This window comes from Nocardia sp. NPDC057440 (assembly GCF_042802915.1).
In the GTDB taxonomy this organism is placed as follows: domain Bacteria; phylum Actinomycetota; class Actinomycetes; order Mycobacteriales; family Mycobacteriaceae; genus Nocardia.
Genome location: NZ_JBHVDF010000005.1, coordinates 337,107 through 394,777, shown reverse-complemented (window position 1 = coordinate 394,777; position 57,671 = coordinate 337,107). Strand labels below are relative to the sequence as shown.

At 67.4% G+C, this 57,671-nt stretch carries 46 protein-coding genes and 2 pseudogenes (1 of these 48 only partly in view); 19 read left to right on the top strand and 29 right to left on the bottom strand.

Annotated elements, in window-relative coordinates; all coding sequences use genetic code 11:
• Together ACFU4Z_RS13270 and ACFU4Z_RS13265 are read left to right on the top strand one after the other, a co-directional pair.
• Positions 1-2,850: the end of a type I polyketide synthase gene (locus ACFU4Z_RS13270; protein WP_379062560.1), read on the top strand. The gene continues 4,374 nt to the left of window position 1, outside the view; only the last 2,850 of its 7,224 coding nucleotides appear in the window; the start codon falls outside the window, past its left edge; its stop codon occupies positions 2,848-2,850.
• A 12-nt stretch (positions 2,851-2,862) separates the two neighbouring features.
• Positions 2,863-3,387, top strand: coding sequence for a PaaI family thioesterase (locus ACFU4Z_RS13265; RefSeq protein WP_379062391.1), 525 nt, complete (start codon positions 2,863-2,865; stop codon positions 3,385-3,387).
• A 69-nt stretch (positions 3,388-3,456) separates the two neighbouring features.
• Here ACFU4Z_RS13265 and ACFU4Z_RS13260 read toward each other — a convergent pair whose 3' ends face one another.
• Positions 3,457-5,487, bottom strand: coding sequence for an FAD-dependent oxidoreductase (locus ACFU4Z_RS13260; protein WP_379062389.1), 2,031 nt, complete (start codon positions 5,485-5,487; stop codon positions 3,457-3,459).
• A gap of 335 nt (positions 5,488-5,822) precedes the next feature.
• On the opposite strand from ACFU4Z_RS13260, the gene ACFU4Z_RS13255 reads away from it, so the two are divergent.
• Complete coding sequence (locus tag ACFU4Z_RS13255; RefSeq protein ID WP_379062387.1) at positions 5,823-6,386, top strand: DUF4231 domain-containing protein; 564 nt, start codon at positions 5,823-5,825, stop codon at positions 6,384-6,386.
• Between the two features lie 31 nt (positions 6,387-6,417).
• Here the strand turns inward: ACFU4Z_RS13255 and ACFU4Z_RS13250 are convergent, their stop codons facing one another.
• Positions 6,418-6,888: a MarR family winged helix-turn-helix transcriptional regulator gene (locus tag ACFU4Z_RS13250; RefSeq protein WP_379062385.1), complete on the bottom strand. Its 471-nt coding sequence runs from the start codon at positions 6,886-6,888 to the stop codon at positions 6,418-6,420.
• 85 nt (positions 6,889-6,973) lie between these two features.
• Here ACFU4Z_RS13250 and ACFU4Z_RS13245 point away from each other — a divergent pair, with 85 nt between their 5' ends.
• Positions 6,974-7,498: an anthrone oxygenase family protein gene (locus ACFU4Z_RS13245; RefSeq protein ID WP_379062383.1), complete on the top strand. Its 525-nt coding sequence runs from the start codon at positions 6,974-6,976 to the stop codon at positions 7,496-7,498.
• A gap of 91 nt (positions 7,499-7,589) precedes the next feature.
• On the opposite strand, the gene ACFU4Z_RS13240 is transcribed toward ACFU4Z_RS13245, so the two are convergent.
• Entirely contained in the window at positions 7,590-8,111 is a 522-nt protein-coding gene (locus tag ACFU4Z_RS13240) for a hypothetical protein (RefSeq protein WP_379062381.1), read from the bottom strand.
• Between the two features lie 130 nt (positions 8,112-8,241).
• Entirely contained in the window at positions 8,242-9,405 is a 1,164-nt protein-coding gene (locus ACFU4Z_RS13235) for an NADH:flavin oxidoreductase (protein ID WP_379062558.1), read from the bottom strand.
• Positions 9,406-9,534: 129 nt separating this feature from the next.
• Here ACFU4Z_RS13235 and ACFU4Z_RS13230 point away from each other — a divergent pair, with 129 nt between their 5' ends.
• Entirely contained in the window at positions 9,535-10,302 is a 768-nt protein-coding gene (locus ACFU4Z_RS13230; RefSeq protein WP_379062379.1) for an SDR family NAD(P)-dependent oxidoreductase, read from the top strand.
• Positions 10,303-10,574: 272 nt separating this feature from the next.
• Positions 10,575-11,987 carry a hypothetical protein gene (locus tag ACFU4Z_RS13225; protein ID WP_379062377.1) on the top strand — a complete coding sequence of 471 codons (1,413 nt, stop codon included), beginning with the start codon at positions 10,575-10,577 and terminating at the stop codon, positions 11,985-11,987.
• 573 nt (positions 11,988-12,560) lie between these two features.
• Here the strand turns inward: ACFU4Z_RS13225 and ACFU4Z_RS13220 are convergent.
• The gene (locus ACFU4Z_RS13220) at positions 12,561-13,205 is read right to left on the bottom strand and encodes a TetR/AcrR family transcriptional regulator (RefSeq protein ID WP_379062375.1); all 645 of its coding nucleotides are present in this window, start codon (positions 13,203-13,205) and stop codon (positions 12,561-12,563) included.
• A 91-nt stretch (positions 13,206-13,296) separates the two neighbouring features.
• Between ACFU4Z_RS13220 and ACFU4Z_RS13215 the strand changes: the two genes are divergently transcribed.
• Entirely contained in the window at positions 13,297-15,462 is a 2,166-nt protein-coding gene (locus ACFU4Z_RS13215; RefSeq protein WP_379062373.1) for an MMPL family transporter, read from the top strand.
• Positions 15,463-16,228: 766 nt separating this feature from the next.
• Here ACFU4Z_RS13215 and ACFU4Z_RS13210 read toward each other — a convergent pair.
• The gene (locus ACFU4Z_RS13210) at positions 16,229-17,236 is read right to left on the bottom strand and encodes a stage II sporulation protein M (protein ID WP_379062371.1); all 1,008 of its coding nucleotides are present in this window, start codon (positions 17,234-17,236) and stop codon (positions 16,229-16,231) included.
• Positions 17,237-17,278: 42 nt separating this feature from the next.
• Between ACFU4Z_RS13210 and ACFU4Z_RS13205 the strand changes: the two genes are divergently transcribed.
• The gene (locus tag ACFU4Z_RS13205) at positions 17,279-18,073 is read left to right on the top strand and encodes an RDD family protein (protein ID WP_379062369.1); all 795 of its coding nucleotides are present in this window, start codon (positions 17,279-17,281) and stop codon (positions 18,071-18,073) included.
• A gap of 88 nt (positions 18,074-18,161) precedes the next feature.
• Here ACFU4Z_RS13205 and ACFU4Z_RS13200 read toward each other — a convergent pair.
• The 6 genes and pseudogenes from ACFU4Z_RS13200 to ACFU4Z_RS13175 form a co-directional block, all read right to left on the bottom strand.
• Positions 18,162-18,251, bottom strand: a pseudogene (locus tag ACFU4Z_RS13200) (helix-turn-helix domain-containing protein); the annotation flags it as partial.
• A gap of 74 nt (positions 18,252-18,325) precedes the next feature.
• Positions 18,326-19,639: a DUF58 domain-containing protein gene (locus tag ACFU4Z_RS13195; RefSeq protein ID WP_379062367.1), complete on the bottom strand. Its 1,314-nt coding sequence runs from the start codon at positions 19,637-19,639 to the stop codon at positions 18,326-18,328.
• Between the two features lie 3 nt (positions 19,640-19,642).
• Positions 19,643-20,629, bottom strand: a complete 987-nt coding sequence (locus ACFU4Z_RS13190; protein WP_379062365.1) for an AAA family ATPase — start codon at positions 20,627-20,629, stop codon at positions 19,643-19,645.
• Between the two features lie 283 nt (positions 20,630-20,912).
• Positions 20,913-21,998 (bottom strand): DUF4129 domain-containing protein, encoded by a 1,086-nt coding sequence (locus ACFU4Z_RS13185; protein WP_379062363.1) that lies wholly within the window; start codon positions 21,996-21,998, stop codon positions 20,913-20,915.
• A complete protein-coding gene (locus tag ACFU4Z_RS13180; RefSeq protein WP_379062361.1) occupies positions 21,995-22,861 on the bottom strand; it encodes a hypothetical protein in 867 nt (288 codons plus the stop codon). The genes ACFU4Z_RS13185 and ACFU4Z_RS13180 overlap by 4 nt, the downstream gene beginning before the upstream one ends.
• Before the next feature lie 51 nt (positions 22,862-22,912).
• Positions 22,913-23,458, bottom strand: coding sequence for a TetR/AcrR family transcriptional regulator (locus tag ACFU4Z_RS13175; RefSeq protein WP_379062359.1), 546 nt, complete (start codon positions 23,456-23,458; stop codon positions 22,913-22,915).
• A gap of 84 nt (positions 23,459-23,542) precedes the next feature.
• Here ACFU4Z_RS13175 and ACFU4Z_RS13170 point away from each other — a divergent pair, with 84 nt between their 5' ends.
• Positions 23,543-25,096, top strand: a complete 1,554-nt coding sequence (locus tag ACFU4Z_RS13170) for an MFS transporter (protein ID WP_379062357.1) — start codon at positions 23,543-23,545, stop codon at positions 25,094-25,096.
• A 509-nt stretch (positions 25,097-25,605) separates the two neighbouring features.
• Here ACFU4Z_RS13170 and ACFU4Z_RS13165 read toward each other — a convergent pair.
• Positions 25,606-27,399: a DUF4407 domain-containing protein gene (locus ACFU4Z_RS13165; protein ID WP_379062355.1), complete on the bottom strand. Its 1,794-nt coding sequence runs from the start codon at positions 27,397-27,399 to the stop codon at positions 25,606-25,608.
• Between the two features lie 334 nt (positions 27,400-27,733).
• On the opposite strand from ACFU4Z_RS13165, the gene aroQ reads away from it, so the two are divergent.
• The 4 genes from aroQ to ACFU4Z_RS13145 all read left to right on the top strand — a co-directional run bounded on the left by aroQ (position 27,734) and on the right by ACFU4Z_RS13145 (position 36,682).
• Positions 27,734-28,351 carry a gamma subclass chorismate mutase AroQ gene (gene aroQ, locus ACFU4Z_RS13160; protein ID WP_379062353.1) on the top strand — a complete coding sequence of 206 codons (618 nt, stop codon included), beginning with the start codon at positions 27,734-27,736 and terminating at the stop codon, positions 28,349-28,351.
• A 759-nt stretch (positions 28,352-29,110) separates the two neighbouring features.
• Positions 29,111-33,763 carry a glutamate synthase large subunit gene (gene gltB, locus ACFU4Z_RS13155; RefSeq protein WP_379062351.1) on the top strand — a complete coding sequence of 1,551 codons (4,653 nt, stop codon included), beginning with the start codon at positions 29,111-29,113 and terminating at the stop codon, positions 33,761-33,763.
• Complete coding sequence (locus tag ACFU4Z_RS13150) at positions 33,756-35,225, top strand: glutamate synthase subunit beta (protein ID WP_379062349.1); 1,470 nt, start codon at positions 33,756-33,758, stop codon at positions 35,223-35,225. Before gltB ends, ACFU4Z_RS13150 begins: the two co-directional genes overlap by 8 nt.
• 557 nt (positions 35,226-35,782) lie before the next feature.
• A complete protein-coding gene (locus ACFU4Z_RS13145; RefSeq protein ID WP_379062347.1) occupies positions 35,783-36,682 on the top strand; it encodes a cutinase family protein in 900 nt (299 codons plus the stop codon).
• 62 nt (positions 36,683-36,744) lie between these two features.
• Here the strand turns inward: ACFU4Z_RS13145 and ACFU4Z_RS13140 are convergent, their stop codons facing one another.
• From ACFU4Z_RS13140 to lysX, 4 genes are all read right to left on the bottom strand, one after another.
• A complete protein-coding gene (locus ACFU4Z_RS13140) occupies positions 36,745-37,086 on the bottom strand; it encodes a hypothetical protein (RefSeq protein WP_379062345.1) in 342 nt (113 codons plus the stop codon).
• Positions 37,087-37,208: 122 nt separating this feature from the next.
• Positions 37,209-37,826, bottom strand: a complete 618-nt coding sequence (locus ACFU4Z_RS13135) for a histidine phosphatase family protein (RefSeq protein WP_379062343.1) — start codon at positions 37,824-37,826, stop codon at positions 37,209-37,211.
• A 362-nt stretch (positions 37,827-38,188) separates the two neighbouring features.
• Entirely contained in the window at positions 38,189-38,467 is a 279-nt protein-coding gene (locus ACFU4Z_RS13130) for a hypothetical protein (RefSeq protein ID WP_379062341.1), read from the bottom strand.
• A gap of 31 nt (positions 38,468-38,498) precedes the next feature.
• The gene (lysX, locus tag ACFU4Z_RS13125; protein WP_379062339.1) at positions 38,499-41,822 is read right to left on the bottom strand and encodes a bifunctional lysylphosphatidylglycerol synthetase/lysine--tRNA ligase LysX; all 3,324 of its coding nucleotides are present in this window, start codon (positions 41,820-41,822) and stop codon (positions 38,499-38,501) included.
• Positions 41,823-42,042: 220 nt separating this feature from the next.
• Here lysX and ACFU4Z_RS13120 point away from each other — a divergent pair, with 220 nt between their 5' ends.
• Complete coding sequence (locus ACFU4Z_RS13120; protein ID WP_379062337.1) at positions 42,043-42,264, top strand: RNA-binding S4 domain-containing protein; 222 nt, start codon at positions 42,043-42,045, stop codon at positions 42,262-42,264.
• Between the two features lie 15 nt (positions 42,265-42,279).
• Here the strand turns inward: ACFU4Z_RS13120 and rraA are convergent, their stop codons facing one another.
• The 9 genes from rraA to ACFU4Z_RS13075 all read right to left on the bottom strand — a co-directional run bounded on the left by rraA (position 42,280) and on the right by ACFU4Z_RS13075 (position 47,681).
• Complete coding sequence (gene rraA, locus ACFU4Z_RS13115) at positions 42,280-42,768, bottom strand: ribonuclease E activity regulator RraA (protein WP_379062556.1); 489 nt, start codon at positions 42,766-42,768, stop codon at positions 42,280-42,282.
• Positions 42,769-42,939: 171 nt separating this feature from the next.
• Complete coding sequence (locus tag ACFU4Z_RS13110; protein WP_379062335.1) at positions 42,940-43,305, bottom strand: DUF5313 family protein; 366 nt, start codon at positions 43,303-43,305, stop codon at positions 42,940-42,942.
• A 61-nt stretch (positions 43,306-43,366) separates the two neighbouring features.
• Positions 43,367-43,747, bottom strand: coding sequence for a DUF5313 family protein (locus ACFU4Z_RS13105; RefSeq protein WP_379062554.1), 381 nt, complete (start codon positions 43,745-43,747; stop codon positions 43,367-43,369).
• Between the two features lie 75 nt (positions 43,748-43,822).
• The gene (locus tag ACFU4Z_RS13100) at positions 43,823-44,281 is read right to left on the bottom strand and encodes an SRPBCC family protein (protein WP_379062333.1); all 459 of its coding nucleotides are present in this window, start codon (positions 44,279-44,281) and stop codon (positions 43,823-43,825) included.
• Between the two features lie 37 nt (positions 44,282-44,318).
• Entirely contained in the window at positions 44,319-45,236 is a 918-nt protein-coding gene (locus tag ACFU4Z_RS13095; RefSeq protein ID WP_379062552.1) for a CopD family protein, read from the bottom strand.
• A 5-nt stretch (positions 45,237-45,241) separates the two neighbouring features.
• Positions 45,242-45,787: a copper resistance protein CopC gene (locus tag ACFU4Z_RS13090; RefSeq protein ID WP_379062331.1), complete on the bottom strand. Its 546-nt coding sequence runs from the start codon at positions 45,785-45,787 to the stop codon at positions 45,242-45,244.
• On the bottom strand, positions 45,784-46,443 hold the full coding sequence (locus tag ACFU4Z_RS13085) for a YcnI family protein (RefSeq protein WP_379062329.1): 660 nt from the start codon (positions 46,441-46,443) through the stop codon (positions 45,784-45,786). Before ACFU4Z_RS13085 ends, ACFU4Z_RS13090 begins: the two co-directional genes overlap by 4 nt.
• 43 nt (positions 46,444-46,486) lie before the next feature.
• Complete coding sequence (locus ACFU4Z_RS13080; RefSeq protein ID WP_379062327.1) at positions 46,487-47,032, bottom strand: hypothetical protein; 546 nt, start codon at positions 47,030-47,032, stop codon at positions 46,487-46,489.
• A gap of 13 nt (positions 47,033-47,045) precedes the next feature.
• Positions 47,046-47,681, bottom strand: a complete 636-nt coding sequence (locus tag ACFU4Z_RS13075) for a DUF6474 family protein (protein ID WP_379062325.1) — start codon at positions 47,679-47,681, stop codon at positions 47,046-47,048.
• A 392-nt stretch (positions 47,682-48,073) separates the two neighbouring features.
• On the opposite strand from ACFU4Z_RS13075, the gene ACFU4Z_RS13070 reads away from it, so the two are divergent.
• The 3 genes from ACFU4Z_RS13070 to ACFU4Z_RS13060 all read left to right on the top strand — a co-directional run bounded on the left by ACFU4Z_RS13070 (position 48,074) and on the right by ACFU4Z_RS13060 (position 52,925).
• Positions 48,074-49,807, top strand: coding sequence for a TM0106 family RecB-like putative nuclease (locus ACFU4Z_RS13070; RefSeq protein WP_379062323.1), 1,734 nt, complete (start codon positions 48,074-48,076; stop codon positions 49,805-49,807).
• Entirely contained in the window at positions 49,804-51,771 is a 1,968-nt protein-coding gene (gene htpG, locus ACFU4Z_RS13065) for a molecular chaperone HtpG (protein WP_379062321.1), read from the top strand. Before ACFU4Z_RS13070 ends, htpG begins: the two co-directional genes overlap by 4 nt.
• Before the next feature lie 335 nt (positions 51,772-52,106).
• Positions 52,107-52,925 (top strand): class I SAM-dependent methyltransferase, encoded by an 819-nt coding sequence (locus tag ACFU4Z_RS13060; protein ID WP_379062319.1) that lies wholly within the window; start codon positions 52,107-52,109, stop codon positions 52,923-52,925.
• A 78-nt stretch (positions 52,926-53,003) separates the two neighbouring features.
• Here ACFU4Z_RS13060 and ACFU4Z_RS13055 read toward each other — a convergent pair whose 3' ends face one another.
• Positions 53,004-53,771 (bottom strand): SDR family NAD(P)-dependent oxidoreductase, encoded by a 768-nt coding sequence (locus ACFU4Z_RS13055; RefSeq protein ID WP_379062317.1) that lies wholly within the window; start codon positions 53,769-53,771, stop codon positions 53,004-53,006.
• 207 nt (positions 53,772-53,978) lie between these two features.
• Here ACFU4Z_RS13055 and ACFU4Z_RS13050 point away from each other — a divergent pair, with 207 nt between their 5' ends.
• Together ACFU4Z_RS13050 and ACFU4Z_RS13045 are read left to right on the top strand one after the other, a co-directional pair.
• Entirely contained in the window at positions 53,979-54,857 is an 879-nt protein-coding gene (locus ACFU4Z_RS13050; RefSeq protein WP_379062315.1) for an SDR family NAD(P)-dependent oxidoreductase, read from the top strand.
• A 45-nt stretch (positions 54,858-54,902) separates the two neighbouring features.
• Positions 54,903-55,073 (top strand): annotated as a pseudogene (locus tag ACFU4Z_RS13045) (TetR/AcrR family transcriptional regulator); the annotation flags it as partial.
• A 388-nt stretch (positions 55,074-55,461) separates the two neighbouring features.
• Here ACFU4Z_RS13045 and ACFU4Z_RS13040 read toward each other — a convergent pair.
• Positions 55,462-56,238, bottom strand: a complete 777-nt coding sequence (locus tag ACFU4Z_RS13040; RefSeq protein ID WP_379062313.1) for a TMEM165/GDT1 family protein — start codon at positions 56,236-56,238, stop codon at positions 55,462-55,464.
• A 295-nt stretch (positions 56,239-56,533) separates the two neighbouring features.
• Positions 56,534-57,061, bottom strand: coding sequence for a peptidase (locus ACFU4Z_RS13035; RefSeq protein WP_328407882.1), 528 nt, complete (start codon positions 57,059-57,061; stop codon positions 56,534-56,536).
• Positions 57,062-57,671 lie beyond the last annotated feature (610 nt).

Genomic DNA, 57,671 nt, shown 5'->3' with positions numbered 1-57,671 from the left:
GCGGACCGAATTGTGTTGCCGACGTACGCGTTCCAGCACCAGCGGTATTGGTTGCAGCCGAGCGACGACGTCGTGGCAGGCTCGTTCGGGCATCCGCTGTTGACGAATGCGGTGCCGCTCGCCGGAAAGGACGAGTGGCTGTTCTCCGGACGAGTCTCCTTGCGGACACAGCCCTGGATCGCCGACCACGCGGTGTTCGGTACGGCGTTGCTGCCGGGGACGGCCTTTGTGGAATTGGCATTGGCAGCGGGTGCGCGACTGAACGTCGATGCCGTGGAGGAATTGCTGCTGGAGGCGCCGCTGCTGCTCGCCGGTGGCGCCGAAGTCGACCTGCAGCTGAGTGTCGAGGCGCCGGACGACGAGAGCAGGCGCGCCTTCGCGATCTACTCCCGTTCCGAAGCCGCCGAAGCGGACTCGGCCGACGCACAGCCGTGGGTGCTGCACGCACGCGGCGTCCTGACCGCCGCCGACGAGGTCGCCCCGACATGGGACGAGCGGACCTGGCCGCCATCGGGTGCCGAGCCGTCGGACGACGGGTCGTTCTATGACCGCCTGGCACAGCGTGGTTTCGACTACGGCCCGGTCTTCCAGGGCGTGACCGCGATGTGGTCGCACGGCGAGCGGACTTTCGCCGAGGTCTCCCTCAGCGAATCGGTGAGCGAGTCGGCCGCCGCGTTCGGCATCCATCCCGCGCTGCTGGACGCGTGCCTGCACGTGGCCATCGGCGAGCTGATCCAGGATCTGCCGCCGGGTCGGATACCGCTGCCTTTCTCGTTCACCGGAGTGCAACTGTGGCGTTCCGGCGTCGCCGCGGTGCGTGCCAGAGTGGTTCGCGACGGTAGCGGGCAAGTACGGATCGATGCTGTCGACGACGCCGGTTCGATCGTGCTGACTATCGCCGGGGTCGCCGCGCGGCCCATCGACGCGGAAGTTCTCGCGGCGAGCACGGCGCGCCGCGCGTTGCCGCTGAACCTGCGATGGACCGAGTCGTCGCTGGTTGCCGCGTCGTCTTCCGGTGTGTCGGCGACAGTAGGGTCAACGCGTGTGCCCGGCATCGACCAGCACTACACCGATGTCGCGGAAGTGGTCGCGGCCGAAGTCCTTCCGGACTTCGTCGTATGGTCGATCCTCGGTGATCCCGCCGTGGTCGCCGACGAGGCAGCCACCTCCGCTGAGCGCGCCGCGGCGATTCGGCAGTCGGTCCACACGGCCTGGGATGCGTTGCGTTCGTGGCTGTCGATCGAGCAACTGACCGAAACCCGGCTCGTGGTGGCGACCCATCGTGCGGTGGGCCTACCGGGCGAGCCGGTGGACCTGGCGGCTGCCGCGGTGATCGGTCTGGTCCGCAGCGCCCAATCCGAATACCCCGGCCGGATTGTGCTGCTCGACCACGACGGTGACCTGCACGCCGATCTGGTGCGCGGCGTGATCGAGTCGGATCAGGCTCAGGTCGCCGTCCGCGACTCCCGGATGTTTGTGCCGAGGCTGGCGAGCGGCAGTGTTTCCGACAACGCCGGTTCGCTCGACACGGGCGCCTTCGGTGATGGCACGGTGCTGATCACCGGCGGCACCAGCGGTATCGGCGCGGTGACGGCTCGGCATCTTGCCCTCGTGCACGGCGTCGAACACCTGCTGCTGGTGTCGCGCCGGGGTGAACAGGCCGACGGTGTCGCGGAGCTGGTTGCCGAGCTGGCCCGACTAGGAGCCGAAGCGCGCGTCGTCGCCTGCGACGTCGGTGATCGGGCGAGTGTGGCGGCAGTCCTCGATTCGATCGGGACCGAGCACCCGTTGACCGCGGTGATCCACTCCGCCGGTGTGCTCGACGACGCCACGATCGCGACGCTGACCGCGTCACAGTTCGATCGGGTGCTCGCGCCCAAGGTCGACGGCGCGCTGCATCTGGACGAGCTCACCCGAGAGCACGATTTGGCGGCGTTCATCGTGTTCTCGTCGCTCGCCGCGGTGCTCGGTTCACCGGGACAAGGTAATTACGCGGCGGCGAACTCGTTCCTCGATGGGCTCGCGCGCGCCCGCCGCGCGGCGGGCCTGCCCGGGTTGTCGGTGGCCTGGGGACCGTGGAACCAGGACACGGGCATGACGGGCACCATGGACCGGGCCGCTGTGGCACGGCTGGAGCGATTCGGCGTGAAGGTGATCAGCGACGACGACGGGACCGCGCTGTTCGACGCCGCCGTCGCCATGGACGAGGCGATGGTCGCCGGTGTCGAGTTCGACAAGCCCGCGCTGTCCGCGCAGGCTCGCGCCGGACTGCTGCCCGATGTGCTCAGCGGTCTGGTGCCGGCACCGGCCAGAGTGCGGCGTGCGACGAGCGGCGCGACCAGTGGTCAACTGGCACAACGGCTTGCCGCGGCGCCGGAGGACGAACGGGACGCGCTGGTACTCGGGTTCGTGCGGGAAACTGTCGCGGCGGTACTCGGATACCCGTCGGCGACGGCGATCGATCCCGAGACCCCCTTCAGTGAACTGGGATTCGATTCGCTCGGCGGTGTCGAGCTGCGCAATCGCCTCGCCGAGTCCGCGGGCATGAAACTGCCGACGACGCTGGTGTTCGATTACCCGACCGCCACCGCCGTGGCGAAGTTCTTGCGCTCGCGTTTGGAAGCAGTCTCGACGACTTCCGCGCTCGACGACCAGATCGCCTCCCTCCGAGCCCTGTTGGCGACCATGTCGTCGGCGGGTGAGAAGGAGCGCCTTGCCGAGCGCATCCGCGCGACGCTGGCCGAGGCACTACAGGAACCCGAATCCACCACTCGCAGTGACCGCGACGCCGTCGAAGCGGCGAGTGTCGATGAACTCTTCGCGCTCATCGACCAGCAGATCACCTCCTAGTAAGGAACGCCCATGACGAGCAACGATCTGGCGGCTATCGCAACGTCCGACGGCGTACGGACGTTGCGACTGGAGTGGGATGATCCGGCACTGGCCGTGCTCGGCCTGCTGCAGTTGTCGCGCGATGAGCTGGTGGCGCGTCTGCGGTCCGGCGACCTACCCCAGCCGCCGCTGTCCAAACTGCTCAACATCGCGGTCGTGGATGCCGAGCCGGGGCGAATGGTCCTGAGTCTCGGGCCCGACGAGCGGCACGTGAACTTCCTCGGCGTGGTCGGCGGCGGGGTACTCGGCGCCGTCCTCGACGTGGCGATGTGGGGGGCGGTTCAACTGTCCATGGACGACAAGTCCATGATCACCACCACCAGCATGAATACGAACTTCCTGCGCCGAGTCTCGCACGACCAGGCAGCGCTGCGCGCGATCGCGCGGACCGTGCACGTCGGCCGGACGACGGCGGCCGCCGAAGCACGTCTTGTCGACGACGACGACAAGATCTATGCGACGGCGACTGCCACTTTCGTTCGATTGGGAGGCTGAGACGTCGTCAGCGGTCGGGCGCCAGGGCGAACTCGGTCCTGGATCGCCCGACCGCTGCGCTTGCGAAGTTCAGATCGTGGCCGCCAGGCGGGTGCCTTGCTCGATTGCCCGCTTGGCGTCCAGTTCACCGGCCTCCTCGGCGCCGCCGATGAGATGCACCCGCACACCGAGTGTTTCGAGCTCGTCGCGCAGCTCTCGAACGGACTCCTGGCCTGCGCACACGATCACGTTGTCGACATCGATCACGCGCGGGCCTTCCCGGTTCGGGCCGAAGCTGATGTGCAGGCCGCGATCGTCGATGCGCTCGTAGTTGACCCCGCCGATCTGCTCGACCCCTTTGCCGTCCAGGGTGGCGCGGTGGATCCAGCCGGTCGTCGTGCCGAGGGTGGTGCCGAACGGGCCGGTCTTCCGTTGCAGCAGTGTCACTTTCCTCAGGGCGGGGGATGGCGTCGGAGTCGTCAGCTGGCCTGGAGCCTGCTCGTCCTCGGTGACGCCCCACTCGGCCTGCCATTCCTCGAGCTTTTGCGCGGCGGGTCCGTCGACGGTGAGGAATTCGCTGACATCGAAACCGATCCCGCCCGCACCGACGACGGCGACGCGTTGGCCGACGGGACGCTCCTCCCGGATCAGCTCCGGGTAGGACAGCACCATCGGGTGGTCGATCCCAGGGATATCGGGCACGCGCGGACGCACGCCGGTCGCCAGCACGACCTCGTCCCAGTTGCCGTCGGCCAGCTGCTGGGCGGTGATCTGTACGTTCAAATGCAGGGTGACGCCGGAGACTTCGAGCTTTCGGCGAAAGTACCTGATCGACTCGTTGAATTCCTCCTTGCCCGGGATGCGGCGAGCCAGGTCGAACTGGCCGCCGATCTTGTCCGATGCTTCGAACAGTTCGACGTGGTGACCGCGCTCGGCCAGCCCGATGGCCGCCGACAGGCCCGCCGGGCCTGCGCCGACGACGGCGACGCGTTTGGCGTGCTTGGTGGGCAACAGCTGCAGCAGCGTTTCGTGGCAGGCGCGCGGATTCACCAGGCAGGAAACGGTTTGGCGAGTGAAGGTGTGGTCCAGGCAGGCCTGGTTGCAGGCGATGCAGGTGTTGATCTCGTCTACGCGCGATTGGGCGGCCTTGTTCACCCATTCCGGGTCGGCCAGGAGCGGACGGGCCAGTGAGATGAGATCCGCGTCGCCGCGCTCCAGGATCTCCTCGGCGATCTCGGGCATATTGATCCGATTCGAGGCACACACCGGGATCGATACGTGCGCCTTCAGCTTTGCGGTGTATCCGACGAACGCGGCGCGCGGCACCGAGGTGACGATGGTCGGCACGCGCGATTCGTGCCAGCCGATATCGGTGTTGATGATGTCCACACCGGCGGATTCCAATTCCTTCGCCAGCGCGATGATTTCCTCGAAGGTCTGTCCGTCTTCGACGAAGTCGGCCAGGGACATCCGGAACATGATGAGGAAGTCCTCGCCGAGTGCGGCCCGGGTTCGTCTGGCGATTTCGACCGGGAACCGCCGTCGGTTGGCTGCCGAGCCGCCCCAATCGTCGGTCCGAATGTTGGTGCGCGGCGCGAGGAACTGGTTGATCAGGAAGCCCTCGCCGCCCATCAACTCGATGCCGTCGTATCCGGCCATCCTCGCCAATTCCGCGCAGCGCACATGGTCGGCGATCGTCGATTCGATGCCCGCCTCGGAGAAAGCCTTCGGCTCGAACGCGACGAGCGGCGACGCCACGGCCGAGGGCGCGACGTTACCGGGAATATTCGAATCGCGGCCACCGTGGATGATCTGCAGCGCGATCTTGGCCCCCGCTTCGTGTACCGCCGTGGTGATGACCTGGTGGCGTTCGGCGTCGGCCTCGGTGAGCATCGCGCAAGCGAATGGCCACAGCCAGCCTTCGCGACTGGGGGAATACCCGCCGGTGACGATCAGACCCACGCCGCCGCGGGCCCGTTCCGCGAAAAACGCGGCCAGCCGGTCGATGTGCCAATCCCGGTCCTCCAGGTTGGTGTGCATCGAACCCATCACCACGCGATTGCGCAGCGTGACACGCCCCAGCTGGAGTGGTGACAGCAAGCGCGGAAAATCTGAACTCATGGAAAGAACCTAATGACCGGTCGGTACTCCCGCAACGGGAGTTGAACGGCCGTTCAACTCCAAGCGGACTGCATCATCTGTATGAGGGATTGCTATCACCGGCGGACGGTAAAATGCGCGATTCCGGTAGTGCGCTACTCGTGACCGGCGCCGTATCCATGATCAAGTGGCAGTTCATTGATTCCTGTCCACCCACGGATCTCGACCGTGCTGCGTGATCAGTCGGAGAATGATGATGCCTGGCATATCGCAATACTGGTTCCGCCGGACCGGCCTCCATGGAGGCACGCTCGGGGGAGCGCAATGTCCGAGTATTCGACGCGACAACGACATGTGTGCAGCACGCCGACCTGGGACCGCGAGCTCGTCGACCTGCACGCTCGGACCTGGATGCGGAAGGCGGGATCGCAGTGTCGAACGATAAATTCAAACCAGGCTCCATGGACTGGTTCCGTCAGGCCAGAACCCCTGCCGGCGCGCCCGTCCCGCCATCCGTGGTGACCACGTGGGAGCGCTATGTTCGCGCTGGACATCAGGCTCGACTGCGGCATGGAACGTTGGAGATCCTCAATCTCGTGGTCGCCGCCGCGATACCGGCTTGTGCCGCATTCGGAGTCGGTAACAAGTGGATTGTCGGCCTCGGCTCGTTGGCCATCGTTCTCAACGGATGCCGACAACTGTTCAGCTGGAAAGAAAGCTGGGCCAACCGAAAGCGGGTCGTGTACGCGATCGAACGTCAGGTTGCACTGTTCTGTGTTGGCGCCGCTCCATATGGGACAACCAAGGACGCTGCCACGTTGGTGGAGGCAGTGGAGGAAATCTGCGCCGAGCACTGGGAAGAGTGGTACGCGCGACACCTCGCCGTCGATGGTCGACCGCGACAAGGTGGAGCCGAATAGCGTGAGTTCGGCAAAGCTCCGCGTTCTTCACCTATGGAGTTCGCAGTTCGTCGGTGGCCACTGCCACGCGCCTATTGAGCGTGCCGACGAATCGCAGTAGGACCTCCAAGTCTCGATCGCTATACCCGGCGAGGTGCTCGCCGACCGCGGCCGCCAGACCGGCGAACAAGGGGGCCACTGCATCTGCCACGGTTGAAATCGGCTCGACCAGCACTCGGCGCCGATCGAGCGGGTCTCGGCCGCGGCGCACGAACCCAGCTCGCTCGAGCCGATCGATCATCGTTGTCACCGCCCCGCCCCGCGTGATCCCGATCAGTTCGGCCAACTGCCCCGGTGTCTGCGGCCCAGCCGCGCTCAGCAGGTTGAGGCAGCTCAGATCTGTGACGGTGATGCCGAGCCGCGCGGCAACGGCCGAGTGGAAGATGACTGTGCGTGTCGCCTGGGTCCGCAGTTCCGCATGCAACGAATTCAGGGTCTCGCTCCTGGTTTTCCCTGATCCCATCTCAGTACCCCCTCTTTTAATATCTCCAATATAGAGATGCTCGCAAATGGTGAGAGTACTCGATGCAACGTTGGGAGACGAGGACATGACGACGAAGCGGGCGATCCCCCTCTGGCTGCTGGTGATTTTCGTGGGGATCCAGTTCGGTGCGGGCTGGTACGAGAAGCTCGGCATCGTTCCCCTGTGGGCCGACGTGCCCCCCGAGCAGACGCTCACAGCGATGGAGGAGTCCGGTATGAAGCGGGCGGGGCGCGCATTCTGGCCGTTCGTTTCACCAGCCGTCGCGCTGCTCGCCCTCGTGAACCTCGTCATTGCCTGCCGGACGCCCACGGCGGCCCGGCGCTGGTGGATCGTCGGTGCGGCGGCGATGACCTGCTACGCGGTGTTCAGCTACGCCTACTTCGTTCCGCAGATGTTGATGTTCCAGTCCGGTGGCGCTGACTGGACGCCCGAACGTGTCGAATCCTTCGTCACCTGGTGGACCACTCTGAACTACCTGCGCATGGTGCTCGGCGGTATCGGTTGGTTGTGTCTGCTGCGCGCCCTGTCACTGTCGGCGCTGCGCGCCGAGCCGGCCACACCGGCCCCTGCGGTCACGGCGGCTGCTTAGCGTCTGCCCACGGCACGCGGGGGCCTGGTCCAAAGGGACCGGGCCTCCGCGTTTTTCGTGTATCGCTCGTCCCGATACCGGGAACCGGGTCTCAGGCGAGGACGAGTGCGATGAGGATGAGGATCGAACCGCCCATCACCACGGCGTGGCGAATGTTCTGGAGGATGGGCATCACCCAGTGCGGGAAGCCGCTTTCCGCGGCCTTCAGCAGGGCGGCCGCGTCGACGCGCGCCAGCATCGGGTCGCCCTTGCGAGCGAAAGCGGCCTGGACGGACGTCGCCGCGGTCAGGTTGCTGTAGATGATGAGCACGTTGCCGACGAGCACCAGCGGCTGGAAGATCCAGGACAGGGTCTGGCCCCAGTGGTTGCCGGTCAGCTGGAGGGCGGCCAGGACCGTCATGATCATGGCGACAGTCGCGGGGACGATCGTCTCGTGGCCGCTGGCATCGAAGCTGATGTTGTTCTCCTGCAACACCGACGCGGGAATGCCCTGCCTTCGCAGTTCCGCCTCGGCGGCTGCTTTCGCGGTGGCGCCGTAGCGGTGGCGCACCAGCGGGATGCTCACGAAGGCGAGGGCGATCAGCAGCTGCAGGACGGCGGCGAAGACGTACATGGTGTGTTCTCCTCATCGGATGTTCTGTCACTGTGGCGACGAACCGCAGTGGCGTTGTCGATGAGAACGACGATGCCGACCGGCGCTGACAGCGCGCTGACATGAGCCCGATGGTGGCTTTCGGTGCTGGTTACGCGGTGTGTGCGGGATCGGCCGCCGGGGTGGTCAGCACGCAGCGGGTGCCCTGATAGATCGTCGGCATGCAGCGGTTGCAGTGGGTGCACGGCGAGACCGACACCTCGTCGGCGCGCATCCGATTGATCAGATCGGGGTCATAGAGCAGTGCCCGCGCCATGGCGACGAAGTCGAAGCCGTGCGCCATCGCGGTGTCGATGGCCGCGCGGGAGGCGATGCCGCCGAGCAGGATCAGCGGGAGGTCGAGTTCGGCGCGGAAGCGCGACGCCTCGTCGAGCAGGTACGCGTCGCGATAGGGGTAGGTGCGCAGGAATTTCCGGCCTGCGAAGCGGATGCCCCAGCGCTGGGGCTGCGGGAATTGGGCGGCGAATTCGCGCAACGGGACGTCGCCGCGGAACAGGTACATGGGATTGCGCAGCGAGCTGCCGACGGTGAGTTCGAGCGCGTCGAGGTTTCCGTCCTCGGCCAGCCACCGTGCGACGGTGCGGCTTTCCTCGATGCCGAACCCGCCGCGCACACCGTCGTCCATATTGAACTTCGCGAGCACCGCGATCTCGTCGCCGACTTCGTCGCGCACCGCCTGCGCGGTCTGCCTGGCCAGGCGCGCACGGTTGGCCAGGGTGCCGCCGTAGGAGTCGGAGCGTTTGTTCAGCGCCGGGCTGAGGAAGGCGCTGATCAGATAGTTATGGCCGAAATGCAGCTCCACGGCGTCGAATCCGGCGCGAACCGCGAGCCGGGCGGCCTCGGCGTGTGCGGTGATGATGCGCCGGATATCGGTCTCGCTCGCCGCGTGCGTGACGCGCAGGCTGATGGGGCTGAGCTGCCTGCTCGGCGCCAGCGCCGGTGCGCGGTTGGACGCCGCGTTGGCGACCGGGCCCGCGTGGCCGAGCTGAGCGGAGACCGCACCGCCTTCGGCGTGTACCGCGTCGGTGAGTCGTTGCAGGCCGGGCACGGCGTCGGTGCGCATCCAGATCTGATGACGATCGGTGCGGCCCTCCGGCGCGACCGCGCAGTAGGCGACGGTGGTCAGTGCCGCGCCGCCCGCGGCGACCCTGCGGTGGAACTCGATGAGATCGTCGGTGACCAGCGCGTCCGGTGTGCGTCCCTCGAACGTCGCGGCCTTGATGATGCGGTTGCGCAGCTGGACCGGCCCGAGCATGGCGGGCTGGAACGCATCGCGGATCTCCGTCGACACGACCCCAGGCTAGAACGTGTTGCGGTTTTATGGAACCGAAATGCGCAGCGCGAACGTATTGACTCCCAATGAGAACCTGTTCTAATTTTTGGCATGCGTAGATACGAGGGTCGCCGAGTATTGGTCACAGGTGCGGGATCGGGCATCGGTCAGGGTATTGCCCTGCGGCTACTCGACGAAGGCGCGCAGCTGGTCGCCGCCGACATCGATCAGCCCGGCCTGGAAGCCACCGCGGCGAAGGCGGGCGATGCCGCCGACCGGTTGCGGACTGTGCAGGTGAACGTCGCCGATCCCGATTCGGTGCGCACCGCGACGGGCTCGGCACTGGAATTCCTCGGTGGCCTCGATGTGCTGGTGAACGCGGCGGGCATCCTGCGCCCGGCCCGCACCGACGAAATGCCGCTCGAGGTGTGGAATCAGGTCATCTCGGTGAACCTCACCGGAACCTTCCTGATGACCCAGAGCGCGCTGCCCGCGCTGGTGGAATCCGGGCACGGCGTCGTGGTGAATCTGTCCTCGACGGCGGCCTTCAGCGCCGCGCCCTATCTGGCCGCTTACGCCGCATCCAAGGGCGGAGTCAACGCATTCACCCACGCCATCGCGCTGGAGTACGCCAAGCAGGGTCTGCGCGCTGTCAATATCGTGCCCGCGGGCATCACCAGCGGGATCACCACGAAATCCATTCGGGATCAGCCGGATGGCTTCGACCCGAGCCTGTTCGCCAGGATGACCGGCTGGCTCAACGGCGGCGCGCTCGGGAGCCCGGACGATATCGCGGGCGTGGTCGCGATGGTCGCCTCCGATGACGGCCGCTACATGACCGGGACCGAGATCCGCATCGACGGCGGTGCCTTGATGTAGTCCCTACGCGGGCGTGGCGACCAGTAGGTGGTGTGGGATCGGCCGGTTGGGCAGCTCCTCGTGAGCACGGAGCACCCGGCGCGTTCCAGCGCGCCGATCACCTCGGCCACCGGCCGCAACGTGAATCCGTATGCGGTGAACGGCATTCTCGCCATGGCGCCATCGTAGCCACCGCCGGGGTGCTATTTGGATCACCGACGTTTCGAATACTGTTGCTGCCACGCCGGATCGGATTCGATCGAAGGCCCCGCTGTCGAACGGAAGGATGCTGGATGCGATCACCGCTGATTGTCCTGGCCGCCTGCGCATTGGCGCTCGTGCCCGCGAGCGCCGCCGACGCGGCGGGGCAGTGGGGTCCGCTGGCGCCGCCCAACCCGCATCTCGGGCCGCTCGGCACCGCGACCATGCACGGTGACGCCGGCTCATCGGACGCGACACCTTTGGCGGGCCCTGGACCCGGCGACGTGTCGGTGGGCGTCTATCCGCTGGTGGCGGCGTGTCCGACGCTGCTGCAGGGTTCGGACGGTCTCGTGGTCGCGCTGTGCACGGCGATCGCGGGACAGGCTCCGGTCGTGCACCTGCTCGATCCGGCCGGTGGCACGCCGCTCGGTGCCTCGCTGGCTTCGCTCACCTTGGCCAAGGGCAGCCTGCTCGGCGGCGTCTACGCCTATCTGGACAATGCCGACCGGCTGATGGTCGTGGACGGGAATCGCACGTTGCTCCGTGTGGCCCACACCCGCGATGCGGCGGGCGGGTGGCAGCTCGCGGTCGAGTCGTCGACCGATCTCGCCCCGGTAATTCCGGTCGGCGACAACGTCACTGGGCTCGTGCCGGATTGGTCCGGCAATGTCTGGTTCGCCACCGGCAAGGGCCTGGTCGGACTGGTTCCGCCCGTGGGCGGGGCAGCGGTCGTCGCGCTGCCCGCGGGCGAGCAGGTCGCCAACAGCATCTCGGCGGCGCCGAGCGGGCGCATCGCCGTCGCGACCAGCCACGCCCTCTACGAATTACGGGCCGAGGCGGGACGACCCGAGGTGCTCTGGCGTGCGGCCTACGATCGCGGCCGGGCGCGCAAGCCCGGCCAGCTCAGCTGGGGAACCGGTTCCACGCCTACCTATTTCGGTCCGAATACCGGCGCCGATTACCTGACGATTGTGGACAACGCCGACGGCCGGGTCAATGCGCTGGTCTTCCGTTCGGGCAGCGGCCAGCTGGTGTGTGCACAGCCGGTGCTCACGAAGGGTGGTGCGGGCAGCGAGAATTCACCGATCGGCATCGGCCGCTCGTTGTTCGTCGCCAGCACCTACGGCTATCCATATCCCGCGGTTCCCGAGGGCGCGGGCCAGGCGGTTCCGGCCGCCGCGCCGTTCATCGGCGGTATGACTCGCGTCGACGTCGACGACACCGGGTGCCACACGGTCTGGGAGAACACGGTGCGCAGCGCCGCCGTTCCGCATCTATCCACAGTCGACAGCGCGATATACACAGTGACGCGAATCGGTCTCGACACCACGACGCCGCTGGACGGTTACGCCTTCACCGTCATCGATCCCGACACCGGCGCCGTCACCTCGAGCAGGCCGCTGCCCGGCACCGTCGTCGACGACCCGCTGCAGACGTCGCCGCTGGTCACCCATGGTGGAGAGGTCATGCAGGGCACCATCACCGGGATTCTGCGCATTCGTTGACACGCCGCCTCGCGGCCGTTCGATACTCGGATCCGGGCCCATCGCCTGGTGGATCGTTGCCGGTGGAAGCGCCTGTGGATAGTGCGCCACAACACTTTTGGTCTCGACCGATGATCGAGACTTTCCACAGGCCCTGTGCATACCTGCGTAAGGCCATGTGCATACCTGTGTGACCCCTGTGAGTGGTTGTCGAGTGTGTGGACAGATCAGTGCAGTGCTTGTGGATAGCGCGCCGAGATGGTGGGCTCGAATGCGCGGCAGTGACGTTCGGCAGCGTATTGGGCGTCACGAGTCTGCACAGCCTGTGCGATGGGAGATTTCGGTGTTGTGGAAAGCTACGCGCTGCCCGCGCCCTATGGCATAGCTGTCGGCAGACTCCATAGTGCTGCGGCCGGGCGGCCACAGTCGCAGGCGCTCGGCGGAGAGCCGGCCTCGCGCCCAGGGCATGACAATCGGCAGAACTCCGTAGTGCCGTGCTCGGCAGGCGGCCGCTGCCACACGCGGAAGGGTGCGGCGCCGCAACAGCCTGGCCACCGGCCTCGAGCTCGCGCCGATATCCGATGGTGAAGGGGCTCAGCCGGAGGCTTTCGGGCCGGTGGCGAGTCCACGCTGGATCACGGCGAGGGTGTGGGTGATGGCCTGTTCGCGAGCGGCGTCGTCCAAACCGGGGATGGGTCCTTCGACCATCAGTGCGGCAAGTCCGTGCACCATTGCCCAGGCCGCGATTTCGGCGTCGGGGCGGTGTGCCGGGTCCATGTAGCCGATCTCGACAAGCTCGTCGAGCAGTGTGGACAACAGGTTGAACGCAGGCGAGTCTTCCGGTGCTCCGTCGACCGGGCCGGTTTCGCAGAAGGCGGTGCGGAACAGCCCGGGTTCCGCTCTGGCGAAGGCGATATACCCGCGGCCGACCGCATTCAGGCGCAAGATCGCGTGCGCTTCGGGGCCAAGGGATTCCACGCCGGCGGACATCGCACCGAACAGGCTCTGCTGCGCCTCGGCCTGTGCCGCGCCGAGTAGTTGGTCGTGATTGGTGAAGTGGCGGTAGGCCGCGGTCGGCGTGACACCGACCAGCCGGGCGGCCGCACGCACGGTCACCGCCTCCGGCCCGCCGGTTTCCGCGAGCTCGGCGGCGGCGCGCACAAGCGCGTTGCGCAGGTCGCCGTGGTGGTACGGGCCTGCGCGGTTGGCGCGCTTGGTCGCTGATTCCGAGTCCGTCATCCCTCTGATGTTGACACCAGCACACATCTCGTGGCAAGTTAACACCCATCAAGTTTGCGACCGTAAACATTCTCGATCGGGGAGGCCCGACATGTTCGAAAGACTCGGCAGATTCACCGTCCGCCACGCCCGCTGGATACTCGTCGTCGGCGTATTCGCGCTGCTCGCGGGCGGGGTGGTCGGCGCAACCGCGTTCAGCAAAATGCAGCCGGGAGGGCAGGAGGATCCGCACGCGCAATCCAGCGCCGCGACGAGCCGATTGGCGGACAAGTTCGGTGCGGACACCGACTACGTCTTCCTGATCGGGGCGAAGACCGGCACTGTCGACGACGTAGGCGTCGCCGATCTCGGCCGGGACCTGGCGCGCCGACTCGCCGCCGACGGCAGGCTCACCAATGTCGTCTCGTACTGGGAGACCGGATCGCCGGCGATGCGGTCCGCCGACGCGACCGCGGCCGTCGTACTCGCGGGCAGTTCGGCCAACGATGCCGCCGACAAGGAGAAGGACGCCGACGCGATCGTCGAGGATTACCGTGCCGACGGCCCGGTCGCGCAGATTCGCATCGGAGGCAGCTCCGCGATCTTCCATTCGATCACCGAGCAGATCGGCAAGGACCTCGGTCTCGCCGAAGCCGTTGCGGTGCCGTTGATCCTGGCACTGCTGGTGCTCGCCTTCGGCAATGTGATCGCCGCGCTGCTCACCCTGGTCGTCGGCGGGATCGCCATTCTTGGCACCTTCACCGAACTCGCGATCCTCGGCTCGGTCACCGATGTGTCGATCTACGCGGTGAACCTCACCACCGGCCTCGGTCTCGGGCTCGCGGTCGACTACGGGTTGCTGATGGTCAGCCGATTCCGGGAACGGCGCGCGGCAGGAGCGGAGCCGTCCGACGCGGTGGTCGCCGCGGTGTCGACGGCAGGCCGCACCATCGTGTTCAGCGCGGCGACGGTGGTCGCGGCACTCTCGGCCCTGGTGATCTTCCCGCAGTACTTCCTGCGCTCGTTCGCCTATGGCGGGATCGGCGTCGTGGGCATCTCCGCCCTGGCCGCGGTCGTCGTGCTGCCCGCGCTGCTCGCGGTGCTCGGTGCACGCACCGATGCGTGGCGGGTGCCCGGCGTCCGCGGGATCCGTGGTGACGCGACGCCGTTCTGGGCGGGCGTCGCCGGTTTCGCGATGCGCAGGCCGGCGCTGGCGGGCGTTCCGGTGGTCGCGGTGCTGCTGCTTGCCGCCGCGCCGCTGCTGAATGTGCAGTTCGGCACCCCCGACGATCGGGTATTGCCCACCAGTGCCGAGGTGCGGCAGGTCGGTGATGCGATGCGCGACGACTTCGGCGGCGGCGACGCCAACGCGCTGTCGGTGGTCACGACGGCCGGGGTGGCCGCAGCCCCGCTCGCGGACTACGCGCGCACCCTGTCGCTGGTCGAGCACGTCACCCAGGTCGATTCCAGCGCGGGCACTTTCGTGCGCGGCGCACAATCGGCGACCTCGCCCGCCGATGCCAGGTTCGCCCGTCCCGACGCGCAGCGGCTGGCCGTGCTCACCGACCTGGACCTCAACTCGAGCGCCGCTCGTGAGCTGGTCGACAAGGTGCGCGACGTCCCGAGCCCGGTGGGGGCGAGTGCCTTGGTCGGCGGGCAGGCCGCCGAGCTGCGCGACAGCCTGGCCTCGATCGGGTCGAAGCTGCCCACCGCGATCGGCTGGATCGTGCTGACGACCTTCGTGCTGCTGTTCCTGTTCACCGGCAGCATCGTGCAGCCGCTGCGCGCCCTGCTGTCGAACGTGCTGAGCCTGGCCGCGACCCTCGGTCTGATGGTGTTCATCTTCCAGGACGGCCACCTGTCCGGACTGATCGGTTTCACACCCGCGCCACTGGACGTGTCGATGTTGCTGCTGTTGTTCTGCATCACCTTCGGCCTGTCGATGGACTACGAGGTGTTCGTGATCAGCAGGATCAAGGAGTTGCGCGACCGTGGCGTGTCCGCGGGTGACGCGGTCGTCGAGGGACTGGCCAGGACCGGCAGGCTCGTCACCACCGCCGCGGCGCTGATCTCGATCAGCTTTCTCGCCTTCACCACCAGCGATGTCCGGTTCATCCAGTTCTTCGGGCTCGGTGCGGGTTTGGCGATTCTGATCGACGCGACGCTGGTGCGTGGCGTGCTGGTGCCGGTGGCGATGCGCCTGCTCGGCCGGGCCGCCTGGTACGCGCCGCGGCCGATGCGGTTGGTGCACGCTCGGGTCGGTCTCGCCGAGGGCTGACCGAGGTTCGGCAGACGGCCCTCGCGCTCGGTGCGCGGGGGCCGTTCGCGGCGTTCACGGGTGTTGTCGGCAGCGCAATGAAACGTCCGCCACTGCGTGCATTTCGCCTGGTTCGACCACCTTCCCGGAAGCAATGAGGCGAAGATCACAGAGGGCTGCATAGTTGCGGTCACGGTGCTGATGGCGTCGGAGCCGATGGCACGAGCAACCACCTTTGCGCAACTGGTTATTTCTGATCTTGACAGGCCGTCGGTATACCTACGTGCGGCACCGCATGGCACATATCTTGTTTATTACGCATTAAACAAACCTTGAGTCGCTTTCTGTTCATCCACTGTCCAGCTATCTCCATTACAAGCCACTGAACATGCAGGTAGTGACGCGTGTCGGCCGACCATGGAGAGATCTATTGAATGGCTCCAGCTAATCGTTTGGGGAATGTTTGATGCGCCCCGCGGTGGTTAAGGATTGCCGCTCGGTATCTCGTGGCGGGGGTCTTTTGTGAGCCGAAAACCGGGCGCCCGCAGTGCCGCCATGGGTTAGCTGGAGTAGTGAAAAACCATGCGCCCACATGGGTTTGCTGGCGTGCTGCTTTATACGCTCGACCTCGGCGTGGAGGGTTGCATGCGGATAACGATTGTGTACAGTTGACGGTAACGCTGGCCGCAGCTGAGCTGGACTCGCTGCGGCCAGCGGAACTCAAATGGGGGAGTTCACAACCTGGTTGTAGCGCATCGTTGCTGCCGATTGCCCGGAGCCATTTCACTCACCGTGTGCTCGGCGTTGTCTGCCAACGATCCTCGGCCGGGCTTCCCACCACCGCCGCTTGCTGCTCGAGCGCCGCGCGCCGACCCGCGCCGAACACATAGGCCAGGAACAAGACTTCGGCGACGAACCCGATCGCGATGCGCGCCGAAGCGGGCAGCGGGCTCGGTGTGACGAAACCCTCCAGGAAACCGGACACCAGCAGGACTCCGACCAAGCCGATCGCGATCGCCGCGGTGGCTCGTCCCTGCCGCGCCACCGCCTCCAGCCTGCTGGCACGACCCGGATCGATCAGCGTCCAGCCCAGCTTCAGTCCGGCCCCGCCCGCCACGAAGACCGCCGTCAGCTCGAGCATCCCGTGCGGCAGGATGTACCCGAAGAACGAGTCGAGCCTGCCCGCCTCGGCCATGAGCCCTGCGCTGACACCCACATTGAGCGCGTTCATGAACAGCAGGTACACCGCAGGCAGGATCAGCACCCCGGTGAACAACGCGATCGCCGATACCCACGCGTTGTTCGTCCACACCTGCGCGGCGAACGCACCCTGCGGATGCTCCGAGTAGTAGGTCTCGAATTTGCCGCCCGGTTTGGTGAGTGCGTCGGTGTTGTCGGGGAGACCGAGCAGGTCGTGCGCCGCACCGGACCCGTGCACCCACACCGCGAGCCCGCCCGACACAACGAGGAACACCGCCGCGACGCTCACCCACCACGGCCAGGCCCGGTAGACCGCCGCGGGGAACCGGTGGGTGCAGAACCTGCCGATCTCCGCCCAGGTATCGGCCTTGGTGCCGAGCACCTTGCCGCGCGCCCTTGCCAGCAATGCGCTGAGCCCGGCGATGAGTTCGGGGTCGGGACTGTGCGACTGCAACCGAGCCAGCTGCTGCGAGGTCCGCCGATACAGCGCGACGAGCTCGTCCGCCTCGGCGCCGCTCAGCGACCGGCGCCGGGCCAGATAGTCCAGCCGGTCCCAGGACCGCCGGTGGGTGTAGCTGTACGCGTCGACGTCCATTGGTTGCCTCCCTCACCACTGGTCGGAAGAATGCTATTCGACATGGCTGAATTCACTACCGGCGAAGCGGTCGCGCTCGAGCTGCCGATCGCGCGGATCCCCACCAGGGCGTCCGCGTTCCTCATCGACGTCGTGGTGCAGTTCGCGCTGGGGTGCTCGCTGTTGTTCGCGGCCGCCGCGGTGCTGGCCGCTGCCGGCACGGACTCGGCGTGGATGGATGTGGCGGCGCTGGTGGCGATCGTCGGGGTGCTCATCGGCTACCCGGTTGCCTGCGAAACACTGATGCGCGGGCGCACGGTCGGCAAGGTGATGATCGGCCTGCGAGTGGTGCGCACCGACGGCGGGCCGATCGATTTCCGGCACGCGCTCACCCGTGGCCTCGCGGGCGGCATCGTCGATTTCTGGATCCTCGGCGGCTTCGGCGCCATCGCGGTGCTCACCTCGATGTGTTCCCCGAACGCGCGCCGAATCGGTGACGTGCTCGCCGGAACCGTTGTGGTGCACGCCCAGACGAGCCTGCCGCGGCCCGCGCTGGCCACCGCCCCGCCCTGGCTCGCGGGCTGGGCCGGACAGCTCGACCTGTCCGGCCTCCCCGAGGATCTCGCGCTCTCGGTGCGTCAATACCTGACGCGGGTCCGCACGCTCACTCCCGCCGTCCAGGCGAATCTCGGCCAGGCGCTTGTCATCGCGCTCTGCGAGCGGCTGCGGATTCGGCCACCGCTGGGTTACCCGCCGGTGCAGGTGCTCGGCGCGGTGATCGCCGAACGCCAACGCCGGGCATTGCCTGCCGCTCCTGCGGCTGTCTCGCCGATGGCCATGGCCGCCATCCGTAGCTGAAGCATGTCTTCCAATCGGCAGCGCAGTGGACAGGATCGGTTCGGCGAGCGCTCACTGCGGTCTTCACCGCGTGTCGGCATTGATTGAACGCGAACCGCGCCGCACCGGCATGACGCGACGGCATCGTCTGCTGCTCGACCGTGGGGTCCAAGCAGAATCGAAATGATGTGTGCCGCACCACCTCTGCGGCATCGCATCAGTCACCGACAACAACGACACCACCAACAAACGAACTGTCTACAGCCGCGGCACTCACATAGTTCCGGACTGTTTGAGTTCGAGGTACTCATCGGCCAAAGCCTCCGGCAGGCGGTCCGGGGGCGCGGAGACGACCGCGATTCCCTTGCGGCGCAGTGAGTCCTGCACCAGCGCGCGCTCGGCGAGGATGGTCTCCGCGGTGGCGGCGAGGTAGAGGTCGGCGAGGGTGTCGCGGCGCGCGGCGGCCGCGGCGATCTCGGGGTCGGTGACGGAGACGATCAGTACTCGGTGCCGTTGGGCCAGCACGGGCAGCACCGGCAGCAGGTTCTCCTGCACCGCGGCGCCGTCGAGGCTGGTGAACCAGACCACCAGGCTGCGGCGGCGGGTGCGTTGGATGGTCGCGCGGACCATTCCCGCGCTGTCGGTGTCGACAAGGGCGGGGCTGATGCCCGCCATCGCGTGCATCAGCTTCAGCTGCAATCCCTTTCCGCCGACGCCGCGGACCTCCGCCCGGACCTTCCTGTCGAAGGCGAGCAGATCCACCGAGTCGCCCGCCGCGGCGGCCAGCCCGCCGAGCAGCAGGGCGGCCTCGATGCTCGCGTCCAGTCGGGTGCCGTCGTCGATGTGCTCAGGACTGCCGACTCGGCCGGCACTGACGCGACCGGTGTCGAGCAGCATCAGCATGTGCCGGTTGCGTTCCGGGCGCCAGGTGCGCACCAGCACGTCGCTGGCTCGTGCGGTGGCGCGCCAGTCGATGGACCGCACGTCGTCGCCGGGGACGTACTCACGGAACGAGTCGAACTCGGTGCCCTGGCCGCGCAGGTTCGCGACATTGCGACCCTCGAGATGTTGCAGCCGTTTCACTTTCGACTGCATCAGGTGTTCGCTGCGGAACGGCGGCAGCGCACGCACCCGCGCGGGCACCAGGCGCCGGGTCTGCCTGCCCGCGATGCCCAGCGGGCCGATCAGACGCAGCGTGACCGGGCCCGCCGCTCGATCGCCGCGGTAGGTCGGCGTGAGCGTGGTGTGCAAGCGCGTCCGGGTGTTGTGCGCGAGATCCAGTCGGTGCGCGCGGTGCGCGGCGCGTGCGCTGTCGGGCCAGTCGTCCCACAGGGTGCCGCGTACCGTGCGGGTCCCGCTGTTGAGCACAACGAGCTCCACCTCGGCGCTGCGGCCGAGGCGGACGACGGTCAGTGGTTCTCTGCTGAGAGAGACGTCGTGCGGGCGCGCGACCGAGCCCATATCGATGAGCACAGCAGCGGCGAGCGCACTCGTCATCATTGCCACGCCGAGCCAGGTCGGCATGACGAAGACGACGAACAGCGCGACCACCGCGCCCGCGGTGGCCAGCCGACCGGTGACGACCACGAGCTACACCGGGACCGGGACCGCGAGCAGCAGCGACGACATCACGCCCTCGGTCGTCACCCCGTCCAGTTCCGCCTCGGGCCGCAGGTGCAGGCGGTGCCGCAGCACCGCGACCGCGACCGATTTCACGTCGTCGGGGGTCACGAACCCGCGCCCGTTCAGCCAGGCGAACGCGCGCGCCGCCGCCATCAGAGCGGTGGCGCCGCGCGTGGACGCACCGTGCTGGACGGCGGGCGAAGTACGGGTGGCACGGCAGATGTCCACGGTGTAGGCGAGCACCTCCGGGCTGATGGTGACGTGCGAGACCGCGGTCCGGCCCGCGGCGATATGCGCTGGTCCCGCGACGGGCCGCAGCCCGGCGCCGGCCAAGTCGCGCGGGTCGAATCCGGCGGCGTGCCGCTGCAGGATGCGGAATTCGTCATCGCGACCAGGCAATTGGATGTCGACCTTGAACAGGAACCGGTCCAGCTGCGCCTCCGGCAGTGGGTAGGTGCCCTCCTGCTCGATGGGGTTCTGGGTAGCGACCACTACGAACGGCTCGGGCAGCGGCCGTGGCTTGCCGTCGACCGAGACCTGGCGCTCCTCCATGGATTCCAGCAGTGCGGACTGCGTCTTGGGTGGGGTGCGGTTGATTTCGTCGGCGAGTAGCAGGTTGGTGAACACCGGCCCGTGCCGGAAGGTGAATTCCGCCGAGTGCGGGTCGTAGATCTGCGAGCCGGTGACATCGGCGGGCATCAGGTCCGGTGTGAACTGGACGCGGGCATGCTCGAGGTCCAATGCCGTCGCCAACGCCCGGACCAGCAGCGTTTTCGCCACGCCTGGAACACCTTCCAACAGCACGTGGCCGCGGCACAGCAGCGCGAGAACCAGGTACATGATCGCGGTGTCATTGCCGACCACCGCTTTACCGATCTCGGCGCGCAAGGCGGCGAACGCGGCACCCGCCTCTTCGGCGGTGGGGGTGTGGTGGGTGTTGGTCATGCTGGTCATCCGACCTCCTGTGTCGTGCAGGGGTTACCGCACCCCATGGGCGGTATGAGCGCTCGGCCACGATGTCCCATCCACCCTCCGGTGTCGTGTGGGTGATTCCGTAACCCGGCCGCGTGGATGGGCGCTGGGTGGTGATGTCTCGTCCGCCCTCCGGGGTCGTGCGGGCGATCGCGCAACCCGACTACGTGGATGGGCGCTGGGTGGTGATGTCTCGTCCACCCTCCGGTGTCGTGTGGGTGATTCCGTAACCCGGCCGCGTGGATGGGCGCTGGGTGATGATGCCTCATCCGACCTCCGCCTCGATCCATTCGAGTTGTGCGGCAACGAGATGCAAGGTGTCGGTGTCGGGCACCGGACCGTACAGGGTCGAGCCGACCGTGTTCGGGTCTGCGCCGGTGCGCGCGCTGACTACGGCGATCAGCCGGTCCGGAGCGGTTTCGGCGGTGACGCCGAGGTGCGGGCGGATGCGGCGCAGTGTCGCCGCGCGCAGCTTCGACGCGACATGTTCGTAGTCCTTGGATCGGCGATACAGCGCGGCCTGTCCGGCGAGCAGTTCGTTCGCCGCGACTTCGACCGGCCGCGGCTCACCGACGAGCGCGCCGCGGCGGCGGGCCCGCCACCACACCACGAGCGCTGCGGCGATCAGGAACTGGAGTCCGCCGAAGGCGACCGGTCCGGGTAGCCGGCTGAAGATGGAATCCTGGCCTGCTCCGGCACCGGGTGCGTCGATGTCGGGGCTGTCGGGGTAGTGCGTCGGCGGCGGCATCCGCGGTGGTTTCCGCGGTGTCGGGGTGTCCGGCGCACCGCAGGCGTTCAGCATCGCGTAGAGCAGCAGCAGGAGCACGACCACGCCCGCTAGACCGACCCAGAACCTCGGGCTGCGTAGCAGCTCCGGCAGTGGGGGGCGTTGCCTGCGCGTGCGCGGCGGTTTTTCGGTGACCGCCACTTCGGCGGGTTCCGGTGCGGGCGGCGGCGCGGCGCCGGAGTAGCGGTCGGCGTATTCGAGGCTGCGGTATTCATCTTCGGTCGCGTGCCTGCCGCCGTAGACGATTTCGTCGAAACTGTATGCGGCGGGATGGAGTTCGGTCGCGGCCTCGAGTGGTAGCACGGTGGTGGCGTCGTCGGCGGTTTCCCGTGCGGTGCGCGAGCGGCGCACCTCCAGCAGGCCACCCTGCTCGAGCCCGCGTAGCACGGCGCGGAAGCGTTCGCGCAGCGCGGCATCGAAGTCACGGTGTTCGGCGGCGGACTCGGCGGCGGCGCGATGATGCGCGGCCGCGCCGAGCCGAGGCGCCGGTGGGGCAGCGGGCTCGCGCACCGGAGGCCAGGTCTCGGGTGTGACGTTGTCGGTCGGGTGCTCGGCGTCGGTCATTGTGCCTCCGGCACCCGAATATCGAGTCCCTCACGGCGACAACGCCGATCCACATACGACACCACGCGCGTCGCCGCCTCGACGACCTCACCGAAGGCGACGATCAATAGCACCGCCGAGGTGGTGAGCACGATGACCTGCCAGCGGTGCGTGCCCGAGAAATCCGAGATCAACCGCGGGATGCCGAGCAGCGGGACGGCCAGCAGCACCGTCAGGCCGCGCTGGCACAGCCACAGCCCCACCGTCGGCCACTCCGCTCCTGCGACGAGCAGTCGCGAGCGCGCCACCGCCGTGGCATGCGAGGCCCGCTCGACGAATATCACCGGCACCGCGACGAACCGCTGGGCCCGCAGATAGCCGAGCCACAGCAGCCCGAGCGGGAAGGTGACGACAAGAATGCTGCCCAACGCCAGCACACTCACTCCGACCAGCGTGAACAGCACGTGGAATACCAGCAGGGCCGGGCCCGCGGTCGCCGTCCTGCGCAGCGCGGTGCGCCACCCGATCGGGGACCCGGCGACACTGGCGAGCCCGATGGCGGCGGTCAGCCCGCGCAGCACGCATCGCAGCAACCAGGCACAGGCCGCCGTCGACAGGATCGCGGCCCATCGGGTGCCCTGGTCGGAGCCGTGCGTCAGGTGCGACACGCCTGCGGTGATCGCGACGACGATCAGCTCGGCGACGACCACTCCGACCACGGTCGAGCAGGCCAGCACGACGATGTTCGCCTGGATCAGCGCGAACGGCTCGTCGAGCAGTTCACGAAAGCGCAGTGGACGGATCGGCACCGTCGGCCCAGGTGACCCTGGTGATGGATGATCTCCCGCCCCGACGGCACCGGCCTGCTCGGCGGCTGGTTGCACGGGGCCGAGTCTAGAGCGTGCCGGGCGGCTTCGCCGGTAGCGGAGCGGGGCTCAGCGTTCGAGGAGGCGATCCACGACGGCCCGGTACCGCTGCGGCTCGATGGGTGGCAAACCGAGCAGAGCCCGCAGGTACACCCCGTCGCCGACCAGCCGGACGATGTCGGCGCGCACCGGGTCGTCGATTTCCTCGTCGAGGCCCGTCGACCAGGCGTTCAGCATGTCGGTGAGCGCCTGCTGCACTTCGCCGGTGTCCGGGCCGGAGCTGGCATCGATCGTGCGCATGGTCGCGAGCATGGACCGGTAGACCTCGAGTTCCACCGCTTCCGCGGCGTCGTCGGGGTTCGGGGTCTGCAGGTACCACTCGGCGACCGAGGTGCCGTGCGCGACGGCGTCGCCCAGGTGCTGTTCCGCGCGTTCGCTGAGGCGTCTGACCAGGCCGGCGAGCAGGGCGTCCTTGCTCTTGAAGTGATAGAGCAGGCCGCCTTTGGAGACGCCTGCGGTCGCGGCGACGCTCTCCAGCGTCACCTGGGACATGCCTTTTTCCAGCAGCAGAGTTTCGAGCGCGTCCAGGATGCGGTCGCGGGTGGTTGCCGTCACCCGGGTGACTATACCGGCTGGACGGTAATGCGAATTTACTGTACCGTCTGGACGGTAAAACTGCGACGAGAGTCGGGAAAGTCGATGAGCACACAGACCACGAAGGGCGCCCGCGACGATGTCGGGACGGCGACGGGGACCACCTCCCCGCCTCGCGCCACCACCCGCGACTGGGCCGGTCTCGCCGTGCTCGCACTCGCGCTGCTGCTCCTCGCCGTCGACGCCACGGTGCTCGACCTCGCGGTGCCCGCGATCAGCGCCGATCTGACGCCGACCACACCGCAGCTGCTGTGGATCATCGACGTGTATTCGTTCGTCCTCGCTGGTCTGCTGGTGGTGATGGGCAACCTCGGCGACCGGATCGGGCGGCGCAGGCTGCTGCTGATGGGTGGCGTCGGCTTCGCGGTCGCGTCGGCGATCGCGGCGTGGTCGGTTTCGCCCGAGATGCTCATCGCCGCCCGCGTGCTGCAAGGTGTCGCCGGCGCGACCCTGATGCCCGCGACGCTGGGCTTGATCCGCTCGATGTTCCTTGATCCGCGCCAGCGCACGGTCGCCATCGCGGTCTGGAGTGCGATGGCGGGCGGTGGCGCGGCGGCGGGTCCGCTACTGGGCGGCTGGCTGCTCGAGCACTACTGGTGGGGCTCGGTGTTCCTGGTGAACCTGCCGGTCATGTTGGCACTGCTGGTGCTCGGCCCGGTTCTCATTCCGGAATCCCGTGATCCGAATCCCGGCCGGTTCGACCTGCCGAGTGCCGCGCTGTCCATGCTGGCCCTGGTGCCGGTGGTGTACGCGGTCAAGGAGAGCGCTGCCCACGGTCCCAGCCTGGGAATGGTCGGCATCGGTGCGATCGGCGTGCTCGCCGGTGTGCTGTTCGTGCATCGGCAGCGCGGTCTCGAGCACCCGATGATCGATCTGAAGCTGTTCGCAGTGCCGAGGTTTCGCATCGCGGTGCTCACCAGCCTGCTTTCGGTGTTCGCGCTGGCCGGCGAGCTGTTCTTCGCTTCGCAGTACCTGCAACTCGTGCTCGGCCACTCGCCGTTGGAGGCGGGGCTGCTGCTATTGCCCGGTCTGGCGGCCAACGTGATCGCGGCGCTCGCGTCCGCGTGGTTGGTGCGTTATCTACGGCCCGGCCTCGTGCTCAGTGGTTCGCTGCTGGTTGCGGCGATCGGTTCGGCACTGTTCCTGCTACTCGGTGCCGATGCGACGAGCAACGTGACATTCATCGTCGCCTTCCTGTTCACCGGCGCCGGTGTCGGTGTCTCGCTGACGATCTCGTCGGATCTGGTGGTCAGCTCCGCGCCCGCGGCGCGCGCCGGTGCGGCGGCGGCGGTCTCGGAAACGGCGTACGAGACCGGCATCGCGCTGGGTGTCGCGGTGCTCGGCAGCGTGGTCATGGCGGTATTCCGCAACGGCCTCGACCTGTCGCGGATCCCTGCCGAGCATGCGGCAACCGCATCCGAATCCCTTGGCGGTGCAACAGAAGTCGCGCGCGGACTACCGGAATCCCTCGCTGCCGAGTTCCTGACCTCGGTGCACGAGGCATTCGTCTCGGGCATCCACATCGCGGCCATCGGCACCTCGGCGGTGATGCTCCTCGCCGCGTTGGTGGCGTTCCGGCTACGGACGGCTCGATCGTAGGCGCGCCGCACACCATAGTCGGGCAGGCGCCCGGCTTCGGTGGCGCTCGGGTCCGGTGTGAGCGCGGGGTGGCGGCCGACCCCTCGGCCACGATCGGTGCCGCAATCTCCGAGGTGCATCGGCTACTTCACCTCGCCAGCGGTGGCCGCACCGACCTCGGTGATCACGTCCAGGATGACCCTGCCGAGCGTGAGATTGCGTTCGACGGCCCGGAGCCTGTGGCGAAAGCTGCTCGCAGATCTTTCGTGTCGCTGAGATTCCACCGGGAACCCTTGGGCGCGGCTTGTCCAGCTCCGGACGGCACCAGAACCCGCTGAGCCCACCGCGACCACTGCGCGCGGGTGGGGAGGTGGGCTCAACCTGTGGCCTCAGCAGCACCGGGTTGTCCAGTTTGCCGGCGGCCAACGGTTTACCAGCACTGCCCGGAACACCGCTGGAACGTGAGTTTGCTCGTCGAGCCGGGGCACGCCACCCGGTTTCGGCGCACTAGTGCACCGAGCGGCGTGGGGTCAGTGGCCGGGTGGGAGTTCGCGTTGGGGACGAGTGGGGAGTTCGGGGATGTGTTGTGCGGGCAGCTCGCCGTGGGGGTGCGCTGCGGGCAGGCCGTAGCCGTACGCGCCGGTGGGTGGCAGTGCGGAGTAGCGCGGGTCGGTCGGGGGCGCGTACTGCTGCTGGTAGTCCGCGTCGACGACGGTGGAGGCGATGTGCTGGGCCTGCCACTGGGGTGAACCAGGGGGCAGTTGGTAGCCGCCGGGGGCGGCGGGCATCGCTGGTGCGTGCGAGTCCTGGGAGTCGACGGTGACCTTCCTGGTGCGGCGGAGGGTGAAGGTGATTTCCTCGACCTCTTCGAAGGCTTGGCGGGCAGTGCGCAGCGGATGGGTCGCGGAGTCGAGCGCGTTCGCGACGAAGGAGGGGACGAGCGGGCGGATGAAACGGGCCGCCGTGTCGGAGAAGGGCACCATGCCGATGATGGGGAGTTCGAGGCCGTCGCTCTTGGGCGTGGTCGGCGTGGGGGCCGCGACGGCGGGTGTCGATGCGTTCGCGGTGGTCGCCGGTGCGAGTGCGGCCGCTGTGACGGTGGCGGGCAGGTTCGGTGTCGTGTGAGACACGGAGGTGTCCTCTCGGTCGCCAGCCGGTGCGGCTGGTAGTTCGCGGCGGCGCGGCGGCTCGGTGATGCCGAGCTCGAGCCCGCCGATAGCGGCGATGATGCGGGTGCGCTGGCGTTCCCGATCGATCGCGGCGTCCGCTTCGACGGCCAGTCGCGCCGCGGTGAGTTCGTGTTCGGCGCGCAGGGCGGCTGCCTCGGTCCGCACCTCGGCGCGTTTGACGGCGATCACGGCGTCGGCGGTGCGCTCGGCGCGGTCCTGCATGGTATGGGCGGCCAGTCGGCGGTCGAAGGAGGTTTCGCCGCGCCACCACCGAAGGATCAGCGGCAGCAAGGCCAGGAAGATCAAGGCCACGATCGTCAGCACGCGAAGCGGCAGCGCGCCCGCGTTGTGGCCGGTGTATTCGTTCATGGCCTGCCAGCGCGCGCCGAGGCCGCGGTCGGCGTCGGCGAACGCGGTGGATTCGGCCGCGCGGACGGTCTTCTGGTCGTCGGCGATGCGCTGGTCGAACCCGGGCGCCCGGTCCTGTGCCGCGGCCAGTTGCTTGCGCGCATCCGCGAGCATCTCGTTGGCGGTCTGTGCTTCGGGTCCGCGGCCGGGCACCCCGGTGATGCGGGTCTGCGGGCACTCCGGGCTCGGGTTGAATTCACACCGCGCGATGACAAGAGCGCGATCGATGTCGGTTTGCGCTGTGGCGATCGCCTGATCCAGCGAGGTCCGATCGGCGCGGGCGCGGTCCAGCTCGGCGTTGGCGGCCACCACCGCGGGAGCCGAGGCGACCGAGCGCTGGGCCTTCTCATCCAAGAGCCGGTCGACCGAACCACCGAATACGACGACCGCGGCCAGCTCGGCGACCAACCCGCCGACCAATACCGCCACGGCTATCCGGGCGATCATCCCGAGCCGGTCCGGCGTACCGCCGGGGCGCGGGGTGGCCAGCGCCCGAGCGACCGCGCCTGCCAGCAGCGCGGTAACGAGGGCCGCGGCAACGATGGCGAGCAACGGCCAGGTGTCGGCCGCGGCGAGAGCGAGCGTCGTTATCGCGCCGGACACCGTCGCGAACAGCAGCACGACGGCACCGGTGACGGCGTAACTCGCGTGCTCGTGCCGGTCATTGAGTTCGGTGCCGGGTGCTGTCGCACCCTGCGTCCGCTCGAGACCTCCGCCGAGCCAGGCGAACATGCCGGTGACCGTCATGGGATCTCACATCCTCTACGTCCCAGTCAGTGTGGCCAGCTTGGCGAAACTGTCACAGATTCGTTGTCACAGCGTGACAGGCCACGGCCCGACACACCGAGCACGTCCCAGTGGATGTGTTCAGGTTCACAAAGATTGGGTTGCTGGATGCCTCCCCACGAGCGGAAATGCTCCCGGCTCAGAGGCGGCCGCTTGTCGGCGCTGTCGACGGAAGTCTGCCGCTAGCCGCTCCGGGCTGAGCGAGGCGAGGCAGCCGCTTGTCGGCACTGCGGGACGGCAGTCCATCGCCAGTCGCGCCGGGCTGGGCGAGGCGTGGCCGCCTAACCTGGCACGCGTGATTGGTTTCCGGGCGTGGAGGTCGGGACTGGGCGGTGGCCTGCTGGTCCTGCTGTCAGTGGCGCTGGCTGTGCTGGTTTCCGCCGGTGCTCTGGCATCGCCCGCCGAGCCGCGCACCGCGTCACTGCACGGGCTTGTCGAGTTGGTGGCCGATCGGCTCGACACCGCCGACGCGGTCGCCGGGGCGAAGTGGGCGACAGCGCAGCAGCTCGGCACCGAGCCGTCGATCGATGATCCCGGCCGTGAGGCCCAGGTCTACGACGATATGGCCCACCTCGGCGCTGGGCTCGACCTACCCGAAAACTGGATCAGGCAGGTGTTTTCCGGTCAGATCGAGGCGAGCAAGATCGTCCAGCGCGGTCTGGTCGCACGCTGGCGATTCGATCCTGCGGCGGCGCCCGCGGCCGCACCGGATCTGTCGAAGGTGCGCCCGCGGATCGATCGGCTGAACGTCGACATCGTCGAGCAGTTGGCCGCACAGCGCGCCGAACTGGCCGCGCCCGACTGCGTGGAAAGGCTTGCCCCCGGCGTTTTCGGTGTCCTGACCTCGGGGCGTGCCGATGCGCTGCACCAGGCCGCCCTGATTCGCGCCGTCACCGCCCTCTGCGCGCCGTAGCCCGCAAACGGGTTCCGGTGGCGCGCAGATGTTTCGGTGTCGCCGTGTGGTGAGAAGCACTTCAAGAATGATTGCTGGAAATGTGCTGAAAACCACAAAAGGCAAAAGAGTCCGGACGGTCGGATCGGGTTTTGTGCTCGTCACGACCCTGTCGGAAATATCTCACCGGGCTACTTGTCGAGTTAGCCGCCGGCAAGGTGGTTTGCCCGCCGCGGAGCAGGGGAAATCATCTTCGATGCAGGTGGGGGCCGGTTCTGGTGGCGCTATTCGCGCTATGTGCCAGGTCTGACCCACCTGGTGTCATTGGCTGGCACTCGGTGCCAGGGGATCGATCCCGCCAGGTCCGCTGCTTTACACTGGACAACGCGCACACGTGGAGGACCGTCACGAAGAAGCCCAGCTAGACCTGGTTATTAGTGCAACCTTAGTTGGTTGGGCCCTGGACCTGACTTATCGTTTGCTCTTACGCCGAACACAGAATGTTCGGCCACGATTGCCCGCTCGGGCACCTCACGCCGGTGCTCACCCTAGCGGGCGAGCACCCGCACGGAGGTAAGGAACTCGTCAGTGTTCCGTTACCGCCGAGCACCCACTACGTAACACCAGCGGGTGGACAACTGGAGACGTGACTGCACGCCGGACCATCAGCGCGGCTGGATCCGGAACGTACGGGCGCAGTCTTGACGGAGGCATTCGACGAAAGGCCGTTTTTCCACGCAGGCCAACCTCATCGAGGCCGACTTTCTTGAAGGCAGAGGCATGACGCAACTTCCTGGCCACAGGTCCCCTGGACCCATCGGGCTCTATGACCCGGCGAACGAACACGACGCCTGTGGTGTCGCATTCGTCGTCGACATGTACGGCCGCCGCAGCCGCGACATCGTCGACAAGGCTATTACGGCTCTGTTGAACCTGGAGCACCGTGGTGCCGCAGGCGCCGAACCCAATAGTGGTGACGGTGCAGGCATCCTGATCCAGATTCCGGACCGGTTCTTCCGGGCTGTGGTCGATTTCGAGTTGCCGCCGGAGGGCTCCTACGCCACCGGTATCGCCTTCCTGCCGCAGGCCCGCCGTGAGGCGACCAAGGCCGCCTACGGCCTGGAGCGGATCGTCGAGTCCGAGGGCCTCGCGGTCCTCGGCTGGCGCGACGTGCCCACCGACGACTCCACCCTCGGCGCCCTGGCCCGCGACGCCATGCCCACCTTCCGGCAGATCTTCATCGGCTCTCCGCGGGGTGCGGCCGAGCAGTTGTCGGGCATGGACCTCGAACGCCGCGCGTACGTCGTGCGCAAGCGGGTCGAGCACGAGCTCGGCAAGGCGGGTGCGGGCGAAGGCGCGGTCGGCAAGGAGTCGGTGTACTTCCCGAGCCTGTCCGGTCAGACCTTCGTCTACAAGGGCATGTTCACCACGCCGCAGCTGCGCGCCTTCTACCTGGACCTGCAGGACGACCGGATGGAGTCGGCCCTCGGCATCGTGCACTCCAGGTTCTCCACCAACACCTTCCCCTCGTGGCCGCTGGCGCACCCGTTCCGCCGGGTCGCGCACAACGGTGAGATCAACACCGTCACCGGTAACGAGAACTGGATGCGGGCGCGCGAGGCGCTGCTGCGCTCCGACGTGTTCGGCACCAACGAGGCGGGCAACAACCGGCTCGACAAGATCTTCCCGGTCTGTACGCCCGGGGCCAGCGATACGGCCCGCTTCGACGAGGTGCTGGAACTGCTGCACCTCGGCGGCCGCAGCCTGCCCCACGCGGTCTTGATGATGATTCCCGAAGCCTGGGAACGCAACGAGACGATGGACCCGCAGCGCCGGGCCTTCTACCGCTACCACTCGATGCTGATGGAGCCGTGGGACGGCCCCGCATCGGTGTGCTTCTCCGACGGCACCGTCGTCGGCGCCGTGCTCGACCGCAACGGCCTGCGCCCCAGCCGCATCTGGGTCACCGACGACGGCCTCGTCGTGATGGCCTCCGAGGTCGGCGTCCTCGACATCGATCCGGCGAAGGTGGTCAAGAAGGTCCGGCTGCAGCCCGGCCGCATGTTCCTTGTCGACACCTCGCAGGGCCGCATCGTCGGCGACGAGGAGCTCAAGTCGCAGCTGGCCGCCGAGTACCCGTACCAGCAGTGGCTCGACGCGGGCGTGACCAAGCTCGCCGACCTGCCCGACCGCCCGCACGTGCACATGTCGCACGACCGCGTGCTGATCCGGCAGCAGATTTTCGGATACACCAACGAAGAGCTGAACCTGCTGATCTCGCCGATGGCGAAGACCGGTCTCGAGGCGCTCGGCTCGATGGGCACCGACACCCCGATCGCGGTGCTCTCGTCGCGGCCGCGACTGCTGTTCGACTACTTCTCGCAGCTGTTCGCGCAGGTCACCAACCCGCCGCTGGACGCGATCCGCGAGGAAGTCGTCACCAGCCTGCGCCGGGCCATCGGCCCGGAAGCCGATCTGCTGAATCCGGGACCGGAGTCCTGCCACCAGATCACCGTGGCGTCGCCGATCCTGGACAACGACGAGCTGGCCAAGCTCGTGCACATCAACGACGACGGTTCGCAGCCCGAGCTGCGTTCGGTGGTCGTGCGCGGCCTGTACCAGGTCCAGAAGGGCGGCAAAGGCCTGCGCAAGGCGCTCGAGGCGATCAACACCCAGGTGTCGGCCGCCATCGACGGCGGCGCGCGGATCATCGTGCTGTCCGACCGTGAGTCCAACGAGAAGCTGGCGCCGATTCCGTCGCTGCTGCTGACCTCGTCGGTGCACCACCACCTGGTCCGCGAGCGCACCCGCACCATGGTCGGTCTCGTCGTCGAGGCCGGTGACGCCCGCGAGGTGCACCACATGGCCATGCTCGTCGGCTTCGGTGCTGGCGCGATCAACCCGTACATGGCCTTCGAGACCATCGAGGACATGCTCGAGCGCGGCGCGCTCCAGGTCCCCGGCAGCACCGGTGATCTGGCCGCCGACTACCGCAAGGCGGTCGCGAACTACAACAAGGCCGCGAGCAAGGGTGTGCTGAAGGTGATGTCCAAGATGGGCATCTCCACCCTGGCCTCGTACACCGGCGCGCAGCTGTTCCAGGTCATCGGCCTGTCGCAGGAGCTGGTGGACGAGTACTTCACCGGTCTGCGTTCGCATCTCGACGGCATCGGGCTCGACGAGATCGCCACCGATGTGGCCGCCCGCCACACCGTCGCGTTCCTGGAGAACCGCAACGAGCGCGCGCACCGCGAGCTCGAGGTGGGCGGTGAATACCAGTGGCGGCGCGAGGGCGAATACCACCTGTTCAATCCGGACACCGTGTTCAAGCTGCAGCACGCGACCCGCACCGGTCAGTACTCGATCTTCAAGGAGTACACCAAGCTGGTCGACGACCAGTCCGAGCAGCTCGCCTCGCTGCGCGGCCTGTTCAAGTTCAACACCACCAACCGGGCCGCGATCTCGATCGACGAGGTCGAGCCCGCCAGCGAGATCGTCAAGCGGTTCTCCACCGGTGCGATGAGCTACGGCTCCATCTCCTCGGAGGCGCACGAGACCCTGGCGATCGCGATGAACCGCCTCGGCGGACGCTCGAACTCGGGTGAGGGCGGCGAAAGCCCGTCCCGCTTCGAGCCCGAGGAGAACGGCGACTGGCGGCGCAGTGCGATCAAGCAGGTGGCGTCGGGCCGCTTCGGCGTCACCGCGCACTACCTGACCAACTGCACCGACATCCAGATCAAGATGGCGCAGGGCGCGAAGCCCGGTGAGGGCGGCCAGCTTCCGGCGCACAAGGTGTACCCATGGGTGGCCGAGGTACGGCACTCGACGCCCGGCGTCGGCCTGATCTCGCCGCCGCCGCACCACGACATCTACTCGATCGAGGACTTGGCGCAGCTGATCCACGACCTGAAGAACGCGAACCCGCAGGCGCGGATTCACGTGAAACTTGTTGCGGAGCCTGGCGTCGGCACGGTCGCGGCCGGTGTGTCGAAGGCACACGCGGACGTGGTGCTGATCTCCGGCCACGACGGCGGCACCGGCGCTTCGCCGCTGACCTCGCTCAAGCACGCGGGTGGTCCGTGGGAACTCGGCCTGGCCGAGACCCAGCAGACATTGCTGCTCAACGGACTTCGCGACCGCATCGTCGTGCAGGTCGACGGCCAGATGAAGACCGGCCGCGACGTGATGATCGCCGCGCTGCTCGGCGCCGAGGAATTCGGTTTCGCCACTGCGCCTTTGGTGGTCTCGGGCTGCATCATGATGCGGGTCTGCCATCTCGACACCTGCCCGGTGGGTGTCGCGACGCAGAACCCGGTGCTGCGCGAGCGCTTCACCGGCAAGCCGGAGTTCGTCGAGAACTTCATGCTGTTCATCGCCGAAGAGGTTCGGGAACTGCTGGCGCAGCTGGGCTTCCGCACGCTGGACGAGGCCATCGGCCGGGTCGACATGCTCGACACCACCAAGGCCAAGCAGCACTTCAAGGCCAGCAAGCTCGACCTGTCGCCGATCCTCGACGACGTCGAGACGGCGTTCATGCGCCAGGACCGTCGCTGCACCAAGACGCAGGACCACGGTCTGGACAGGGCGCTGGATCAGCAGCTCATCACGCAGAGCCGCGATGCGCTCGAGCGCGGTCAGGCGGTGAAGTTCGAAACCAAGATCTCGAACGTGAACCGCACCGTCGGCACCATGCTCGGCCACGAGGTGACCAAGCTCTACGGTGGCGCGGGCCTGCCCGACGACACCATCGACATCACCTTCACCGGCTCCGCGGGCAACAGTTTCGGCGCGTTCGTCCCCGCCGGCATCACGCTGCGGGTGCTCGGCGACGCGAACGACTATGTCGGCAAGGGACTTTCCGGCGGCCACCTGGTGGTCCGCCCATCCCTGAACGCACCGGCCGAGTTCGTCGCGGAAGAGAACATCATCGCGGGCAACGTGATCCTGTTCGGCGCGACCAGCGGCAGGGCGTTCATCCGCGGCGTCGTCGGCGAGCGGTTCGCAGTGCGTAACTCGGGCGCCACCACAGTGGTCGAGGGTGTGGGCGACCACGGCTGCGAGTACATGACCGGTGGCCGGGTCGTCATCCTCGGTGAGACCGGCCGCAACTTCGGCGCAGGTATGTCCGGCGGTGTCGCGTTCGTCTACAACCCGAACGGCACCTTCGAGGCCAGGCTCAACCCCGAGCAGGCCGACGCCGTCGAGCAACTGTCAGGTGACGATTTCACCTGGCTGCGGGACATCATCACGCAGCACCGTGATCAGACGGGTTCCGCTGTCGCCGACCGCATTCTGAGCGATTGGTCGCAGCAGGTGAATCACTTCGTGAAGGTCATGCCGCGGGAGTACAAGAAGGTTCTGCTCGCGATTTCCGAGGCCGAGAAGAACGGCACGGATGTCGACGAGGCGATTATGGAGGCGGCACGTGGCTGACCCGCAAGGATTTCTGAAGCACACCAAGCGGGAGCTGCCGACGCGTCGTCCGGTTCCGCTGCGTCTGATGGACTGGAAAGAGGTCTACGAGCAGGGGTACCCGAAGGAGACCCTGCAGCGTCAGGCCAGCCGGTGCATGGATTGTGGTATTCCGTTCTGTCACAACGGCTGTCCGCTGGGCAACCTGATCCCGGAGTGGAACGACCTGGTCTACAAGGGCCAGTGGCGTGAGGGCATCGACCGGCTGCACGCGACCAACAACTTCCCGGAGTTCACCGGGCGGTTGTGCCCCGCGCCGTGCGAGGCGTCCTGTGTCCTCGGCATCAACCAGGACCCGGTGACGATCAAGCAGGTCGAGATCGATCTCATCGAGAACGCCTTCGACGAGGGCTGGGTGACCCCGGTCTACCCGACTCGCATCACCGGCAAGAAGGTCGCGGTCATCGGTTCCGGTCCGGCCGGTCTGGCCGCCGCGCAGCAGCTGACCCGCGCGGGCCACACCGTGACCGTGTTCGAGCGGGCCGACCGCATCGGCGGTCTGCTGCGCTATGGCATCCCGGAATTCAAGATGGAGAAGCGCTTCATCGACCGCCGGATCGCGCAGATGGAGGCCGAGGGCACCATCTTCAAGACCGGTGTGAACGTCGGTGTCGACATCACCGCCGAGCAGCTGCGTGAGCGGTTCGACTCAGTGGTGCTCGCCGGTGGCGCGACGCTCGCGCGCGACCTGCCGATTCCCGGTCGCGATCTGGACGGCATCCATCAGGCGATGGAATTCCTGCCGTGGGCCAACCGGGTGCAGCTCGGTGACGACGTCACCGACGTCGACGGTCTGCCGCCTATCCACGCCAAGGGCAAGAAGGTCATCATCATCGGTGGCGGTGACACCGGCGCCGACTGCCTCGGCACCTCGCACCGGCAGGGCGCCGACAGCATCCACCAGTTCGAGATCATGCCGCGTCCACCGGAGGAGCGGGCCTCGTCCACTCCGTGGCCGACCTACCCGCTGATGTACCGGGTTTCCTCGGCGCACGAAGAGGGCGGCGAGCGGGTGTTCTCGGTGAACACCGAGCGTTTCGTCGGCGCCGATGGCAAGGTCACCGGCCTGGAGGCCCATGAGGTCAAGATGGTCAACGGCCGCTTCGAGAAGGTCGAAGGCACCGACTTCACCCTCGAGGCCGACCTGGTCCTGCTGGCCATGGGCTTCACCGGTCCCGAAAAGCCGGGTCTGCTCGAAGGTCTCGGCGTCGGCTATGACCAGCGCGGCAATGTCCAGCGCGACAAGAACTGGGCGACCAACATCCCCGGCGTCTTCGTCGCGGGGGATATGGGCCGCGGCCAGTCCCTGATCGTCTGGGCGATCGCCGAAGGCCGCGCCGCCGCGGCCGCCGTCGACAAGTTCCTGGAAGGCGAAACCGCGCTGCCCGCGCCCATCACCCCCACGATGGTCGCGCAGCGCTGAGTAGATAGACCCGTTTCTTACCGGAGCGGAAGGCGCCTGTGGATTGCGAAATCCACAGGCGCCTTTGTCGTCGGGTACCGTGCGCTCGAGATTTGCTGACGCCGTCGCGGTGACTGTCCATGCCGCGCGGGCGAACCAGGCGGCGGCGAAATGCGGCTGCCTCGCCTTCGCTCGGCCCGGCGCGGCGCGGCTGCCTCGCCTTCGCTCGGCCCGGCGCGGCGCGGCTGCCTCGCCTTCGCTCGGCCCGGCACGGTGCGGCTGCCTCGCCTTCGCTCGGCCCGGCGCGGCTGTCGACGGACTGCGTCCGGCAGTGCCAATCGATGGGGCGGGAATCGGACATGCATGCTGATTCGAATGGCGTCGAGGAGGCCGTGGCCCTATTGTGATCTTCGGTGTGCCTCGAATCTTGGGATGTGGATTGCGTAGCGTACGTCATGCTGGCGGGTGATTTTCGTTCACCCGATGTGCACTGGAACGACATCCGCCGAGGTCAGCATAGGTAGTGACAACTTGTCGGGAGTTTGCTCCCTCGGGAGCAAAAGTTGAACTGGAGCAGTATGCAGTTGAAGAAAGTTGCCGCGGCTCTCGGTGCGTGCGCGGCGATGACGTCTGGTTTGGTCTTCGGTAGCGGTTCGGTAACGGCCGATCCGGGGTGCCCAAGTCTGTACGTCGTTGCCATCCCCGGCACCTGGGAGACCGGTCACGACAAGAAACCTCAGCCCGGCATGCTGTCCGGTGTCACCAATGGGCTACCGCGTTCCACCGACGTCGACTACGTGACCTACGCCGCGACCGCGTTTCCGTGGGAAGGCGATGTCTACGGCGCGTCGAAGAAGGAAGCGACCGACAAGGCGCGCGGACTCGTCGGCGCGATGGGACAGCGCTGCGCGGGCACCAGGATCGCCCTTGTCGGATATAGCCAGGGCGCGGACGCTGCCGGTGATCTCGCGGCCGAAATCGGCACGGGCCTAGGCGTTGTGTCCCCGGACCGGATCGCGGGCGTCGGTCTCATCTCCGACCCGCGTCGTTCGCCCACCGACGTTCAGGTCGGCCCGCCCGCCGCGGGCGCGGGCGCGGGCGGTCCGCGCGTCGGCGGCTTCGGCTGGGTCAGCGATCGCACCAGGACCATCTGCGCGACCGATGATCTCTACTGCGCCACCGCCTCCGACGACTTCGTAACCCGATTCGCGGGCTGGCTGGCCCAGACCTCCGACGCGAATCCGGCCAACATCTGGCGCTACCAGCTCGAAGCGGGCGCGATCATGAACGACCTGATGGCGCGTGGCGGTGTGCCGCTGCTGCAGTCGCAGCTCACCGATTCCGCCAACCAGCAGCGGGCCAAGGAGCTCGAGGAGTTCTACAAGTCGCAGGCCCACACGCTGTACGGCAGCTACTCGGTGGGCGGCGGCCAGACCGCCGTCTCCTGGATGCACAACTGGATCGCGGGCATGGCCTGATCTCGCGCACGACACACTGAAGGCCACCTCCCGCGCGGAGGTGGCCTTCAGTGTGTCGATCGCTAGTTGCTACCTGCCGAACCAGTCGGCGGCAGCACACGATTGAACTGATGCGGCCCGTTCCCGGGGCCGGGATGATCGCCGCGTTCACGGAACTCCGCCCGCGGCCCGTCCGGACCCGGTCGATCAGGGAAGTCGTGATTGCCGCGCGGGCCGTTGATTTCCGTTCCTTCCGGTACGGATTCGCCCGATACCGCCTGAACCTGTGCGGCTACGGCGGGGTCTGGAGCCTCGGCGGACGCGGTGACCGCCAGCGTGGCGAGTGGAACGGTGACCAGCGCGCCGGCCACCGCCACTCGGGCGAGGCGACGCCTGAACGAGATCGGTGTCTTGGGGAGCAACACGGAATTCCTTTCTCTCGGACCGTGAGTCGCGGTGCGGCGGCTCACCGGTTCCATAGAAGGTTCCGACGCTGGGATGCTGGTGCGATCGCACTGGCAATCGCCTGTGAGTGACTGTGAGCCGCTCAGTCCCGCGCAGCGATGTTGCGTGGCAGCAGATCCCAGACATGACCGTTCTCGTTGACGGTCGCGGCGGTGCGGCGGCCGGTGCGCGAATACAGGATTCGGGTGATCGAGCAGTAGTCGATCGGAAAGGTCAGCGGCCGTGCGAGGTCGAGCACTTCCTGCAGGATCACATTGATCACGCCGCCGTGCGCGAAGACCGCGACCGTGTCGGCGGGATCAGTGGCCGAGGCGATCTCGAGGACGGCGTCGCGCACCCGGGTGCGGAAGGCGTCGGCGTCGACCTGCTCAGGCAGCTGACCGGCCTTGATGCGTTCGTAGGCGGCCCGGAACTCGATCTTGGCATCCTCGATCGGAATGTAGGCGGGCAGGTCGCGATCGTATTCGGCGAGGCCGTCCATGATGTCGACATCGAGGCCGAGCTTCGCGGCGGTCGGCGCGGCCGTGTCGCGAGCGCGCCGCTGCGGGCTGCTCACCACGCGGCTGATCTGATGGTGGCTCAGCGCCGCGGGCACCCGCTCGGCCTGTTCGAGTCCTACGGCGGCCAATTCGGGATCGGCCGGGCCGTCGGTGTTCATGACCCGAAGCGGTTGGGCGTGACGGACGAGAATCAACTGCACGCAGCCCACTCTGCCGTATCGGCTGCGCTGGTCGTAGGCCGGGCAATCCCGGGTGCGGCCTACCGGGCCTCGCGCGCCGTGCGGGCAGCTCGAAGAATGTCGCGAACTGCTCGATGGCGGCGACATCGCCCGAGCCTGGCGATGTCGGGCATCGAGCCGGAGGAAGCGGGCCTGGCTCCGTCGAGCGGACTCGAGCAGGCCCAGCGGTGCCCGCGGCGCTGCGGAACTGCTCCTCGATGCCGATGTGGCTGCCGCGTACCGCCATCTGAGCAGTTCGGACGAACCGAACAGCCACGAAGGGCCCGGATCGCGGCGAGCGACCCGGGCCCTTTCGTCTCCGTACCGACTACCGGCCGGTGCGGTCAGTTCTGATTCTTGCGGTTCTTCAGCAGGTAGATGCCGCCGATGATCAGCGCGACGACGAGCAGGCAGCAGATGCCACCGAAGATCAGTCCGCCGTAGCTCTTCTTCTTTTTCTTGGCCGCGTAATCCAGCGCCTGGGTCCACGTGTCGCCCGCGGCCCAGGTGTCCGGGCTCGCCCACACCGTATGGTCCAGCAGACTCGCGTTGGTCAGCAGGTCGAGGTACATATACATCCCCATCTCTCCGGTAGCGGCCTCCTCCCGGGGCCGAATGTCCAAGATTAGCGGGCACATTGGGCGCGTGTGAAGCTCAGCGCGGCTTCACAAGCGGGAAGGGCAAGGTTTCGCGGATGCTGCGACCGGTGATCAGCATGACGATCCGGTCCACACCCATCCCGAGTCCGCCGGTCGGCGGCATGGCGTGCTCGAGCGCCTGCAGGAAGTCCTCGTCGAGTTCCATCGCCTCCGGATCGCCGTTGGCCGCGAGCATCGATTGCTCGGTCAGCCTGCGGCGCTGCTCGACCGGATCGGTGAGTTCGCTGTAGGCGGTACCGAGTTCGACGCCCCACGCCACCAGGTCCCAGCGCTCTGTCACCCCGGGAATGCTGCGGTGCGCTCTGGTCAACGGGGACACCGAGGTGGGGAAGTTGATGTAGAAGGTCGGCTCCTCGGTGGTGGACTCCACCAGGTGCTCGTACATCTCCAGCACCACCTGCCCGGTGTCCCAGCCGTGCTGGTAGGGCACGTGCGCCTTTTCGCACAACTCCCGCAGCTGCGCCAAGTCCGTCTCCGGGGTGATCTCGGCGCCCAGCGCGTCGGACACCGCGCCATGCACGGTTTTCACCGGCCATTCACCGGAGATATCCACCTGCTCGAACGAGCCGTCCGGGTTGGGCCGCAGCGCCACCATCGCGCCATTGGCCGCCATGGCGGCGTTCTGGATGAGCTGACGGCAGACGTGCATCATCCGCTCGTAGTCGCTGTGTGCCTCGTAGGCCTCGAGAATGGTGAACTCGGGATTGTGGCTGAAGTCGACGCCCTCGTTGCGGAAGGTGCGGCCCAGCTCGAACACCTTCTCCATGCCGCCGACGCACAGTCGCTTGAGATAGAGCTCGGGCGCGATCCGCAGGTAGAGATCCAGGTCGTAGGCGTTGATATGGGTGAGGAACGGCGTGGCGTTCGCACCGCCGTGCACCTGCTGCAGGATCGGGGTCTCCACCTCGAGATAACCCCAGCCGTTCAACGAATCCCGCAGCGATCGGACCACCGCGCTGCGCTTGGCGAGCACCTCGCGGGCCTCCGGGTTGATCGCCATATCGACGTAGCGCTGACGCACCTTCGCCTCGGGATCGGCGAGCCCTTTCCACTTGTCCGGCAACGGATGCAAGCATTTGCCGATCATTCGCCAGTCCGCGGCGAGCAGCGAGAGCTCACCGCGACGGCTGCGCCCGATCTGCCCGCTGATCTCGATCAGATCGCCGAGGTCGAAGAATTCGGTGAACTCGGCGCTGTGTTCGGCCCCGACCCGATCGCGATCGATGACCAGCTGGATGTCGTCGGTCCAGTCGCGCACCACCGCGAAGATCACGCCGCCATAGTCGCGGATGCGCAGCAGCCTGCCGCACACCCGGACGGTGGTACCGCGTGGCGACCGGCGGGCGGCGGCGACGGTGTGGGTGGGCGGGTAGGCGACCGGATAGGCGTCCACCCCGGCGTCGGTGAGCCGGGCCAGCTTGTCCATCCGCACTCGCACCTGCTCCGGACGGCGATGGCCTGGTTCCGCGATCTCGATGTCCGCCAGGTCCGGCGCGCTGCCGTCGGGATGCAGTCCAGTCATTGCCGGTGGCACCGCGCTATAGACGCCGGTGTGCGTCACGGTGTCCTGTTCCTTGCCCAACCGCGGTAGGAAGCCCTCGGCCAGTGCGCTGGCCACCGCCACGCGCGGCAGCTGCCTGCGCTCCTCGAACAGGAAGAACCGGGGCACCCAGTTCGGCTGGTACTTCACATTCGACCGGTACAGCGCCTCGAGCTGCCACCATCGCGAAAAGAACAGCAGCACACCGCGCCACAGCCGCAGGATCGGCCCCGCGCCGATGCGCCCGCCCTCCTCGAAGACCGAGCGGAAGACCGCGAAGTTGAGCGAGACCTTGGTAATGGCGTGCTGTTCGGAGGTCAGCGCGAGCTGGGAGATCATCAGCTCCATCACGCCGTTGGGGCCTTGAGGGTCGCGGCGCATCAGCTCCAGGGAGACACCGGAGCGCCCCCACGGGACCAGCGACAGCATGCCGAGTACGCGATCCTGACCGTTGACCGCCTCGACCAGCAGACAGTCGCCGTCGAGCCGATCGCCGAGCCTGCCGAGCGCCATCGAGAAACCACGTTCGGTCTCGGTGTCGCGCCAGGTGTCCGCGCGGGCGATCACCTGCTTCATCTCCTCGGGCGCGATCTCGCGCTGCCGGCGAATCCGCACATGTATTCCGTGCTTGCGCAGGCGATTCGCGGCCTGGCGGACCTGTTTCATCTCGGGACCCGCCAGCGAGAAGGTCCTGGTGTCGAGAATGGCTTCATCACCGAGACGCAGCGCGGAAAGCCCGGCCCTCCGGTACGCGGTCGCGCCATATTCGCTGGCGCCCATGACCGCCGGGGCCCAGCCGAATTGATCGGCGAGCTGCAGCCAGGCATCGATCGCCTGCGGCCAAGCCTCGCGGACGCCGATCGGATCGCCGCTGGCCAGACAGACACCGAGCTCCACCCGATAGGTGACCGCGGCCTTGCCGCTCGGCGCGAAGACCACCGCCTTGTCGCGGCGAGTCGCGAAGTAGCCGAGGGAATCCTCGACATCGGACCGCTCCAGCAGTCCACGGATCGCGGATTCATCGGTGCCGGTCATCGCGTTCGCCGCGCGCTGGGAGCGCAGCAGGATGATCACCGCGGCCAGCAGCGCGATCGCGCCGAACAGACCGAGCAGGAAGTTGACGAACGGGCGCGGGTGGCCGTCGAAGTGTTCGTTGTCGACGAGCACCGCGGCGGTCACGCGATAGACCGCCCACGCGGGCCGCTGCGCGCCCGGTGGCAGCGAACCGGGGAATAGCTCCACCAGACCCCAGCCGAGCAGACAGCCGATCGCAAGACCACTGAGCAGCACGCCGAGCGCCTTGAGCCCCGCGCCGCGGCGCACCTTGGTGTAGAACTCGCGCCAGGCGGCGAAAAGCACACCGATCGCGAGCACGTGCAGCACCATCGCCACCAGGGCGTCGATCTCGCCGTCATTGACGAAATCGATGACATTGGACAGCGTGTACAGCGCGAGATAGCCGACGAGCAACCACCAGGCGATGCGCTTGCGACTGGCGAGCGCGCCCGCGAGCAGGCCGACGACGAGCGCCCACATGAGGTTCGTGTCGGGAGCGTCGAAGTAATAGGCGTCGATGTAGCGGCGCGGCACTTGCGTCAGATAGCGCATCGCCGGCGACAGACTCCACAGGAAACACAGCACGGCGAAGACGCCGAGGATCATTCCCGCGATGTGCGGGACCTCCCTGAGCCGACCGTGTCCGCGATGCGGCACGGGTGGGGTGGGTCTGCCCGCGGGTGGCTCGGTTTCTATCTGGTGCTCGGCGTGCGTGGAGGTCACCGAACCAGTGTGTACGGTGTCACGGCATCGATGCTCCAAGATCGCCCGGGCATGTCGGTGATGGGCGCGTTATACGTGCGTGTCAGTCGTCACTGTGCCCGATTGGCGGTGTTCGCGGGGACCTCCGTGGTCACGCTGCGCTACCGCCTCCGGTCCCGTCGCTCACACCGCGAGGGGGTTGGCGTTTTGTGGTTCCGGGTCGAAGGGTAAGCATGTACCCATGTCCGATCCAGTCGATGTGCCGATCGATGACGACGTCATTCGACTCGGCCAGTTCCTGAAGCTGGCCAACCTGATCGAGTCCGGTTCGGAGGCCAAGACGGTCATCGCCTCCGGTCTGGTCCGGGTGAACGACGAGGTCGAGCTGCGTCGTGGCCGCCAACTGCACCCCGGCGACGTGGTCACCATCGCCGGTCACAGAGCCCGCGTGGCAGGCGACTGATCGGTTCCCGGCGGGTCAGTCTTCCGCGCGGACCACAACGCCGTCGTGGTCGCTGTAGAGCATGTCGCCCGGTGTGAAGGTGATGCCGCCGAACTCGACCGGGACGTCCCGGTCGCCGCTGCCGGTCTGAGTGCTCTTGCGCGGATTGGTGCCGAGGGCCTTGATGCCGATCTCCAGCGTGCGCAGGATCGCCGAATCACGCACCGCGCCGTTGACGATGACACCGGCCCAGCCGTTGGCGACGCCGCGTCCGGCGATGATGTCGCCGACCAGCGCGGTGTGCACACTCGCGCCGCCGTCGACGACGAGCACGCCGCCATTGCCCGGTTCGCTCAGCGTTTGCTTGACCAGCAGATTGTCCTGGAAACAGCGGATCGTCGTGATCCGCCCGGAGAATGTGGCGTGGCCACCGAACTGAATGAATTGCGTGTCGCAGCTGCGAATCTCGGGGCCGATTTCATCAGCGAGATCGGCGGTGGCAACAACGTTCTGCGATTCGGTCACTGGGTTATTTTTGCAGCGCCTGCGGCGTTGCGTGTTCGCGGCCCCCTGAGGCTCGCGTTCGAGCGGCCGAGACTCGCGCCTCCCGGCGCATGGGCTTTCGCCCAGGACGCAAGCCGGGCCGCGCACCGGCGCTCGTAAGACTCGCGCGTGGTGGTCGGGTTAGCTCGACCGTTACCGGTGCCCGTGCCGCAGCTCGTAGAGATCCCGATCATGCTCGGAGATCTTCCCGTGATCCACGAGTTCGGGATTCAATCCGTGCTGGACCAGCCGGAAGCGCCGCCACACATAGCCGAGTGCGACCGTGAAAATTACCAGCGGAACGATCATCATCACGATGAGGCCGATCTTCAGTGGCATCGGGCCGGGGAACAGCAACACCAAGGCGAAGAACGGGATGATCGGCCCGAGAAACCGGACGAGATAGCGTTCCATGGCCCCGTGTCCGACGAGGTCGCGGATAACCCACTCGTGCAGCTCCTCAGGGAGCTCGCGGCCCAGATCGTAGGCGATCCGCTGCCGTATCGTGGGAGTCTTCATAGCTCCAGGCTATGCCTGTGGTATAAGTCACCGCCAGCCTTCGGTGGCAACTCGGCAAACTTCAGGCGCGCCCGTGCCTGCGTTCGTAGGCCTGCCGTTCGGCCGCGCCGCGGCGGCGGGTCTCGGAGTCGGCGAGGCTCGGATCGAGGCCGTGTTTGATCAGGCGGCTGCGCCGGTAGACATACATCAGCGCGATCGTGAAGTAGATCAGCGGCAGATACAACAGCGCCATCATGGCCAAGCCCATCCACTTCGGGCCCGGTACCAGAAGAAACAGCATGAGCACCGGAATCACCGGTAACAGGAACCGCGTCAGATAGCGACGCGCGGCCCCCGGCCCGGTCAGATCGTCGCGCACCCAGTCCGACATCGACGCGGGCAGCGTTCGGCCGCAGACGTATCCGATCCGCTGCGGGAAGGTCGGGGTGGTGCGTTCAGCCATGGCATCCTCGGTGGTGAGCAGGCCGGACACGTTGTGCACCCGACCCGATGGGCCGGGTGCCGGGCATCGCGGAACTCAGTTCTGCCTGCTCGCGTGGAATTCGGCGATCTGGGTGGTCAGGTTGTGCGTGGAGTGCTTGACGGCGAGTTTCACGAACGGCTCGATGGTCTTACCGAGGACGCGTCCGGCCAGACCGCCGGGGACGCGGTACTCCACGATCGCATCGACGGTGCACGTCGCCTGGCCCTTGTCGTGGAACAGGAAGGTGGATTCGATCTCGAAACCCTTGATCGACTTCACCGCGATCGCGGCGTGCTCTTCCCAGCGCACGACCTGGATGCGCGAATGCAGCGTGGCGGGTCCGAGCTTGATGACGCCGTCGAAGGTCGCGCCGACGCCCTCGACCTGGTCGGTGACCGGGGTGAATTCGTGGATCTCGGAGATGAACCGCGGCAGATTGCGGTAGTCGTTGACATAGGCGAAAGCGGTTTCGGCCGACGCCGTGCAGTCCTCGACGATTTTCACTTCGGTCATGAAAGCACTGTAACCGCGGTGCGCTCGACCTACTCGGTCACGCCGTCACGGCCAGTGTCGCCGCCAGCCCGAACGCCAGTGCCATCACCACGACCTCGAGCACGGCCCGGCGCAATGACGCCTCGGCGGTCATCCGATGGTCCGCCGCGCGCCGCACCCAGGTCCGCCGCCACCACCAGCCGAGTGCGAGCAAGACAACCAGCACAAGGGTTTTCGCGAGCAGGATGCGGCCGTAGCCGGTCGTCACGAACGGTGCGGGCCCGCCGACACGCACCAGCCCGTTGACGATCCCGGTGATCGCCACCGTCGCGATCAACGGCACAGCCAAGGCCGAATACCTCGGTAGTGTGACCGCCCATTCGCCGCGAGTGCGCACCACAAGCGCGAGCGCGACCAGCATCCCGAACCAGGCCGCCGCGGCCAGCGCGTGCACCGCGCCGAGCACCGAACCGAACGGCTGCTGCGACATGTGCCCGGTGATCGGCCGCAGCGCCAGCGTCACGGCCGCGAATACGAGCACGAGATCGGTCGATGCGGCGTCGGGTTTGCGGAAGGCCATGGCGCAGTAGCAGGCGATCGCGAGGGCGCCGACCAGGATCGCGATGCCGACCTGTCCGCCGCTGATCTCGACAAGAAAGGTGCCGAACTGTCCGCCGCCCAGGCGCGCCACCGGAACCCCGACGATATCGGCGGCCTCGAAGGCGAGCACCGCCAACTCGGCGGCACACCAGATGCCCGCCAGCACGGCGAGCAGCCGCCACGGCGGCCGCGCTCGCGGATGCACCCGGGGGAGCGCGGCAAGTCCCAGCACGGTCGCCCCCGTGCAGTCCGCGATCACCCGGACGCCGCCCTCGGCCGGCATCGGCGCCGGGATGTCCAGCGCCCAGGCGAGTAACACCCCGAGCAGGCCGGCCGGGACGACGAGCAGCAGTCGCGCGTCCCGGCCGTCGGTCACACCGCTCACGGTTGTTTCCGGCCCCTGCCGCCGAACAGCGCGAACGCCAGGCCGCCGCCGAACAGCAGGACCGCGCCGACGATGAACACCCACAACGGAATTCCATTCGAGCCGCCGTCGTCTCCCGCACCGCTTTTGGCGCCCGGCTTCGGTCCTGGGACGCCGTTGCCTGCCTTGCTGAGGGTGAACTTCCTGGTACCGCTCACCGGATGGCCGTCGGCGGACGTCACCCGGTAGGCGATGGTGTACTCGCCGACCGGGCCGAGCTCACCCACCTCGACGCTGACCGACTTGCCCTCGACGGCCGGTGTCCCCTTCGACCACAGGTTGCCGTCCGGGCCGACGACGGTCAGCGACGGGAAGCTCGTCTGCAGATCCTCGTTGAAGGAGACGCTGACCCGTGCCGGGCTCGCGTCGATGGTCGAACCGTCCTCCGGCGAACTGGCGGTGGCCGACGAGTGCGCGGCGGCGGTGCCTGCGGCGGCCAGCCCGACGCCGAGCAGCAGCAGACCCGCGACGAGCGCGGTGAGCAGGCGGCGCGGCGTGGTCACGAGCGTCGTCCGCGGATCACGTTGCCGACACCGAGTGCGACACCGAGCAGGCCGAGCGCGAGGCCGATGCCACCGAGCCACCTGGCGGTGCTGTCATCGGCGTCTTCGGTCTCATGGTCCGTGGCTTCGGCGGTCGAGCCGTGCTCGTCTTCGCCTGCCTTCTTGGCCACGAGGGTGATGCTCGGCGCCGGATGCTCCGGCTCCGAGCCGTCGTTGCCGATCGACTGATCCCAGTTGACGACCTTGCCGTCGCTGTAGGTCTGCTTGGCCGGGAAGCTCAGCTTCTCCTGTGTGGGCAGCGGGCCGATCGAGAGGGCGAATCGCTGGAACTGGCCGGGCCCGACGCCGGGTGCGCCCGGGTCGGCGGTCCAGGTGACGGCGGTGATCTCCGACTTCTCGTTGCGCTCGATCTTGGAGCTCCAGCCGGGGATGGGCTCGGTGCGCGCGCTCTTGGGTGCGGGCAAGGTCACGGTGAGCGCGGTGGTGCTCGCGGTCTCCGATTCGGTCGGCACCTTGAAGGTGACCACCGAGTATCCGCCCTGCTGGGCGCCGGGAGCGTCGGCGGTGACGTGCGCGGCCGCGGCGCCGCCGGTGACGATGACAAGGCCCGCGGCGACCGCGGTCGTGCAGGACGCACGCAAAAGGGAACTACGCATGAGAGGAAAGGCTTTCTGTCCGAAGGGAAATGGTGCGAGCGGATCAGGCGGGCACCGGTGGCGCGCGCGGACCGATCGCGCCGTTCGGATGAAAGCGGTAGTGCCGCAGGCCGGGATTCGCCCAGCGGGTCTGGTCGGTGATCGCGGCGCGGCGCGGCGCGGCAAGCGCCGTCCGGAGCGCACGGGACGCCATCGCATAGAACCGCTCGGCCGACACGATCAGCGCCGCACAGCCGAACGTCGCGGCGACATGCGCGGCGAGCATCGAGCCGGTGGGCAGCGCGGCAGCGGGCAGTGGGATGGATGCGCCCACGCCGGAATCGTGACCGTGGCCGAGTAATCCGGACAGCACCCAGTGGCCTGCCAGTTGCCCGCCCGCGAGCACGCCGAGCAAGCCGATGGGACTGCGCGCTAGCGGCGACCTGGCCGCGGCGCATCCGACCGAGGCGGCGATGAGCAGTACCAGCGCTGCCGCCGCCGAATCCGGATAGCCGCCACCGGCCGGTCCGTGCGCGGCTATCGCGAGCGCACCGACCGCGAGGCCGACCAGGCAGCCGCGCAGGCTGCCGGTGATCGGACCGGTGCGCATCGCGAGCGGGAGGTCAGCCCACGCCGAGGCGAGCCAAGACGTCCGCCTCGATCCCGGACAGCTCGTGGGAGATCGACGCGTGCACGGCCCGGCGGCGCGGCGCGGGCATTTGCTCCGCGGTCTGCACGGCGGCGGTCAGATTGTCGAGCCGATCCTGCGTGGCCTTGACGAAGGTCTTGCCGTCGCCGTTCTTGCTGTCGCCGATCTTGCCAAGTGCGCCTTCGGCATTGGCGATACGGGCCTGCAGCTTGCCGCCGTGGCCGCTGAAATCGCCGAGCTGTTCGATGCCGATGCCGAGCTGGTGGGCGCGACGGTTATCGATCTGGCCGCGAAGCAGTGTCGCGGCGCGATAGGCCAGCGGCGCGAGGACGGGGATCAGCACGCGGGCGACCCCGAGGTACTTGCGAACCTGGCTGGCGCTGAACGGATCCCGCTCGGCCTTCGCGGCCAGCTTCAATGCGGCCTTCTCTTCGGCCTGCAGCGCGGAGATCTGTGCTTTGGCGACCTTGCGCTGGGTGCGGGCCTCGGCGCGCCGGGCTTTGCGATCGTTCTTCGCGCCGAGTTTGGCCTCCAAGCCGGCCTTGTGCTTGAGGGCTTTCGCCTCGGCCTTGCGGCTCGGGCGCCGCTTGCGCTTCGTGAACAACCCCATCGAAGGCCCTCCGTCATGCTGGTTTGCCATGGCAGTACGACGTCGGGGAACGCCCGTCCGCCCCATGTCACGTTTGTCGCTACCCTAGCTTGTGTCCGATGTGCCGCGCCTGCGGCACGGCGTGTCCCCGGCCCCCTCGGTCTCGCTTCCGAGCGGCCAGGACTCGCGCCTACGGCGCCTGCACGAGTGCCGGACACTCGTCCGCCCCGGGGCTTCGAGCATCGCCTACTCCGAAGCGATACGGGCCGCGAACGGGCGCTCGCGACACTCGTACGGCCATGGTCGGGAAAGCATCGTGGGCCGAGTTCATTCGCCACGGGGCGGGTGCGGACTCCGCGCAGGTCGGTCATGCGGTTCGCGGAGTTGTCGGGGGTAGGGACCATACTGCATACGTGTATTCGGGCATCGGCGATCGCAACGGTCGCAATCACGAGGGCGGCCATCGTGACGGCACAGCCGACGATCGGCCGCGCGATGCCACGGCGGCTTTCGTCGATGCCAGGGCGCTGATCGGCTGCAGGCACCGGCTGCATCTCAACGCGGCCAATCCGGAGATGCTGACCGGTGTGACCGAGGATCCCGGGGTTCGGCAGCGACGCGAGGCCGCCTCGGCGCACCGGACGCAGGTGCGGGAAGCGCTGATCGCGGCGGACCCGGACAGTTGGCTGGTGATCGACCCGACGCTGCGCGCGGGGGAGCGGTCCGAGGCGACGCTGCGTGCGTGTGCCGCAGGGACGCACCATATTTGGGGCGGATTGCTGCCGCAGGAGCCCGACACCGGCCGGCGCGGCGGCTCGGAGATCCTGCTGCGCGACCTCGACCGCGGCGGCTACATCCCGGTGATCGTGGTCAACCACAAGGTGACCGACCCGCGTCAGCCCGAGCCCGCCGACTTCCATCCGACCACCTCGGATCTGTATCACTGGGATCCCCAACCGGATCCGCATCGCAAACTGCGTCAGCAGCCGCGCGATCAGCAACGCCTCGCGCACCTCTATCGGATGCTCCAGCGCCACGGACTGGCCAGCCCGGCCCTGGTCGGCGGCGTGATCGGGTATCACTTCGACCGCATCCTCGTGCACGATCTCGGCCTGCTGCTCGCCGATTACGACCGGCGCTACGCCGACCGGATCGCGGTAGTCCGCGGCGAATCGCCGACCGTGCCCTCCAAGGTGCCCGAATGCAGGCAGTGCCCGTGGTGGAGCCGAGGTGTCGCAGGCGAGGGCAGCGCCGAGGGCGTCAGCTGTGAGGGCTGGTTGACCGAACATCGGGACGTGAGTCTGGTGGCGCCGGGTTCGCGCGCGGAGGTGTTGCGCGGGCACGGTGTGGAGACCATCGACGACCTGGCCGCGTGGGTCGGCGACGATCCGGAGGACTGGCAACACGGACCGTTCGACGAAGCCGTGGTGACCGCACGAGCGTGGCTCGCCGGTGCGCCGCTGGTCCGCAAGGTCGACAAGGTGTGGGTGCGCCGAGCCGACGTCGAGGTGGACGTCGACCTGGAGAGTTTCCAGGAATACGGCGCCTACCTGTGGGGCACGCTGCTCGACGGGCAGTACCGGCCGTTCGTCACCTGGGATCCGCTGCCGACCGAGGACGAGGGCCGTTCCTTCGGCGAGTTCTGGACCTGGCTGATGACGGTGCGCGCCGAGGCCACCGCGGCGGGGAAAACCTTTGCCGCCTACTGCTATTCGCGCACCGCCGAAGACAAGTGGCTCTATGAGTCGGCGCGCCGATTCGCGGGACGACCCGGGGTGCCGACGGTCGACCAGGTGCGCTCGTTCGTCGACGGGCCACAGTGGGTGGACATGTTCCAGGCCGTCTCCGACCAGTTCATCTGCCCGAACGGCAAGGGTCTGAAGAAGATCGCGCCGGTCGCGGGCTTCGCATGGCGGGATGCCGAGGCGGGTGGCGAGGCGTCGATGAGCTGGTATCGCCGCGCCGTCGGCTACGACAGCGAACCCGACCTCGGTCAGCGCACCCGGCTGCTGGAATACAACGAGGACGATGTGCGGGCCACCATGGTGCTGCGCGAGTGGATGGACCCCCGCGAACCCGGTCCCCACAGCGCGGACCTCGAGGTTCCTGCCCTCGCCGATTTCGGGCGTCGTAGTATCGCGACGTGACAGAGAGCGTCGAACAACTCGAGTTCCAGGCCGAAACCCATCAGTTGCTCGAGCTGATGATCCACTCGGTCTATTCGAACAAGGACACGTTCCTACGGGAGCTGATATCCAACGCTTCCGATGCCCTGGACAAGCTGCGGCTGGAGTCCTACCGGGATAAGGATCTCCACGTCGACACCTCCGATTTGCACGTCGAGCTGGAGGTCGACGCGGACACACGGATCCTCACCGTGCGCGACAACGGCATCGGCATGTCGCGCGCCGAGGTCGTCGATCTGATCGGCACACTGGCCAAGTCGGGCACCGCGGAGCTGCGCAAGAAGCTGAACGAGGCGAAGAGCACGGCGTCCGCCGCCGATGACCCGGCTGAGCTCATCGGCCAGTTCGGCATCGGCTTCTACTCGACCTTCATGGTCGCCGACAAGGTCACCCTGACCACTCGCAAGGCGGGCGAGACCGAGGGCACCCGCTGGGAGTCCACCGGCCAGTCCACCTACACGATCGAGACGCTGGACGAGGCTCCGCAGGGTACCGCGGTCACGCTGCACCTCAAACCCGCCGACGAGGATGACCACCTCTTCGACTACACCCAGGAGTGGAAGCTCCGCGAGATCGTCAAGAAGTACTCCGACTTCATCGCCTGGCCGATCCGCATGCAGGTCGAGCGGACCGTCACCGAGGGTGAGGGTGAGGACAAGACCGAGAAGACCATCGTCGAGGACCAGACCCTCAACTCCATGAAGGCGCTGTGGACCCGCCCGAAGAGCGAGGTCAGCGACGAGGAGTACAAGGAGTTCTACAAGCACGTCAGCCACGGCTGGGACGATCCGCTGGAAATCATCCCGATGAAGGCCGAGGGCACGTTCGAATACCAAGCTCTGCTGTTCGTTCCGTCGCACGCGCCGTTCGACCTGTTCACCCGCGAGCACAAGCGCGGTGTGCAGCTCTACGTGAAGCGGGTGTTCATCATGGACAACTGCGAAGAGCTGATGCCGGAGTACCTGCGCTTCGTCAAGGGTGTGGTGGACGCTCAGGACCTTTCGCTCAATGTTTCTCGCGAGATCCTGCAGCAGGACCGGCAGATCCAGATGATCCGCAAGCGCCTGGTGAAGAAGATCCTTTCGACGGTCAAGGACCTGCAGGCGGCTGAAGACCAGGCGAAGTATCAGACCTTCTGGAAGGAGTTCGGTCGCGTCCTCAAGGAGGGCCTGCTCTCGGACTTCGACAACCGCGAGACCCTGCTGCAGGTGTCGTCGTTCGCCTCGACGAACTCCGGCGCCGAGCTCACCACGCTGGCCCAGTACATCGAGCGGATGCAGGACGGCCAGGACGCGATCTACTACATGACCGGCGAGAGCCGTCAGCAGGTGGAGAGCTCTCCGCACATGGAGGCTTTCAAGGCCAAGGGCCGCGAGGTGCTGATCCTCACCGACCCGGTCGACGAGATGTGGGTCGGTTCGGTGACCGACTTCGACGGCAAGCCGTTCAAGTCCGTCGCCAAGGGCGAGGTCGATCTGGAGTCCGAGGAGGAGAAGAAGGCCTCCGAGGCGCTGCGCGAACAGCAGGACAAGGACTTCGCCGAGGTGCTCACCTGGCTCGGCAAGGCCCTCGATGACAGCGTCAAGGAGGTGCGCCTGACCAGCAGGCTCACCACCTCTCCTGCCTGTCTGGTCGGTGACGTCTTCGACTTCACCCCGATGCTGGAGCGGATGTATCGCGCCTCGGGCCAGCCGGTCCCGGAAACCAAGCGGATTCTCGAGCTCAACCCGACCCATCCGCTGGTCACCGGTTTGCGCGACGCCTACGACACCCGCAAGGAGGACGCCGACGCGGGCAAGGTTCCCGAGCTCACCGAAACCGCCGAACTGCTGTATGGCACCGCGGTTCTGGCCGAGGGCGGCGAGCTGAAGGACCCGGCCCGGTTCGCGCACATCCTCACCGATCGGCTCACCCGCACGCTCTGAGCGCTGTCCCGCTGTCCCGCCACTCCGCGTCTTCAGGCCAGATTTTTGTGCCGCGGCCGTGGCGTCGGCGGCCGGCGGTGCGGGGTGGGTGAGTTGGCTGGTACCCCGTGAGTTACCCATGTGCTCACGAGATCAGTTGTCACGTGGGTTGCACCATGTGACGGGCCGCAATCGGGCCCGTCACATGGTCGACTTTCGGGGACAGACAATGGTGGGTGAGTTCGCCGACCTTTTGGTCAGCGTAGAAGTCCTTCGCGCACAGTGATATTCGCGTGGGTGGGTAGGGTCTCGCGGGTGGCGCGACTAGCCTTGGGCGAGTCGAAAGGATCGTCCGAATGCCAGGAAACCCGCTCGCGGCCGCTGAACCTTGGGATCTCGTCGCCGACGGATACGCCGAATTCGCGCCCGCGATCATGGAGCCCTTCTCCGCTCGCGCGCTCGAACTGGCGGGATTGTCTGTGGATTCGGAGGTAGTCGATATCGCGGCGGGAACGGGCATGCTGAGTCTGCTCGCCGCCGAGCGGGTGGCGCAGGTGCAGGCCATCGATTTCTCCGAGCCGATGATCCGCAGGCTGGTCGCGGCGGTTGACGCCGCATGCCTGACCAATATCGAGGCTCAGGTGGGGGATGGGCAGGCGTTGCCGTTCGATGCGGACCGATTCGCCGCCGGCTTCTCGATGTTCGGGTTGATGTTCTTTCCCGACCGCGCCAAGGGCTTCGCCGAATTGTTCCGGGTGCTGCGCCCGGGCGGCACCGCCGTGGTGTCGAGCTGGGCGCCGGTCGTCGATTCGCCGCTCATGCGAATGATGTTCGGCGCCTTCACCGCCGCCGACCCGAGCATCCAGGAGCCGCAGCCCAACTTCGTGAGCCTGGAGAATCCGGACGTCTTCGCCACCGAAATGCGCCGGGCCGGATTCGCGGGCGTGAGCATTCAGCGCCACACCATCTCGCTGAGCTTCGGCAGCGCCGACGAGATGTGGGAAACGATGGTTTGCAGCAGCGCACCGATGGTCCTGACGCGCCGCAACGTCGGCGAAGAGGTCTGGGCCGAGCGCGCCGCGCTCATGCGCGCATATCTCGCGGACAACTACCGCCCGAATAAGCCGCTGTCCACCACGGCCTTCCTCGGCATCGGTCACAAGCCGCGGCCCTGATATCGCCCGGTACAGCGAACACCCCGCCATTCCGGCCGGGCCGGAGTGACGGGGTGCGTGCGTTTGTACGGCAGGTAGTTACCGCGGGGCCATGCGCAGCGCGCCGTCCATCCGGATGGTCTCGCCGTTGAGGTAGTCGTGCTCGACGATGTACTGCGAGAGCTGCGCGTACTCGTCGGGGCGGCCGAGGCGGGACGGGAACGGGACGCCTGCCTCGAGGCCCTTGCGGTACTCCTCGGTGACACCGGCCAGCATCGGGGTGTCGATGATGCCGGGGGCGATGGTGTTCACGCGGATGCCGAACTGGGCCAGGTCGCGCGCGGCGGGCACCGTCATGCCGTGCACGCCGCCCTTGGAGGCGGAGTACGCGATCTGGCCGATCTGGCCCTCGAAGGCGGCGACCGATGCGGTGTTGATGATGACGCCGCGCTGGCCGTACTCGTCGACCGCGTCGGTCTTGGCGATGGCGTCGGCGGCCAGGCGCATGACGTTGAAGGTGCCGAGCAGGTTCACCGTGATGACCGTGCGGAACAGCTCCAGGTCGTGCGGGCCGTTCTTGGAAAGGATGCGGCCTGCCCAGCCGACACCGGCGCAGTTCACGGCGATGCGCAGCGGCGCACCGGACTCGACGACCTTGGCGACCGCAGCGCTGACCTCGTCGTTGCTGGTGACATCGGCCGGAATCAGGGTGACACCCTCGGGCACGTTGTCGCCCGCGCGCTCGATCGACTGCGGCACGTCGAAGCCGAAGACGGTGGCGCCCAGTTCGGCGAAACGCTTGGCAGTGGCGGCGCCGAGGCCGGATGCGCCTCCGGTGACAATGGCGGCGGAACCCGAAATCTCCACGATGGTCCTCTCGTTCGTGACAGCCAGTTGGCCTTTCGTCAATTGCACCCTAATAGGTAGAGCCGGGCGGAGCCCGCGCCGGGCCGAGCGCAGATGAGACAGCCGCCGAGCCGATCACAGTGAGAGCCTGATCACGGTGCTCTCTCACCGTCTGTGGTGGCAAGATTATTTGCGAACATTTATGTTCATCGGTGGTACCGTCGCAAGATGAACGTGTTCTCCTCCGTGTCTGTCGCGGATCGGCGAATCCTCATTACCGGTGCGGCGCGCGGAATCGGGGCGGCGCTGGCTCGGCAGTTGCACGCGCGCGGGGCCAAGGTCGCGCTGCTCGGGCTGGAGGCGGAGCTGCTGGCCGAGGTGGCGCACGAATGCGGTGACGCGCCATGGCGTTACTGCGACGTCGGGGACTCCGCGCAGGTGGAGCGGGTGGTGGCCACGCTGGTCAGTGAGCTGGGCGGGCTCGATGTCGTGGTGGCCAATGCCGGCGTGGCGCGGCAGTTGGCACTGCTCGGCGGCGATCCCGCGGTGATGGAGGAGACCCTGGCGGTCAATGTGCTCGGCGTCTACTACACGCTGCGCGCCGCCGGCCCGCACATGTGTCATCCGGACGGGTACGCATTGATCGTCTCGTCGCTCGCGGCCGCGGTGAATCTCCCGCTGGCCGGGGCATACAGCGCGTCGAAGGCCGGAGCCGAGGCGCTCGGCAATACCCTGCGCAACGAGATCAGGCACACCGGCGCCAAAGTGGGCATCGCCTACTTCGCCGAGCTCGACACCGATATGACCACCCGCGGCTTCGGCACCGCCGCCGCGCGGGCCATCCTCGGCCGGTCCACCGTATCGGGCGTCGCACCGCTCGGCCCTGCGATCGATGCGGTCGAACGGGCTATCGCCCGCCGCAAGCGCAAGGTTGTTTCACCGTGGTGGGTGGCCTTGGCGCTGCCGTTCCGGCCGATCGCCCAGCGTGCTGTCGATATCGCACTGCGCCGCGGGGTCGCGCAGGCGCTGGAGATCGCGCGCACCGAAGAGGCGCCCTTCACCACCGACCAGCCGTCGCGGCCCCATAGAAGGGAGCGACAGTCCTAGCGTGACCGAGTATCGAACCAGACCGAACACACCCGGAGCCACCGAATGACCGAACCGGCCAGTACCGTCCGCCAACTCCCCCGGGGCCGCCACGGCCTGCCGAGGGAGCAGGTGATCGCCTCGCAGCGCGATCGGATCCTGGACGCGATGGCCGAGGTGATGGCCGAAAACGGTTATGTCGGAACATCGGTCGCGGCGGTGCTGAAACGCGCGGGAGTATCGCGGGAGACCTTCTACGAGCAGTTCCGTTCCAAGGAAGACTGTTTCGAGGCGGCCTATGAGCGGGCGGTCGGCCAATCGCTGTCCCGGATCGCGGAGGCCGCGGCGCCACCCGCCGATTCGGCCGCGGCCGACCAGGACCGACCTGGGCCCGATCCCGAACGGATGGACCGCATTCTCACCGCCTATCTCGACGGCCTCGCCGACGAGCCTGCCTATGCCAGGTTGTTCCTCGTCGAGGTCTACGCGGTGGGTTCCAAGGCGGTGGCGCGCCGGGCTCTGCTGCAGGAGTCGTTCGTTGCCTTGATCGCCGATGTCCTCGGTGCGCGCACCGAGGAGCAGCGCTTCGCCTGTCAGACTCTCGCCGCGGCGGTCAGTGCGATGGTCACTGCTCGAATTGCGGCCGACGATCTGGATGGACTTCGTGGGTTGCGCGGGCCGCTATTGGATCTGGTCCGTCGTAGTGGTGATCTGTTCGGGACGGCGATGGTGCGCCACCGCGCCGTGCGCGCATGAGCAGCACGGCACCGGCGGCGGCGGCGGGTGCGATGGCGGCGAGCGCGGCACCGGGCAGCACGCCCATACCCGGCATCGCCGCAGCGAGCAGGGTCGCGGTACCGAAGTAGAGGAACAGCAATCCGGAGCAGATTCCGATCACGTGCTCCGGGAGATGTTTGCCCACCAGAATTCCGGCTCCGATAGCGAGCGCGTCGGCCGCGACCATGCCGATCGTCGATCCGATCCAGACGCCGAACCAACTGTTGTCGGTGGCGAGCGCGGCGGTCGCGAACATGGTCCGGTCGCCGAGTTCGGCGAGCAGGAAGGCCGAGAGCACCACGAAATACGGCGCGGTGGTCGAGCGCGGCGGCGTGGATTCGGTGTCATCGGCTGCGGCACCGAGGTGTTCACGCAACGTCCACAGGCCGACGGCGAGGAAGGTGATCGCGGCGACCAGCGAGATCGCCCGGGTCGGCAGTGCGGTCCCCAGGAAGAACCCGATGCCGACCGAGATCAGGTGCACCGCCGCGGTGGCGGAGGCGATCGCGCCGAGCACGACCCACCAGCGGTAGCGCAGCGCGAATGTCAGCGCCATCAGCTGGGATTTGTCGCCGAGTTCGGCCAGAAAGACGATACCGACGCTCAGCAATATCGTGGCGATCATGTGTGCACTCCCGGGTCTCCGGCCTGCCTGCCTGGAGAACGGGGTACGTCTCCGGCCGACAACGAAATAGATGTCTAGGCCGAAGGTCTCGCCCACCGGATCGATGCCGGTTCACACCGCCGGACCCGCGCCATCGGTGTGGCGGCAGGTCAGTATGTCGACTGCATGATTGGGGGCTACTCCCCTTCGTTGCTTCCGACTGTACCCCGGTGCTAGCGGGATGCCAACTCGCTGTTATCGAAATCGCAATGCGCACAATAAGTTTGGCAATCCACGTAGCAGTTTTCGGGTACCCTCACGCGGCGAGCAGCATGGCAAGAACCGCAGTGTCGGGATCACTGATCGGGTCCAGTCCCACCCGGCTGACCAGCGAGGTGATGGTGCCATCCGACTCGGCTTCCGCCCAGGCCGCTCGATGCTCCAGCCCCAGGTGCGGGACGCCGGGCAGTAGTACGCAGCCCGACGCCGCGCCCGCGCATTCCGGCAGCGAAGGCCGGGTTTCCGAGGGCGGATGCAGCATCAGGAGAGCGGTCGGCACATGATCGGCAAACCGGCCGGGAGCCAGCGCCTCCGCGCCGAGCACCGGCCCTTCTGCCAGCACCATTCCCACCGTGCCGGGTTGCGGGTCGTCGGGCAGATCCTCGCGGACGCCGAACACGGTCGAGGTGGTCAGTAGCCCCGGCATGGTGGCCACCCGGACAGCGAGCACCAGGACCTGCGCCCATTCCTTGGTGGTATCCGGCCAGCGGCCGGAGATGACGAACCCGCGCAGCGATCCGCGAGCTTGGAACGGCGTGATGCCGATCGGTCCGTTCGTGTGCATGGTGCCTCCCGTCATAGAACCGGGGGCGGCGTTGCCCGTCCTCGTACCCTGGACTCTCGAGAATGGCTTACGAATCACCTGGCACACAAGTACCAAAGAGTGCTAACCAGGCAAAACGGAACCAGCCCGTAGTCGGCGGTGCCGACCACGGGCTGGTGATGTTCGCACTCGATGCAGGCCACAGCCCATTTTCAGGCCGGGTGTGTCGCCGCAAGCCTGCCGCGAATAGCGACCCCTCGCCACGACAACGCCTGCCGACCGACGCGAGACCGACGACCAGAGTTCGCGGCCCGCCTCGCGTCCACGACACCCGAGACGTGCCCACCAAAGTCGCAAGCTCAGCTATCACCGCCCCCACTGGGCACGATGACTTTCGAACGCAGCGAGACCTGGCATGAGTTCGCGGCCCGCTTGCTTCCACAACCGCCGAAGCGCATCGACCGAAGTCGCAAGCTCAGCTACCCACGCCCCCACTAGGCACGATGACGCCTTCCGAGCGCAGCGAGACCGAGCGCTAGAGTTCGCGGCCCGGGGACCGAGCCCACCCGGGCACACCCCTGGGCCCACGCGCCCAGAAACAACGCGGCGGAAACAGGCCCAAGGGGGCCCC

What these genes read in the sequence shown, in the direction of transcription:
- ACFU4Z_RS13265 (WP_379062391.1), top strand. Translation starts at nt 2,863, where the DNA reads ATGACGAGCAACGATCTGGCGGCTATCGCAACGTCCGACGGCGTACGG.
- ACFU4Z_RS13260 (WP_379062389.1), bottom strand. Translation starts at nt 5,487, where the DNA reads ATGAGTTCAGATTTTCCGCGCTTGCTGTCACCACTCCAGCTGGGGCGT.
- ACFU4Z_RS13250 (WP_379062385.1), bottom strand. Translation starts at nt 6,888, where the DNA reads ATGGGATCAGGGAAAACCAGGAGCGAGACCCTGAATTCGTTGCATGCG.
- ACFU4Z_RS13245 (WP_379062383.1), top strand. Translation starts at nt 6,974, where the DNA reads ATGACGACGAAGCGGGCGATCCCCCTCTGGCTGCTGGTGATTTTCGTG.
- ACFU4Z_RS13240 (WP_379062381.1), bottom strand. Translation starts at nt 8,111, where the DNA reads ATGTACGTCTTCGCCGCCGTCCTGCAGCTGCTGATCGCCCTCGCCTTC.
- ACFU4Z_RS13235 (WP_379062558.1), bottom strand. Translation starts at nt 9,405, where the DNA reads ATGCTCGGGCCGGTCCAGCTGCGCAACCGCATCATCAAGGCCGCGACG.
- ACFU4Z_RS13230 (WP_379062379.1), top strand. Translation starts at nt 9,535, where the DNA reads ATGCGTAGATACGAGGGTCGCCGAGTATTGGTCACAGGTGCGGGATCG.
- ACFU4Z_RS13225 (WP_379062377.1), top strand. Translation starts at nt 10,575, where the DNA reads ATGCGATCACCGCTGATTGTCCTGGCCGCCTGCGCATTGGCGCTCGTG.
- ACFU4Z_RS13220 (WP_379062375.1), bottom strand. Translation starts at nt 13,205, where the DNA reads ATGACGGACTCGGAATCAGCGACCAAGCGCGCCAACCGCGCAGGCCCG.
- ACFU4Z_RS13215 (WP_379062373.1), top strand. Translation starts at nt 13,297, where the DNA reads ATGTTCGAAAGACTCGGCAGATTCACCGTCCGCCACGCCCGCTGGATA.
- ACFU4Z_RS13210 (WP_379062371.1), bottom strand. Translation starts at nt 17,236, where the DNA reads ATGGACGTCGACGCGTACAGCTACACCCACCGGCGGTCCTGGGACCGG.
- ACFU4Z_RS13205 (WP_379062369.1), top strand. Translation starts at nt 17,279, where the DNA reads ATGGCTGAATTCACTACCGGCGAAGCGGTCGCGCTCGAGCTGCCGATC.
- ACFU4Z_RS13190 (WP_379062365.1), bottom strand. Translation starts at nt 20,629, where the DNA reads ATGACCAGCATGACCAACACCCACCACACCCCCACCGCCGAAGAGGCG.
- ACFU4Z_RS13185 (WP_379062363.1), bottom strand. Translation starts at nt 21,998, where the DNA reads ATGACCGACGCCGAGCACCCGACCGACAACGTCACACCCGAGACCTGG.
- ACFU4Z_RS13170 (WP_379062357.1), top strand. Translation starts at nt 23,543, where the DNA reads ATGAGCACACAGACCACGAAGGGCGCCCGCGACGATGTCGGGACGGCG.
- ACFU4Z_RS13165 (WP_379062355.1), bottom strand. Translation starts at nt 27,399, where the DNA reads ATGACGGTCACCGGCATGTTCGCCTGGCTCGGCGGAGGTCTCGAGCGG.
- gltB (WP_379062351.1), top strand. Translation starts at nt 29,111, where the DNA reads ATGACGCAACTTCCTGGCCACAGGTCCCCTGGACCCATCGGGCTCTAT.
- ACFU4Z_RS13145 (WP_379062347.1), top strand. Translation starts at nt 35,783, where the DNA reads ATGCAGTTGAAGAAAGTTGCCGCGGCTCTCGGTGCGTGCGCGGCGATG.
- ACFU4Z_RS13120 (WP_379062337.1), top strand. Translation starts at nt 42,043, where the DNA reads ATGTCCGATCCAGTCGATGTGCCGATCGATGACGACGTCATTCGACTC.
- ACFU4Z_RS13110 (WP_379062335.1), bottom strand. Translation starts at nt 43,305, where the DNA reads ATGAAGACTCCCACGATACGGCAGCGGATCGCCTACGATCTGGGCCGC.
- ACFU4Z_RS13105 (WP_379062554.1), bottom strand. Translation starts at nt 43,747, where the DNA reads ATGGCTGAACGCACCACCCCGACCTTCCCGCAGCGGATCGGATACGTC.
- ACFU4Z_RS13100 (WP_379062333.1), bottom strand. Translation starts at nt 44,281, where the DNA reads ATGACCGAAGTGAAAATCGTCGAGGACTGCACGGCGTCGGCCGAAACC.
- ACFU4Z_RS13085 (WP_379062329.1), bottom strand. Translation starts at nt 46,443, where the DNA reads ATGCGTAGTTCCCTTTTGCGTGCGTCCTGCACGACCGCGGTCGCCGCG.
- ACFU4Z_RS13080 (WP_379062327.1), bottom strand. Translation starts at nt 47,032, where the DNA reads ATGCGCACCGGTCCGATCACCGGCAGCCTGCGCGGCTGCCTGGTCGGC.
- ACFU4Z_RS13075 (WP_379062325.1), bottom strand. Translation starts at nt 47,681, where the DNA reads ATGGGGTTGTTCACGAAGCGCAAGCGGCGCCCGAGCCGCAAGGCCGAG.
- ACFU4Z_RS13060 (WP_379062319.1), top strand. Translation starts at nt 52,107, where the DNA reads ATGCCAGGAAACCCGCTCGCGGCCGCTGAACCTTGGGATCTCGTCGCC.
- ACFU4Z_RS13050 (WP_379062315.1), top strand. Translation starts at nt 53,979, where the DNA reads ATGAACGTGTTCTCCTCCGTGTCTGTCGCGGATCGGCGAATCCTCATT.
- ACFU4Z_RS13040 (WP_379062313.1), bottom strand. Translation starts at nt 56,238, where the DNA reads ATGATCGCCACGATATTGCTGAGCGTCGGTATCGTCTTTCTGGCCGAA.
- ACFU4Z_RS13035 (WP_328407882.1), bottom strand. Translation starts at nt 57,061, where the DNA reads ATGCACACGAACGGACCGATCGGCATCACGCCGTTCCAAGCTCGCGGA.